Below are 57,671 nucleotides of genomic sequence, written 5' to 3'. Positions count from 1 at the left end.
GGCAATAATAAGTATCAGTGGTGGTGTAAGTTTTGACCTTGCTTATTTAAGGTATATTTATCAAATTCCCATGGCAAAATTTATGGGGTTTAGCAATACCGAAATAGGCTTAATTATGAGTACTTTCGGAATAACCGCAATTCTCCTTTATGCGCCGAGTGGAATTATTGCTGATAAGTTTTCTCACCGCGTAATGATGACGCTGGCGATGATTGCCACCGGCCTGTTGGGAATTGTGATGGCTTTCTACCCGCCGCTGTGGGTGATGATCGTCATTCAGGTCGCCTTCGCCGTGACCACCATTCTGATGCTGTGGTCGGTCTCCATTAAAGCTGCTTCCCTGTTGGGCGATCATAGCGAACAGGGGAAAATCATGGGCTGGATGGAAGGCCTGCGCGGCGTCGGCGTGATGGCGCTGGCGGTGTTTACTATGTGGGTGTTCTCGCGCTTCGCACCGGAAGATGCTAACAGCCTTAAAGCCGTTATTCTTATCTACAGCGGCGTTTATATTGCGCTCGGCGTGCTTTGCTGGTTCTTTGTTAGCGACGGCTTTACTGGCCGTACGGTGGATACTCAAGAAGCCAAAAAGCCGGCCTTCCAGCTCAAAGATATCCTGTCCGTTTTACGGATAAGTACCACCTGGTATTGCAGTATGGTGATCTTCGGAGTTTACACCATTTATGCCATCCTGAGCTATTCCACCAACTACCTGACCGAGATGTACGGCATGTCGCTGGTGGCCGCCAGCTACATGGGCATCGTAATAAATAAAATATTTCGCGCCGTTTGTGGCCCGCTGGGCGGCATTATTACGACCTACAGCAGAATCAAATCGCCCACTCGCGTGGTGCAGCTACTGTCGATTGTCGGGGCAGTTGCGTTGATTGCGCTACTGGCGACAAATTCCAATCCTCAGTCCGTTGCCATGGGCATTGGGCTTATTTTGCTGCTGGGCTTCACCTGTTACGCCTCACGCGGGCTCTACTGGGCCTGCCCCGGCGAAGCGAGAACACCGCCCTATATTATGGGAACCACCGTGGGTATCTGTTCGGTCATCGGCTTCTTGCCGGACGTATTCGTGTACCCGCTTGTCGGCCACTGGCAGGACAGCCTGCCGGCTGAGGAAGCCTACCGCAACATGTGGCTGATGGGATTAGCCGCGCTGTGCATGGTCATCGTGTTTGCCTTTTTGCTGATTCGCAAAATTCACGCCGCCGACGTCGCACAGAAAAAATTGGCATCGCTGGCCGCTACGGGCGAGTGATGAGGGAAAATTGAAGGAGAAAGGCAATGTCGAAGCAATACATCATTGGGATTGATGGTGGGAGCCAGAGTACAAAAGTCGTGATGTACGATCTGGCAGGCAATATCATCTGCGAAGGCAAGGGGCAGCTTCAGCCGATGTACACGCCGGACGCGGATACCGCCGAGCACCCTGACGACGACCTGTGGGACTCGCTGTGCCGCGCCGGGCAGGATTTAATGAGCCACTTCACGGGCGACAAGAACGCTATCGTCGGGATTGGTCTCGGCTCCATACGCTGCTGCCGCGCCCTATTAAAGGCCGACGGCACACCGGCTGAGCCGCTGATCAGCTGGCAGGATGCCCGCGTCACCCGTCCCTACGAGCACACAAATCCTGATGTCGCCTGGGTTACCTCTTTCTCGGGATACCTGTCTCACCGCTTAACCGGCGAGTTTAAAGACAATATCGCCAACTATTTTGGCCAGTGGCCCGTGGACTACAAAACGTGGTCATGGAGCGACGACGGCGAAGTGCTGAAGAAATTTAATATTCCGCGCACCATGCTGTTTGATGTTCAGATGCCGGGCACGGTCATTGGTCATCTTACCGAAAACGCGGCGAAGGCTACGGGCTTCCCGGTCGGATTACCGGTGGTTTGTACCACCAGCGATAAGCCGGTAGAAGCGCTTGGGGCCGGGCTGCTGGATGATGAAACGGCGGTGATATCCCTCGGCACCTATATCGCGCTGATGATGAACGGCAAAGCGCTGCCGAAAGCCCCGGCGGCCTACTGGCCCATTATGTCATCTATTCCTGAAACGCTGCTGTATGAAGGCTACGGCATCCGCAAAGGAATGTGGACGGTAAGCTGGCTGCGGGACATGCTTGGCGAGTCGCTGATCCAGGATGCCAAAGCGCAAAACCTTTCCCCGGAAGAGTTGCTGAACAAGAAAGCGGCACTGGTGCCGCCGGGCTGCAACGGCCTGATGACCGTGCTGGACTGGCTGACCAACCCGTGGGAGCCGTTCAAGCGCGGGATCATGATAGGTTTTGATTCCAGCATGGACTACGCCTGGATTTACCGTTCGATCCTCGAAAGCATCGCCCTGACGCTGAAAAACAACTACGACAATATGTGCCATGAGATGGACCACTTTGCTAAACATGTGATCATCACCGGCGGTGGCTCCAACAGCGATCTGTTTATGCAGATCTTTGCCGACGTGTTCAATCTGCCGATCAGGCGTAACGCGATTAACGGTTGCGCAAGTCTGGGGGCGGCAATCAACACCGCCGTCGGGCTGGGGCTGTATACCAGCTATGAAACCGCCGTCGAAAAAATGGTGCGGGTCAAAGATGTGTTTATGCCGATAGAAAACAACGCTAAACGCTATGAGGCGCTAAACAAAGGCATTTTCAGAGAGTTAACGCAGCATACTGACGTTATTTTGAAAAAATCGTATCAGGTGATGCACGGGGAGTTAGATAACACGGACTCAATTCAAAGCTGGTCCAACGCTTAACTAACTGTTTGCGCCGGGTGTGATAGCTACACCCGGCTTTGCTCATCAGGCAATATTCAAATACTTGTGCGTCTGCATCGACAGGCGCCAGTTGCGCGCGATGCAGGTTTCGATGCACAGGCGCGTCGCGTCCTCTTTTTGGCTGATCGGCTGCAACGCGATGATGCGGCTTTTCTCATCCGTCAGCGTAGCCAGCAGTTCGTCCAGCGCTTCGACGTCACGCATTCGCCCGACCGGATGCTTAATTTCATCCGCACGGTCCAGCGCCTGGGAGAGAATGTCGTATCCGCCGCGCATATTCACCTTCGGAGACACCGTCACCCAGGTATTTGCCGTACAGCGCACTTCGTGCGTGCCGCTGGTTTCTATCTGGCAGCTAAACCCGTTTTTCTCAAGTAAATCCGTCAGCGGCGTGAGGTCATGAATGCACGGCTCACCGCCAGTGATCACCACATGCCGCGCGGTATAGCCCTGACGGCCAATAACGGCCAACAGATCTTCGGCGCTTGCCGCACCCCATTTATCACTTTCTTTAGTTTTGGCCAGGATGCTGAACAGCGACACTTCACGATCCGCGAGCTTATCCCAGGTATGTTTGGTATCGCACCAGGCGCAGCCTACCGGGCAACCCTGCAGGCGAATAAAAATGGCGGGCACGCCGGTAAAATAGCCTTCCCCTTGCAGGGTCTGGAACATCTCGTTAATCGGGTACTGCATAATCATCTCAGTCATAGTCACAAAAAGTAATTATCGCAGAACTGGCGATGGAGATCATGCGAAAGCGGCTGCGCCACGGCGGTGCCTGATGCCCATACCGCGCATAGAACCTCCGTTTTCACGGTTACTGTGTGCCAGCTCTCAACTTTCTTAAGGTGATTAAACGTTCGCTGCTCATGTTGATCGCCGTCATAACAGCACGTATTGCTAACTTCTAGCATCCCTCTGGCTTTCCCCATGAAATCACATAAGGAAATGATAAATGGTTGATTCCTCTGTTCCCGGACAACAAAGAGTTGGGCCCGCAGCCTGGTTTAGCCTGCTGTTTGCGATGGTCTTTTTCTCTGGCCTGCTGGGTGGAAAAAACTGGTACGGGGTGTTTGACTTCACCACGCTAAACGGTGCCTTCGGCAAAGTTGTCAGCGGCGTGAATCCCGCCGGAGAATCGCTGGATGTCGCCAAAAGCGCCTTCCGCGGCAACGGCGGGTATGGCGCAATGGACGGTTTTCTTTTTGCTTTCGGCCTCATTCCTGCCGTGATGTTTGCGCTGGGCATGATTAACGTGCTGGAACACTACGGCGCGCTGAGTGCTGCAAGAAAACTGCTGACCCCTCTGCTTCGGCCCCTGATGGGCATTCCCGGTGCCACGGGTCTTGCGCTAATCGGCAGCCTGCAAAGTACCGACGTTGGCGCATCGCTCACACGCGTGCTTGCCGATGAAGGCCAGATAACCGAAAAAGAAAAAACGGTGTTCACCATGTTCCAGTTTTCCGCCGGCGCCATGATCACCAACTTTTTCTCTTCCGGAGCCGTGCTCTTCACGCTGATCGCCGTTGACGGCAGCCAGGCCGTGCCAAGCTCTATCGGCATGTGCGTCGCCGTGATGTTCATTATGAAAATCGTCGGGGCAAACATGATGCGCCTGATCCTGAACGTTACCGAGCGGAAAACAAAAACGGAGGTGCAGCATGGCTGATGCCGCAAAACCGATGATCACCGATGTCTTTGTGGCGGGCGCGCGCAAAGGCTGGAACATAGCCACAACCAGCACGCTGCCTAATGTGTTGATGGCATTCATTATTATCTATGCGCTCGAGCTGACGGGCGCGCTGCAGGGCATGGCGTGGTTGTTTGGCCCGGTGATGAAACTCTTTGGGCTGCCGGGTGAAGCCGCAGCGGTGCTTATCGGCGGCTGGATGTCGATGGGCGGCGGCGTAGGCGTCGCTATCAGCCTGTTTGAAAAAGGGATCCTCAGCGGCGAACATCTGGCCATTCTCGCGCCAGCAATCTATTTGATGGGCTCACAGGTGCAGTACGCCGGGCGTATTCTCGGCGTGGTCGGTATTCCGGCAAAACGCATTCCGCTGATGATAGCCCTTTCCGTACTCAACGCATTTTGCGCCATGCTGATCATGCGCGTGCTTATTCTGGAGTAACCATGGATCTGAAACAGTATCTTCAAGAGTTAAAAAGCGTCGTGAATATCGACTGCGGCACCGCCACCCTTGCGGGTGTGGAAGAAGTCAGCCGTATTTTTCAACAATGGTACCTGTCAGAAAACTGGCACTGTGACAGCGTTGACTTGGGGAACAAAGTGGGGCCGGGTTTGTTTGCCACGAATAAACCTGACGCCGCAGAATACGACGTTTTGCTGGTGGGGCACATGGATACCGTATTCCCGCCGGGAACCGTCTCAGAACGCCCTTTCAGCCTTGAAGGCGACCGCGCCTATGGGCCTGGCGTGTCAGACATGAAAAGCGGGTTGTTATCTATTCTTTGGGCTTTACGCGGCCTGGACAAAGCCGACCTTGAGCGGTTGGCTATCGCCGTGGCCATGAACCCGGATGAAGAAACTGGCTCAGCCCATTCGCACGAATGGATAGGCGGCATAGCAAAACGCAGCCGCTGCGTGCTGGTGTGCGAAGCGGCAAGAGCCGATGGCTCTCTGGTGAAAGCCAGAAAAGGCATGGCCCGTTACCGCCTGGCTTTTAAAGGCGTCGCTGCCCATGCGGGTAACGATCCGGAAAAAGGCCGTTCTGCGGTGAAAGCGCTCGCTCACGCGGTGCTGGCAATCAGCGATCTGGCCGATATCACGAAAGGTACCACGCTGAACACCGGTGTGATTTCCGGCGGCGTCGGGGCGAATATCGTGGCGGATCGCGCGGAGATGATTGTCGATCTCCGCTTCAATGATAACGATGAATTTCGACGGGTCAACGAGGCCATTCAGTCGTTCAGCCATCTTCAGTTCGAGCCAGATGTGTTAACCACCGTCGAACAACAGGCGCAAACGCCCGCAATGTCACCTTCCGCCGAAACGGAAAAGCTGATGAAGCTGGTGGAAAAAGCCGGTGAGGCTGTCGATGTGGAAGTCCGCTGGCAGGCTGTCGGTGGCGGCTCAGACGCCAACCACACGGCGGCCCTTGGTGTGCCTTCCCTGGATGGATTTGGCCCTGTCGGCGCCGGATTCCATTCCCCTTCCGAATATCTGGAACTGGACAGCATCGAACCCCGGGTCCGGCTGCTGCGCGAAGTGATCCGCTCGCTGTAAAAGCAGAATTTTATCCGCATGAGGTCTGTCATCAGCCTGAAGGCCGGGATCTTCCCGGCCTGCTTCATTCCGCTCAAACCAAAGACGAAAAAAAACCCGCCGAAGCGGGTTTTTCAAAGTCTAAAGCAGCAGTAAGAACTTACTGGCCTTTAACTTCTTTCAGACCGTTGAACGGTGCTGGGGTGCCCTGTGCAGCCAGTGCTTCTTCGATACGAATCAGCTGGTTGTACTTAGCAACACGGTCAGAACGGCTCATAGAACCGGTTTTGATCTGGCCAGCAGCGGTGCCCACAGCCAGGTCAGCGATGGTTGCATCTTCGGTTTCACCAGAACGGTGAGAGATAACCGCAGTGTAGCCAGCGTCTTTCGCCATTTTGATCGCAGCCAGAGTTTCGGTCAGGGAACCGATCTGGTTGAATTTGATCAGGATGGAGTTAACGATGCCTTTTTCGATACCTTCTTTCAGGATCTTGGTGTTGGTTACGAACAGATCGTCACCAACCAGCTGGATTTTGTCGCCCAGCACTTTGGTCTGGTATGCGAAACCAGCCCAGTCAGATTCGTCCAGACCGTCTTCGATAGAAACGATTGGGTAATCTTTGGTCAGGTTTTCCAGGAAGTGAGTGAACTCTTCAGAGGTGAACGCTTTGTTGCCTTCGCCAGCCAGAACGTATTTGCCGTCTTTATAGAACTCAGACGCTGCACAGTCCATTGCCAGGGTAACATCTTTGCCCAGCTCGTAGCCTGCTGCTTTAACCGCTTCAGCGATAACAGCCAGTGCTTCTGCGTTGGAACCCAGGTTAGGCGCGTAGCCACCTTCGTCACCCACAGCAGTGTTCATGCCTTTGGACTTCAGCACTTTTGCCAGGTTGTGGAACACTTCAGAACCGATACGTACCGCTTCTTTCAGGGTTTTCGCGCCAACAGGCTGAATCATGAATTCCTGGATATCAACGTTGTTGTCAGCGTGCTCGCCGCCGTTGATGATGTTCATCATTGGCAGAGGCATAGAGAATTTGCCTGGGGTGCCGTTCAGTTCAGCGATGTGAGCGTAAAGCGGCAGGCCTTTAGAGGCAGCAGCAGCTTTAGCAGCAGCCAGGGAAACAGCCAGAATGGCGTTTGCGCCAAACTTGGATTTGTTCTCGGTGCCATCCAGATCGATCATGATCTTATCGATGTTAGCCTGGTCTTTAGCATCTTTGCCAATCACAGCTTCAGCGATCGGGCCGTTAACCGCAGCAACAGCTTTCAGTACGCCTTTACCCATGAAACGAGATTTGTCGCCATCGCGCAGTTCCAGAGCTTCACGGGAACCGGTAGAAGCACCTGATGGTGCAGCTGCCAGACCAACGAAACCGCCTTCCAGGTGAACTTCGGCTTCAACAGTCGGGTTACCGCGGGAGTCGATGATTTCACGACCGATCACTTTCACAATTTTGGACATAGTAGGTTTTCCTCAAGTCACAACGTTAAACTAAAACTCCAGACAAACAACGCGCGAAAATGTCGCGCGTTGCCGTTCTAACTCTGCTTACTTCGCCTGGCGTTTCTGGTACTCACCGGCGGCTTTCACGAAGCCTGCAAACAGTGGGTGCCCGTCACGCGGAGTCGAAGTGAATTCCGGGTGGAACTGGCAGGCAACAAACCATGGATGGTTTGGCACCTCAATGATTTCTACCAGTTGGTCATCGCCGGAACGACCTGCAACACGTAAACCAGCTGCTTCAATCGGTTTCAGCAGCATGTTGTTGACTTCGTAGCGATGGCGATGGCGTTCAACAATAGTTGGCTCACCGTACATCTGGCGAACCAGGCTACCGTCGGTCAGCTGGCACTGCTGGCCGCCGAGGCGCATGGTGCCGCCCAGATCGCTCTTCTCGCTGCGCACTTCAACATTGCCTTCTTCATCGCGCCACTCGGTGATCAACGCCACCACAGGGTACTTACAGTCTGGCACAAATTCAGTGGAGTTGGCGTTATCCATGCCCGCCACGTTACGGGCGAACTCGATAAGCGCAACCTGCATACCCAGGCAAATGCCGAGGTACGGGATGTTGTTTTCACGGGCATAGCGCGCGGTGGCAATCTTGCCTTCAACGCCGCGGTAGCCGAAGCCGCCAGGGATCAGAATCGCATCCAGACCTTTCAGCAGCTCAACGCCACGGGTTTCAACATCCTGTGAATCAATCAGCTTGATGTTCACGGTCAGACGGTTTTTCAGCCCGCCGTGTTTCAGCGCCTCAATCACCGACTTATAGGCATCCGGCAGTTCAATGTACTTGCCGACCATACCGATAGTGATTTCGCCCGTTGGGTTGGCTTCTTCATAGATAACCTGTTCCCATTCTGCCAGATTGGCTTCCGGCGCGTTCAAGCTGAATCGTTTACAAATATAATCGTCCAGCCCCTGGGATTTCAACAGGCCTGGAATTTTATAGATAGAATCGACGTCTTTCAGAGAGATTACCGCTTTCTCTGGAACGTTACAGAACAATGCAATCTTCGCACGTTCGTTGGCCGGTACAACGCGGTCAGAACGGCAGATCAGCACGTCTGGCTGGATACCAATGGAAAGCAGTTCTTTTACGGAGTGCTGAGTCGGCTTGGTTTTCACTTCACCGGCTGCGGCCATGTAAGGCACCAGCGTCAGATGCATGTAGAGCGTGTGCTCGCGGCCCACTTCTACCGCCATCTGACGAATCGCTTCAAGGAACGGCAGGGATTCGATGTCACCGACGGTGCCGCCGATTTCAACCAGCACCACGTCGTGGCCTTCGCCGCCTTCCAGAATACGTTCTTTAATGGCGTTGGTGATGTGCGGGATAACCTGCACGGTCGCGCCAAGATAGTCACCACGGCGCTCTTTACGCAGAACGTCAGAGTAGATACGGCCGGTGGTGAAGTTGTTGCGGCGGCTCATCTTGTTACGGATGAAACGCTCGTAGTGACCCAGATCCAGGTCGGTTTCAGCGCCGTCTTCGGTAACGAACACTTCCCCATGTTGAATAGGGCTCATGGTACCCGGATCGACGTTGATGTACGGATCGAGTTTCATGATGGATACGTTGAGGCCACGGGCTTCAAGAATAGCTGCGAGGGAGGCTGCGGCAATGCCTTTACCCAGAGAGGAAACGACCCCGCCGGTCACAAAAATATAGTTCGTTGTCATGCTGAACCTGAGAAGTTAGGTTTAAAGACGATGGAATAACCAGGACGGGAAAGTAGTATACCCGAACAGCATGGGCGCCACAAACATTCATTCTGTTCCCCGGAAATCAATCCGGCCCCACAGTCAGGCTAAGAAAATAGCCCTTCCGTGATAAATGTTTTTGACGCAAATCAATCGCTTGTTAAATAAAAAGCGCTAAAAAGTGCAGCTGATAGCAAAAACGCTTTAGATTTCAGTTTCCTGGCGTTTCACTTCTTGCCAGGCTTTTTCCATAATTTCCAGCCCGGCCTGCTCCATGGTTAACCCCTGAGCGGCGACAATCGCCTCCACTTTTCGGAAACGAGCCTCGAATTTTCGGTTAGCTTTTTGTAACGCCACCTCAGCTTTGGTGCCCAAATGGCGAGCCAGATTGACGGTGGCGAACAATAAATCACCCACTTCTTCTTCCAGCTTTGCCTCGTCCACCACGGCCTGCTGGGCTTCAAACATGACTTCGTCGATCTCTTCGTGCACTTTATCCAGCACCGGGCCGAGGGTTTTCCAGTCAAAGCCGACGTTTGAGCAGCGTTTCTGGATTTTTTGCGCACGCATGAGCGCCGGCAGTGCTTCAGGGATATCGTCCAGCGCCGAGTGCTGAGCCTTCTGCGCGCGCTCTTCAATTTTGATTTGCTCCCACTTCGCCAGCACTTCCCCGCTGGTTGCTGCATCACCGTCAGCAAAGATATGCGGGTGGCGGCGCTCAAGCTTGTCACCGATCTCCCGGCAAATGTCTTCAAAATTAAAGCGCCCTTCTTCCTGCCCCATCTGCGCGTAAAACACCACCTGGAACAGCAAGTCACCCAGTTCACCGCGCAGATCGTCAAAGTCTTCGCGATTAATGGCGTCGAGAACTTCATAGGTTTCTTCGAGCGTGTACGGCGCGATGGTGGCGAAAGTTTGTTCGCGATCCCACGGGCAGCCGTTTTGAGGATCACGCAGACGCTGCATGATCCCAAGCAGGCGGTCGATTTGAGCCATTGTAATTCCTTGTTTTTTTACCCTCACCATCCCCTCTCCCTAAAAGGGAGAGGGGATGGACTGAGTAGAATTGTTCGCCATCAACCTTTGGAAAGCGTACCAAATTGAGCAAAGTTGTTCCCCCTCTCCCTTCTGGGGAGAGGGTCGGGGTGAGGGGGACAATAAATTAGCCGTGCAGCCTGCGGGCATCGATAATGTCCGGCACCTGGTTGAGTTTACCCAGCACGCGCCCAAGCACCTGCAGGTTATAGATCTCAATGGTCATATCGATGGTCGCCAGCTGCTGCTTCGTATCGCTGCGGCTGGCCACGCCAAGCACGTTGACCTTTTCGTTCGCCAGAATGGTGGTGATATCGCGCAGCAGACCGCTGCGATCGTTGGCCGTGACGCGAACCACCAGTGAATAGCCGCTGGAGTAGCTTTCCCCCCAAACGGCGTCGACGATACGTTCCGGCGCGTGGGACTGCAGCTCGGCCAGTTGGTCACAGTCGGCGCGGTGAATCGAGATCCCGCGTCCCTGGGTTATGAAGCCGACGATTTCGTCTCCCGGAATCGGCTGGCAGCAGCGGGCGATGTGGTGCATCAGATTCCCTACGCCCTCAACCACTACGCGGCCATTGTCTTTACTGCGCGACTGCGGTGGTGAATAGCTTTTTTGCGTCAGCTGACGTAAGGCGGCGGCATCCTGTTCCTCGGCGCTTGGCTTATTAAACTGCGCCTGCAGATAGTTGCTCATCTGGTTCAGGCGGATGTCCCCGCCGCCGATAGCCGCCAGCAGCTCTTCAATTTCGTTGAAGTTGTAGCGCGGCAGCAGCGTTTTCTCTGCTTCTTTCAGGCTGATGCCCAGATGTTCAATCTCGTCGTCCAGGATCTGGCGTCCGGCAAGAATGTTCTTGTCGCGATCCTGCTTGCGGAACCAGTTGTGGATCTTCGCTCGCCCGCGGCTGGTAGTGATGTACCCCAGGTTTGGGTTCAGCCAGTCGCGGCTCGGGTTCGGCTGCTTCTGGGTAATGACCTCGATCTGGTCACCCATTTGTAATTGATAGGTAAAGGGTACGATGCGCCCGCCGATTTTCGCCCCAATGCAGCGGTGCCCGACATCGCTGTGAATATGGTAGGCAAAGTCCAGCGGCGTCGAGCCTGCAGGCAGGTCCACCACGTCCCCTTTCGGCGTAAACACGTACACGCGGTCGTCAAAGACCTGGCTGCGGACTTCGTCGAGCATTTCCCCGGAGTCGGACATCTCTTCCTGCCAGGCGATAAGCTTGCGCAGCCACGCAATGCGATCTTCATGCCCGGAACTGCCGCTGCGCGCATTGCCTTCTTTGTACTTCCAGTGCGCGGCCACGCCAAGTTCGGACTCTTCATGCATCTGCTTGGTGCGGATCTGGATCTCTATAGTTTTGCCGTTCGGACCAAGCACCACGGTATGAATAGACTGGTAGCCGTTCGGTTTAGGGTTGGCAACATAGTCGTCAAACTCATCAGGCAAATGGCGGAAGTGAGTATGCACTATCCCCAGCGCCGCATAGCAGTCCTGCAGGCGCTCGGCGACGATACGCACCGCACGCACGTCAAACAGCTCATCAAACGCCAAATGTTTTTTCTGCATTTTGCGCCAGATGCTGTAGATGTGTTTTGGTCGGCCATAAACTTCAGCCTTTACGCCATCCTCTTTCATCGAAGAACGTAATATGCCGACAAAATCGTCGATGTACTGCTCGCGATCGATCCGGCGCTCGTGCAGCAGCTTCGCGATACGCTTATATTCTTCCGGGTGCAGGTAGCGGAAACAGTAATCTTCCAGCTCCCATTTGAGCTGGCCAATACCGAGGCGGTTCGCCAGCGGGGCGTAAATGTTGGTACATTCTTTGGCCGCCAGTACGCGCTCATCTTCCGGCGCATCTTTCACTTCACGCAGATGGGCGATACGTTCCGCAAGCTTGATGACCACACAGCGGAAATCATCCACCATCGCCAGCAGCATACGGCGAACGTTATCCACCTGGTCGGAAGAAACAGAGTCGTTGTGCGTTGCTTTCAGGTGGCGAATCGCGTCCATGTCCCGCACGCCGTGAATCAACGTCACCACCTGCTTGCCGACGCTTTCCAGCATCACTTCTTCGCTGACCACGCCCGCGTCCGCCAGAGGGAACAGCAGCGCGGCGCGCAAAGTATCGTTGTCCATACTCAGCATCGAGAGGATTTCGACCATCTCCACGCCGCGCCACAGCAATAATTCAGCGTCAGGATGACCTTTGGTCTGGCGTTCACAGTACGCCCAGGTTTCGGCTAAGCGTTCACACGACTGCTGGTTAGAAATCCCGAGGCTTGCAATCCATTTTTCGGGCGCAAATTCGCCAGCTTTGTTGAGATGTGCACTTCTTACCGCAACCATTATCCTCTCCTGTCGGGCTAACGCTCAGGCCAAAACGCCTGATTAACCCTTTCAATTACGCTCAAAGAGCGCCATAGACTCCAGATGCCCGGTGTGGGGGAACATATCGAGCATGGCCAGTCGTTTAATGTGGTACCCGGCGGCCAGCAACGTTTCGCTGTCGCGCGCAAGCGTGGTGGGGTTACAGGAAACGTACACCACGCGGCTCGGCGCCAGTTTGATAACGTGCTGCATAACACCCGCCGCACCGGCACGCGCCGGGTCGAGCAATATTTTAGTAAATCCTTGTTGCGCCCAGGGCTGACGCGTCACGTCATCTTCCAGGTTTTCATGGAAGAACGTCACATTTTTCAGCGCATTACGCTGAGCATTATATTCACCTTTCGCCACCAGCGCAGCAACGCCTTCGACCCCAACGACCGCGGCGGCTCGTTTTGCCAACGGCAGGGTAAAATTCCCCATTCCGCAGAACAAATCTAGCACCCGATCCTCAGGCTGCACCTCCAACCACTCGATCGCCCGCGCCACCATTTGCTGATTCACCGCGTCGTTAACCTGGATAAAGTCGCGTGGACTAAAGGTTAAGCGTAGCCCGTCTGAATGATACCAGGGCTCTTCCTCGGCCAGTGATTCCAGGTTGTCGCTGTCCGGGGCGAGGAACAATGCCACCTCATGGGAATGCGAAAACTGTTCCAGTTTTTCCCGGTCGTCTTTGCTGAGCGGCGCCAAATGGCGCAGTACCATCAGCGGCCCGCCGTCGGCCAGGACCAGCTCCACGTGCCCTAACCGGTTCACAATACTTAATTCAGACAAGCACTGACGTAAAGGTTCCAGTAATGTTTCAAGCCGGGGCGCCAGAACGGGGCAATGATGAATATCCACCAGCGCTTTATCACTCGCCTTACGAAAACCCATCTGTAAGGTTTGCGTGCGGGGCTGATAATTCAACCCCAGCCGCGCGCGACGGCGATATCCCCATGCCGCGGCAGAAATGATTTCATCCACCTGGCGAGGATGTTCGCGCTCGCCCATCATGCGCCCAAGGGCCTTAGATTTTGCCTCCTGCTGCAGCGCCACGCTCGCGTGCTGCTGCTGGCAGCCGCCGCAAACGCCGAAATGCGGGCAGCGCGGTTTCACCCGCTCCGGGCTGTCGTTTAAACGACGCTTTACCTCTGCCTGAGCGTAGCTACGCTTATCTTCGGTAATGCGAACCTCAACCTGTTCGCCGGGCAGCGCGCCACGAATAAAGAGCGCTTTGCCTTTGTGACGCGCGACGCCCTGACCGAACGGATCAAGGTCGGTTACGGTCACGGTAAGTAATTCACGATTCGTATCGCGTCGCTTTGCAGAGTAGAATTGCGCCATGATGTAAGTAGATGTGTTCTCAAATGTCACTGTTGCTTTTATTGTCCCATATCGGAACCCCATGACCAACTACAGCCTGCGCGCACGTATGATGATCCTGATTCTGGCCCCGACGCTGTTGGTCGGTTTACTGCTCAGCATCTTTTTCGTTGTCCATCGTTACAATGACTTACAGCGCCAGCTGGAAGATGCCGGCGCCAGTATTATTGAGCCCCTGGCGGTCTCCAGCGAATACGGTATGAACTTCCACAGCCGGGAGTCGATTCGTCAGTTGGTCAGCGTGCTCCATCGCCGCCATTCGGATATCGTGCGGGGTATTTCGATTTACGATGACAGTAACAAGCTGTTCGTCACCTCTAATTTTCAGCATAACGCCGCTCGCCTGAAGCTGCCCGACGGGGAAAAGCTCCCGAAAGATCTCACCGTCACCCGCGCCGGGGACATTATGATCCTGCGGATGCCGATTATTTCTGAAAGATACTCGCCGGATGAGTCCGCGGAAACCAACGTAAAACAGAGCAACAGCACCCTCGGCTACGTCGCCATGGAGCTGGATCTCAAATCCGTTCGCCTGCAGCAATACCGCGAAATCTTTATCTCCACCTTGATGATGCTGTTCTGTATTGGCATTGCGATGCTGTTTGCCTATCGCCTGATGCGCGACGTGACCGGGCCGATTCGCAATATGGTGAATACCGTGGACCGCATTCGCCGCGGGCAGCTCGACAGCCGCGTGGAAGGGTTTATGTTGGGCGAACTGGATATGCTGAAAAACGGTATCAACTCGATGGCAATGTCGCTGACGGCGTATCACGAAGAGATGCAGCACAACGTCGACCAGGCCACATCCGATCTACGTGAAACCCTTGAGCAGATGGAAATTCAGAACGTGGAGCTCGATCTTGCCAAGAAACGGGCTCAGGAAGCCGCCCGTATAAAATCTGAGTTTCTGGCAAATATGTCCCACGAGCTGCGAACGCCGCTCAACGGCGTTATTGGCTTCACTCGTCTGGCCTTAAAAACCGACCTGACGCCAACCCAGCGCGACCACCTCTACACGATTGAACGCTCGGCCAATAACTTGCTCACCATCATTAATGACGTGCTGGACTTCTCCAAACTTGAAGCGGGCAAGCTTCTGCTGGAATCCATCCCCTTCCCGCTGCGCAACACTCTGGATGAGGTGGTGACTCTGCTGGCACATTCCGCCCACGACAAAGGCCTTGAGCTGACGCTAAACATCAAAAATGATGTTCCGGATAATGTGATTGGTGACCCTCTGCGCCTGCAGCAGGTGGTCACCAATCTGGTAGGCAACGCGATTAAATTCACCGAAACCGGCAACATCGACCTGCTGGTGGAAAAACGGGCGGAAGGCAACAACAAAGTTCAGATTGAAATGCAGATTCACGACACCGGCATCGGCATTCCTGAGCAGGAACAATCGCGTCTCTTCCAGGCCTTCCGCCAGGCGGATGCCAGTATTTCCCGCCGCCACGGCGGCACCGGGCTGGGGCTGGTAATCACCCAGAAGCTGGTGAATGAAATGGGCGGTGATATCTCCTTCCACAGTAAACCGAATCGGGGCTCAACGTTCTGGTTCCACATCAGCCTGGATCTGAACCCGAACGCCGTGAACGACAGGCAAGTGCTGGACAAACTGGCGGGTAAACGTCTGGGCTACGTCGAGCCGAATGCGACCGCCGCGCAGAGCACCCTGAATTTGCTGCAAAATACGCCGCTGGACGTCGTGCACAGCCCGTCGCTCACCGGACTGCCCGATGAGCACTACGATATTCTGCTGTGTGGTATTCCCGTCACCTTTACAGAAACGCTCACGCTGGCAAACCCTAAGCTCGCAAAAGCGGTCACCATGGCAGATTGCCTGATTCTGGCCTTGCCCTGCCATACCCAGGTCGGTGCAGAAGAGCTCAAGCGCCAGGGCGTGGCGGGCTGCCTGTTAAAACCGATCACCTCTACACGCCTGTTCCCGATGCTGCTTGAAAGCTGCCCGAAAGCTAATCTGGCTCTGCCGTTCGTTGAACATAGCGATAAGCTGCCGATGGCCGTCATGGCGGTGGACGATAACCCGGCCAACCTGAAACTGATCGGCGCGTTACTGGAAGACAGGGTTCAACAAGTTGTGCTGTGTGAAAGTGGTGCTCAGGCGATGGAGCGCGCCCGGCAAATGAACATCGACATTATTCTGATGGACATTCAGATGCCGGAAATGGACGGTATCCGCGCCTGCGAGCTGATTCGCCAGCTGCCGCATCACCAGCAAACCCCGGTGATTGCCGTCACTGCCCACGCGCTGGCGGGGCAAAAAGAGAAACTCATGAGCGCCGGTATGAACGACTATCTCGCCAAGCCGATTGAAGAAGAAAAACTGCATCGCCTGCTGATGCGCTACCATCCGGGCAATATCGGCCAGCTTCCCGTTCAGCCGGAAGACCCCGTCCCGCCGGCGATTAATATCAATAAGACGCTGGACTGGAACCTGGCGCTGCGGCAGGCCGCCAACAAAGCCGATCTCGCCCGGGAGATGCTTGAAATGCTGCTGGCGTTTTTACCGGAAGTGAGAAATGTCCTTGAAGAACAGCTGGTGGGCGACAAGCCCGAAGGGCTAATTGATATCGTGCATAAACTGCACGGAAGCTGCAGCTACAGCGGCGTCCCTCGGATGAAAAAACTCTGCCAGACGCTCGAGCACGAGCTGCGTCACGGCGTAGCGCCAGAGGAGATGGAGCCTGAAATTCTGGAGCTACTGGACGAAATGGATAATGTCGCGCGGGAAGCGAAGAAATATCAGATTTGAGCTTAAGTCCGGTGCGAAGTGGGGCTCCCGCAAACCCGCTTCGCTTTTACAAAAATGTTAGCCTTTAGTCATGCCGCGCCACATCACGTCAAAGCCGGCAGATTTGTATTCATCCCTGCGTGAAGGATCGCGTCCGGCAAATTCCATCGTGGTTTCGGCCAGGCCAAAGAAAATAGCGTCGGCAAATGCCGACTCAATGCCGGTCAGCGCCTCGTTGGTGATACATTCCTTCGACAGGTCACGCAGATCCGGGTAAGCAAGGTAAACCATTTCCAGCGTTTCGGACGTGATCTTGCCGGAAACCGCCAGCTGGCGCATCGCTTTACGCGCATTCATATTCACCAGCCCCCAGTCGATGTAATTCCCCCACACCGTCCTGGTGCGCTCTTTGCTTGAGGCATGTCGATCGTAGGTTTTCATCAGCTCGTTGCCAAGATCTTGCTTATGATGAAGATAAACGGCGTTCAGCAACTCGTCTTTAGTCGGGAAATAACGGAACAATGTCCCTTCGGCAACGCCCGCCTTTCTGGCAATTAAAGAGGTCGCCGCCCCTAATCCCAGTTCCGCTATCGCATCGGTTGCCGCATCGAGTAATGCTAATCGTTTATCTTCACTTTTTGGACGAGCCACGGTTCCTCACAAGCCAGTTATCTGAGTGGATAGGATTTCAGCCACCGGGATCGCCGCGTTCGCTGAATGTCATGTGCTTTATCATACCGTAAATTTTGTTGACGGTTGACCTTGCCTGCTTATAATGAGTGTTTACTCACTCAATAGCAATATAACCCGCACAGTTTCTACGAGAATTCTTTATGGCTGCCGCGCAATCTGGCAAGCGTTCGTTAACCCTAAAATTCATGGTCGTGATTATGTTAATAGGCCTTACTGCCACTAGCGCTGCGCTGTTCCCGATGACTGAATTTGGCAAACTGCCGCAGGGCAGCCGCCTTGAACGCATCCAGCAATCTCCCCAGTACCGCGACGGCAAGTTCCACAATCAGCAGGACACGCCAATGATGACCGACAAACGCGGTCGTATTGCAGCACTGTGGGATTTCTTTTTCGCCCGACCAGATACGGTAAAACCCGACCGTCCTCTGCCGCTGATCAAAACCGATCTGGCGACGCTCGATAAACAGCAGGATCTGGTGGTGTGGCTGGGCCATTCCTCCTGGTTTATCCAGCTTGGCGGCAAACGCATTCTTATCGATCCGGTGTTTAGCCACTATGCCGCCCCGTTCGCCTTTCTGAACAAAGCGTTTGCGGGTGATTATCCGTGGCAAGCTGAAGATATGCCGGATATCGACACCCTGGTCATCTCTCACGATCACTGGGATCACCTGGATTACCCCACGCTGCGCGCGCTTAAGCCAAAGATTAAACAGGTAGTCACCCCGCTTGGCGTCGGCGCGCATTTTGACGCCTGGGGCTTCGACCCGGCGCTAATCCACGAGCTGGACTGGCAGGAAAAAGTCTCCATTGACAATGCGTTAACGATTCATGCCCTGCCGGCTCGCCACTTCTCTGGCCGCGGGTTAACCGGCAACAAAACGCTGTGGGCAAGCTTCATGTTCGTCACGCCACAGCGAAAAATTTATTACAGCGGCGACACCGGCTACGGCCCACATTTCAGGCAAATCGGCGAACAGTTTAGCGATATCGATCTCGCCATCATGGAAAACGGCCAGTACGACGAAGGCTGGAAATACATCCATATGATGCCGGAAGAAGCGGCTCAGGCGACGGAAGACCTGGGCGCCAAAACCATGGTGCCGGGGCATGCTGGCCGGTTTGCATTGGCGAATCACAGCTGGGACGAGCCTTTCCGCCGCATTGCCACCGCCAGCGCAGGCCGCAGCTATCAGCTGCTCACGCCAGAAATGGGGCAAATACTGGAAGTCAGCCAATCGCACCAGGCCTTCGATGCCTGGTGGGAATAGATTTATCCATTATCGAACGAGCAAGATGTAGAAGGAGGTGATATGTCCATGCCTAAAGATTTTATGGAATCTCTGCTTGAGTGGGTCGATGGCAATATGCAGCGCCCGCTGCGTATTGAAGAAGTCGCCAGGCAGTCCGGCTACTCGAAGTGGTACCTACAGCGGATGTTCTCAGACTGGGCGGGGAAGAGCCTCGGGGCCTACATTCGTGAACGTAAATTGCAGTTAGCGGCAGAAGATCTGAAAAATACCGAGGACAAAATCCTCGATATCTCAGTGCGCTACGGTTTTGATTCGCAGCAATCTTTTACCCGCACGTTCGGGAAACGGTTCAATACCTCTCCCGGCGCCTACCGCCGCAACCACGAACAGCCGCTTAATTAAGATCTTTTCCGGGTGGGTATGCGCCGCATACTCACCCAGCTATCACTTACTTCAGTAAAGTCGCCCACTGCTCGACCCACGGGCCGGAAACCACTTCAGGCTCCGGATGGTCGTTGGCGTCAATCGTTAAAACCTCAGCAATGCGGGTTGCGCCCTGCTCCTGCAATAAAGCGTCAAACTGCTTCCCGCCGCCGCAGAAGTGGTCGTAGTTGCTGTCACCCAGCGCAATCAAGCCGTAATGCAGTTCAGGCTGGTAACCCAGTTGATCTTTGATGGCCTGAAATAGCGGAACAATGCTGTCCGGCAGATCGCCCTGCCCCGTCGTGGACGTGACCACCAGCGCATAGTGGTTGCGGTAATATTGCCACTCGGTCAGGTCGGGATCTTCAAACACCTTTGCCTGATGGCCGTGTTTTTTCAGAATGGTTTCGGCCTCTTCCGCCACTAGCAGCGCATTGCCGTACATCGTACCTACAAAAATACCCACTTCGGCCATCGGTAACTCCTTAAGAATTAGAGACAAGGCTTGTCCTAGCAGCTCGCCGGATCATACTCACTATTTTCAACATCCGGAAGCTGACCACGCCAGCCAAATTGTGTCAGCATTTGCATCCAGGTCTCATCCAGCTCTGCTCTTAACGTCAGCGGTTCCCCGGTAACAGGATGATTTAAAGAAAGCTGGCTGGCATGCAGCATCAGGCGCTGGCAACCAAAATGCTCCGCCGCACCGCGATTCTGGCGCAAATCACCATGTTTGGAATCGCCAAGAATGGGATGGCGAAGATGCGCCAGATGGCGCCGGAGCTGGTGCTTACGACCGGTCTTTGGCTCAAGCTCTACCAGACTGTAACGCGCGCTGGGATAGCGCCCCACCGCCACCGGCATTTCGACCGTTGCCAGCCCGCGATAATGCGTCACCGCGGGCTGTGGCCCTTTGTCCTGGTCGCTAAATTTATCGGCGATTTTATCCAGCTCTTCAACCAGCGGATAATCCAGCACGGCTTCGTCCTGCAGCCAGCCGCGCACCACGGCATGGTAGCGTTTCTGCATTTGATGCTGCTCAAATTGCTGTGACAGCAGACGGCCTACTTCGCTGGACAGCCCCATCAGCAGCACGCCAGAGGTTGGTCTGTCGAGGCGATGAACGGTAAAAACGTGCTGGCCAATCTGGTCGCGGACGGTTTGCATCACCACGACTTTTTCGTGCCTGTCCAGCCAGCTGCGGTGAACCAGCCAGCCGGACGGTTTGTTCACGGCAACCAGCCATTCATCTTGGTAAATAATCTCCAGCATCAACCCTGTTCCGCGTCAAACAGTGCATCCAGCTCAAGCAGCACGGCAAGGAGAGGTTCACGAACGGCATGCGTCGCATCCAGCGCCATCTCGTAATAAGGGGCGATAGCAAAGGCGTCAGGCAGAGGATGCTGGCTGTCCAGCAGCGCGTGCATACGAGGGATCAGTACCCATTGCAGCCATTCGTGGGGCTGCAGCGTATCCATGCAGAAAGGCTGCGTGCTCTCAAATGCAGTAGGATCGGGAGGCAGGCCCTGCCAGAGGGAATGATCGCGCAGGATCTGCTCAATGGTGAGTAAATGGCGGCGAACTAGCGTCTGGCGCTCCATGAAAACCTCACAGGTCAGTGGAAAAGAGCGGTACAGAATAACACTTCTTCGCTGCCCGTGAAAAAGGCATAAAAAAAGGGAGCACTGTTTACACAGTGCTCCCGGTTCGTTTCGCAGCTAATCCGGCTACTTTTCATGCTCCCTGCTCATCCATGACAACTTTGTCCTCTGGTCTCCTGACCAGCAATCCATCGCCAGGGCTTCCTGCTGCCATCATCCTGATGGGTGTCCAACATCATCCTGACGTGAAATCCTTGAGTCTTCCTGACCTACCGTACTCCTGTTACGGCTCTCATTCTCCGTCCTGGAGGTGTCCTTTAACTCTTCCTGAGTTATCCGCGCTTCATCTGTGAAGCCTTCCTTGTACGCCATCCCGGCGAGATCCTTAAGTAAGAAGCGACATCATCCTAATGTCTCCTTCATTACGCCGACATCCTGTCGATGAATATAGAATCCCCTATTTGCCCGCATGTGACAAGGGATGCAGCGGTGCTGCGGACAAAAACTTTCATTCGGAACTTTCCTAAAACAAAAATAACTCATTGTTTTATAAAAGCATCGATAAATGAGAGGCGCTTTCATCTGCCGTCAAATGTAGCGATCTCTCACACGGCTTGTAAGAGATCTCTCACAAGGCCTTGGGCAAAAAAGCTAAATCACCTGTGGCGTTAAGACATTAAGAAAATCAGGAAGAGAGGCGGAAAGCACGGTCCGCTGCGGGGTGCCGATTCTTTCAATCAGCACTTCACCTGTCAAGTTGCAGAGTGAGATGACTTCCATTTCATCGTCAGTCGTCGCTAAAAACAGCGTCGGAGATAACTTCAAACGCTTCTGTGTCACCAGATGGCCAATCAGGTTTTCCTGTACGCGAACAAAGTCGTCCTCGCTCCACGCCTGAAGCAGCGTCAGCGCAGTATTCCCATGTACGGCGGGCATATCGCCGGCAAACTGCGTGGTGTAAAACGCTTCAACGGCAGGCTGGAGGGAAATATCCAATGCTCGCTCTACGGCGCTTAAATCTGCTTCTGGCGTGAACGGTTGGGGCTGCCAGCGTACGTCTCCTCCGGTGGTCGTTACAATACACGGGGACGGAATGCCGTACAGCGCTTCACTGGCGGGCCAGCCTCCCGTTTCCTCCTGCCACTGGTCGCAAAAACGGCGGGTAAACTCTTTAAGGGCAAAGGCGACTTCGTTCATTAATTTCTCACTCGCGTAGGCTGGGGTACAATAGAAGCCAATTGTACCTTTATCTCGGTGAAACATGTCCTACGAAAATCACCAGGCTCTAAGTGGCCTGACGCTGGGTAAGCCCACGGCTTATCAGGATCAATACCAGCCCTCGCTGCTGCAGGCCGTACCGCGCAGCCTGAATCGCGACCCACTTGGCCTCCACGCCGACAGCCTGCCATTCAGCGGCGGCGACATCTGGACGCTATACGAACTCTCATGGCTGAACAGTAACGGCCTGCCTCAGGTCGCCGTGGGTCATGTGCAGTTAGATGCCAACAGCGTCAATCTTGTGGAGTCAAAAAGCTTTAAGCTCTACCTGAACAGTTTTAACCAGACTCGCTTCGCCGACTGGGAAACCGTCCAGGAAACACTGAAGCGTGACCTGAGCGCCTGCGCCGAAGGCGACGTCAGCGTAGTGCTGTTCCGCCTGCAGGAGCTGGAAGGCCAGGAAATCTCAGCGTTCAGCGGAGAATGCATCGATGCGCAGGACATCACCATCGACAGCTACGACTTTAACGCCGATTACCTGCAACAGGCCGCGGGCGATGAGATCGTGGAAGAGACGCTGGTTAGCCACCTGCTGAAGTCCAACTGCCTGATCACCCATCAGCCAGACTGGGGTTCCGTACAGATTCGCTATCGCGGCCCGAAAATCGATCGCGAAAAGCTGTTGCGCTATCTGGTCTCTTTCCGGCATCACAATGAGTTTCATGAGCAATGCGTGGAGCGCATCTTTAATGACCTGCAGCGCTTCTGCCAGCCGCAATCGCTCAGCGTCTACGCACGCTACACGCGCCGGGGTGGGTTGGACATTAATCCGTGGCGGACGAATACCGATTTCCATCCTGCTTTTGGCCGCCTGACCCGCCAATAAGTGCGAAATAGCTCGCAGCGCCAAAAGTGAATGTGGTTTACGGGTTGTTAAAGTGAACAAGCCAGGGCTATTGTAATCTGTGAGAACGGCACTTTTCGTTCCGTAAGGAGTTCACTTGATTACACATATTAGCCCGCTTGGCTCAATGGATATGTTGTCGCAGCTGGAAGTCGATATGCTTAAACGCACCGCCAGCAGCGACCTTTATCAACTGTTTCGTAACTGCTCACTGGCAGTCCTTAATTCCGGCAGTCAAACCGACAGCAGCAAAGAGCTGCTTTCCCGCTACCAGAACTTTGACATCAATGTGTTACGTCGTGAACGTGGCGTAAAACTCGAACTGATTAATCCCCCGGAAGACGCCTTTGTTGACGGCCGAATCATCCGCGCGCTGCAGGCTAACCTGTTCGCCGTCCTGCGCGATATTCTGTTTGTTAACGGCCAAATTACCAACGCAGGTCGTTTTCAGCATTTAAATAAAGAAAACTCTATTCATATCACCAATATGGTGTTTTCTATTTTACGAAATGCCCGTGCGCTGCACGTGGGTGAAGCACCGAACCTGGTGGTTTGCTGGGGTGGTCACTCCATTAACGAAAACGAATACCTTTATGCCCGCCGTGTGGGCACTCAGCTAGGCTTACGCGAGCTGAATATCTGCACCGGCTGCGGGCCTGGCGCGATGGAAGCGCCGATGAAAGGTGCCGCCGTCGGCCACGCGCAACAACGCTATAAAGAAGGGCGTTTTATCGGCCTGACCGAGCCTTCAATCATCGCCGCCGAGCCACCTAACCCGCTGGTCAATGAACTGATCATCATGCCGGATATTGAAAAACGGCTTGAGGCGTTCGTGCGTATTGCCCACGGCATCATTATCTTCCCAGGCGGGGTTGGTACAGCGGAAGAGCTACTCTACCTGCTTGGCATTCTAATGAATCCACACAACCACGATCAGGTACTGCCGCTGATCCTCACCGGGCCGAAAGAAAGCGCTGATTACTTCCGCGTGCTGGATGAATTTATCGTTAGCACCCTGGGCGAGAAAGCGCGCCGCCATTATAAAATCATCATCGACGACGCAACTGAAGTCGCCCGCCTGATGAAAAAGGCCATGCCGCAGGTGAAAGAGAACCGCCGTGAAACCGGTGATGCCTACGGCTTCAACTGGTCTATTCGCATCTCGCCGGATCTGCAGATGCCATTTGAACCTACTCACGAAAACATGGCTAACCTGCAACTCTATCCGGATCAGCCTGCGGAAAAGCTGGCCGCCTCGCTACGTCGCGCCTTCTCAGGCATCGTTGCCGGCAACGTGAAGGAGCCAGGCATTCATGCTATCGAAAAATACGGCCCCTACAAGCTGCACGGGGACCCGGACATGATGAAACGTATGGATGTTCTGCTACAGGGCTTTGTCGCCCAGCATCGCATGAAGCTGCCCGGCAGCGCCTACATCCCCTGCTATGAAATCGTGCGTTAATCTACCAGAGCGGCCATCGGCCGCTCTTCTTTTTACCTTTCTCAAAGCCATTTAATCGATTGCGCTCACACTTAAAAGCACAAACATTGCGACCTGAAGCAAATACTCGTTGAAAAATGCTGTTTTAGCCACTTTCTTTGGCAAAAACCGAGTTATTTGGTCAGGTTTAATGTATTGCATCATCCACAAGTGTTAGGCTTCGCGCCCATAAATATTATGTTAATACCCATGAACAGACTGTTATGCGGATTTGTTGCATAACAAACGTAGATTATCGCATTTGGGATCGCGATCACTGATACAGTGATGACATAAATGTATCTTTCCGCCCGCCGATAGTTACGGGACACAACTACTACAAAAATGCCCGCGGCCAGAATTTAGTTTCAACCGTTAAGCCCTTGATGGTGCTTTAACGGCGAATTTTTCAACATTGCACGAAACATTCCTTTGGAGATGTAGATGGAAACCACTCAAACCGGCAGTATTGTCTCTGCTGAGAAAAAAGGCGCATGGCGCAAAACCGACACCATGTGGATGCTGGGCCTTTACGGCACGGCTATCGGTGCGGGCGTCCTGTTCCTGCCAATCAACGCCGGCGTTGGTGGCCTGATCCCGCTGTTCATCATGGCGATTCTGGCTTTCCCGATGACCTTCTTTGCACACCGTGGTCTGACGCGTTTTGTTCTGTCAGGTAAAAACCCGGGTGAAGACATCACCGAAGTTGTAGAAGAACACTTTGGTATCGGCGCAGGTAAGCTCATCACCCTGCTGTACTTCTTCGCTATCTACCCGATCCTGCTGGTTTACAGCGTGGCTATCACCAACACCGTGGACAGCTTCATCACCCACCAGTTGGGCATGACTTCACCACCACGCGCTATCCTTTCCCTGATTCTGATCGTCGGCATGATGACCATCGTGCGCTTCGGCGAGCAGATGATCGTGAAGGCGATGAGCATCCTGGTATTCCCGTTCGTTGCCGCGCTGATGCTGCTGGCGCTGTACCTGATTCCAAACTGGAGCGGCGCAGCGTTTGAAACCCTGTCCTTCAGCGCAACCCCGGCAACCGGCAGCGGCCTGTGGATGACCCTGTGGCTGGCAATTCCGGTCATGGTATTCTCCTTCAACCACTCGCCAATCATCTCCTCCTTCGCCGTGGCTAAACGCGAAGAGTACGGCACAGGCGCTGAGAAAAAATGCTCCAGCATCCTGGCTCGCGCCCACATCATGATGGTACTGACAGTTATGTTCTTCGTGTTCAGCTGCGTGCTGAGCCTGACCCCGGCAGACCTGGCCGCGGCAAAAGCGCAGAACATCTCTATTCTGTCTTACCTGGCTAACCACTTTAATGCACCGGTTATTGCCTGGATGGCGCCAATCATTGCGATGATTGCGATCACCAAATCCTTCCTCGGCCACTACCTGGGCGCGCGTGAAGGCTTTAACGGCATGGTCATTAAATCTCTGCGCAGCAAAGGCAAAACCATTGAACTGAACAAGCTGAACCGCATCACCGCGATCTTCATGCTCATCACGACCTGGATTGTTGCGACGCTGAACCCAAGCATCCTCGGGATGATTGAAACCCTGGGTGGCCCGGTTATTGCGATGATTCTGTTCCTGATGCCAATGTATGCCATTCAGAAAGTTCCGGCGATGCGTAAGTACAGCGGCCATATCAGCAACGTCTTCGTTGTGATTATGGGCCTGATTGCTATCTCCGCTATCTTCTACTCGCTGTTCAGCTAAGCAAGTTAAAGAGTCGCCTGCCTGGGCGACTCTCTCTTCCCCCGAGTCACTTACGCAGGGAAATCTTATGATTAGCGTATTCGACATTTTCAAAATCGGTATTGGCCCCTCCAGCTCACATACCGTCGGCCCAATGAAGGCCGGTAAGCAATTTTCCGATGACCTGATTGAGCAAGGGATCCTGCGCGATGTCACTCGTGTTGTTGTGGATGTCTATGGCTCGCTGTCCCTGACAGGCAAAGGCCACCATACGGATATAGCCATTATTATGGGCCTGGCGGGTAACCTGCCGGACACCGTAGATATCGATGCTATTCCGCACTTCATCCAGGATGTAAATACCCACGGGCGTCTTATGCTGGCCAACGGCCAACATGAAGTTGAATTCCCGGTGGACTGCTGCATGAACTTCCATGCCGACAACCTGGCGCTTCATGAAAACGGCATGCGCATTACCGCTCTGGCTGGCGACAACGTGCTGCATTCTCAGACCTATTATTCTATCGGCGGTGGCTTCATCGTTGATGAAGCACATTTTGGTGCGCAGAGTGAAAACCCTGTCAGCGTGCCGTATCCGTATAAGAATGCTGCTGACCTGCAAAAACACTGCCGTGAAACGGGCCTGTCACTTTCCGGCCTGATGATGCAGAACGAACGTGCCCTGCATAGCCAGGAAGAGATCGACGCCCACTTTGCGGCGGTCTGGGAAGTGATGAGCAGCGGAATTGAACGCGGGATTACTACAGAAGGCGTACTGCCCGGTAAAATGCGCGTTCCCCGTCGTGCTGCTGCGCTTCGCCGCATGCTGGTCACCACCGATAAAAACAACTCAGATCCGATGGCCGTAGTGGACTGGATCAATATGTTTGCGCTGGCGGTGAACGAAGAAAACGCTGCCGGTGGCCGCGTAGTCACTGCCCCAACAAACGGTGCCTGCGGTATTGTTCCGGCCGTGCTGGCGTACTACGACAAGTTCATTCGTCAGGTGAACGCTAACTCCTGCGCCCGCTATTTCCTTGCCGCCGGTGCTATTGGTTCTCTGTACAAAATGAATGCGTCTATCTCCGGCGCAGAAGTAGGGTGTCAGGGAGAAGTCGGCGTAGCCTGTTCAATGGCTGCAGCAGGCCTTACTGAGCTTTTGGGCGGTAGCCCGACTCAGGTGTGTATCGCTGCAGAAATCGGCATGGAGCATAATCTGGGGCTGACGTGTGACCCGGTTGCGGGTCAGGTTCAGGTGCCGTGCATCGAGCGTAATGCTATTGCCGCCGTAAAAGCGGTGAACGCTGCACGTATGGCTATGCGCCGCACCAGCGAGCCTCGCGTCTGTCTGGATAAGGTTATCGAGACAATGTATGAAACGGGCAAGGACATGAACGCCAAATATCGCGAGACCTCTCGCGGTGGTCTGGCGCTGAAAATTGTCGCCTGTGACTAAAAAATTAAGGCTCCCGATTGGGAGCCTTTCAGGCGACTGACCAACTTCCGTTGAAAAAAGAAAGACCTGACGACTGGTTAAAAAATAGGAAAATCAATTCATTGATTTTCGGCTGATAACCACAAAGAGGGAAAAACCACGCTTTTTCCCTCTTTGTCAGCAACCTTTAAGGCTCCCGGTTGGGAGCCTTTTTCTTAGAGCGCCGCTTTCAAACGCTTCACGGCTTCAACCAGTTGCTCATCGGTTGCCGTCGCGTAGGAGAAACGCAGCGTGCGTTTATCCGCATGATCGCTAAAGAAGAACTCTCCCGGCACGTACACCACGCCTTTCTCCAGCGTTTTTTGTAGCCACGCCGTGGTATCGAAGTCGTATCGGAAAGCGGCCCACAGGAACATCCCACCCTGCGGCTGGTTAAAGGTAATGTGCTCGCCAAGCTCTTCTTCCAGCAGACGCGACAGCGTCAGGCACTTCTGCTTATAAGCCTCACGAATCAGCTCAATCTGCGGCTCAAGACGCCCCAGTTTCAGGTAAGCCGCCGCCAGCGCTTGGGTAAACGAGTTAGCGTGTAAATCAGTCGCCTGCTTAATGATGGCGACCTTTTGCTTCATCCACTCCGGCAGAATAATCCAGCCGACACGCAGCCCCGGAGCCAGAATTTTCGAGAACGTTGAGGTATAGACCACGTGGTCTTCATGCCCTAACTCTGTGGCGACCTGAATCAGGGTTTTCTCCCGGCGATCGGTAAAGCTAATCGCCCCATACGGATCGTCTTCAATAATCACAAAATCATGTTCGGCAGCCAGTTTCACCAGCTTTTCACGACGCTCGGTGCTCAGCGTTGTGCCGCTGGGGTTACCAAAGGTTGGCACCAGATAAACGCCTTTCACACGCGTGGTTTTCAGCAAAGCTTCCAGCTCATCGACAATCATGCCGTGCTCGTCCCCACCCACGGATTCAACCTTCGCGGCGGTCAAACTGAGGATTTGCAGCGTGGCCAGGTAGGTCGGGCGCTCAACGACGAAAACGTCACCTTCGTCTGCCAGCGCACGAATCAGTAAATCCAACGCCTGCTGGGAACCAGAGGTGATGAGCAACTGGTCGCTGCGCGTAGTAATCCCGCGAGCCTTGCACAGCTCAACTAGCTGGTCACGCAGCTCGGAATTGCCTTCGGTCAGACCATACTGAAAAGCGTCGTTAAAGTTCTCTTCCAGCACTTTACGGGTCGCCAGCTCCAGTCCTTGCTTGTCAAACAGCTCGCTGGATGGAATACCGCCGGCCAGTGAAATCACGCCGGGCATTTTGCTGTGCTTAAGAAGTTCGCGGATGGCCGAGGGCTGCAGGTTTTGAATGCGTTGCGCGAGGTGTTTAGTATTACTCATATTGATGTTCTCTATTTTTTTATGCGTTAGAAATATACATAGCCCGCTAACAACTACGCAATGGCTTTCCACCCCGTTCTCATAAGGTTTTGCGAAAGGCATTCCTGAATGCTGCGATGAGAATAGCCGATCGTGGCGGGAAGTGTTAGGGTAGACCCATCAGAGTGACGAGTTAATTTTTATGGCTATTCATTTACTTATCGTCGATGCCCTGAACCTGATTCGCCGCATACATGCGGTGCAGGGTTCGCCTTGCGTCGATACATGTCTGCATGCGCTGGACCAGCTTATTGGCCACAGCCAGCCTACTCATGCGGTGGCGGTGTTTGATGACGAAGAACGTCGCGAAGGCTGGCGGCATCAGGTGCTGCCCGACTACAAAGCGGGCCGTTCGCCCATGCCCGACGATCTTCATGCCGAAATGCCCGCGCTTCGGGAAGCGTTTACCCGCCGCGGTGTTCAATGCTGGCACTCAAAAGGCAACGAAGCGGACGATCTTGCGGCTACGCTGGCGGTAAAAGTTGCCTCCGGCGGCCACCGGGCAACCATTGTGTCCACCGACAAAGGCTATTGCCAGCTGCTGGCCCCGACGCTGCAAATTCGTGATTACTTCCAAAAACGCTGGCTGGATGCGCCCTTCATTGCCCAGGAATATGGCGTTCATCCGGAACAGCTCGGGGACTTCTGGGGGCTGGCGGGCATCAGCAGCAGCAAAATTCCCGGCGTGCCCGGTATTGGCCCGAAAAGCGCCACACAGCTCATTAACCAGTTTTCTGACCTGGAAACGCTGTATCAGCGGCTGGATGAAGTTCCGGAGAAATGGCGCAAGAAGCTGGAGCTGCACAGAGAAAGTGCGTTTATCAGCCGCCAGGTGGCAAGGCTTGAGACGGATTTACAGCTCGACGGGAACTTACAGCAGCTAAGGCTGCCGGGCGTATTGCCTTCCGCTTAACGGGGAAGAACACCCCTTGCCTGAATGAGCAAGGGGTGAGTCATTAACGTTCGTCGCGACGGCCACCCACGGCCGCCCACCAACGGCGGATATGAACGGTCACTTCTTCACGATCGTGGTAAAGCTGGCGGGCTTTGATTTCCGCGTTAATGCCGTTGTTCTCAAGGATTTCGCGGATCTGCGCCAGGTTTTGCGACACCTCTTCGTAGCGCTTTTTCATCGGCAATTTGAGGTTAAAGATAGTCTCACGGCACCAGCCGTTTACCAGCCAGGTTGCCATTAAATGGGCCACTTTCGCCGGTTTCTCTACCATGTCGCAGACCATCCAGGAGATGTTGGTGCGGGTCGGGCGGTATTTGAAGCCGTCTTCACGCAGCCAGGTGACCTGTCCGGTGTCCATCAGGCTCTGCGCCATCGGGCCGTTATCGACGGATGAAACCCACATATTGCGCTTCACCAGTTGATAGGTCCAGCCGCCCGGGCAGGCGCCCAAATCCACGGCGTACATGCCGTTGGCCAGGCGCTCGTCCCATTCATCGGCGGGAATAAAGACATGAAACGCCTCTTCCAGCTTCAGCGTGGAGCGGCTTGGAGCATCCGCCGGGAACTTGAGGCGCGGGATGCCCATATAGAACGGCGAATTGTTGGTGGTATAGGAGTAACCCGTGTAGCAGCAGCCTGGCGCGATAAAGAACACATGCACAACCGGGCGCTTCGGCGTTTCGTAGTTGGTCAGCACCCCGGCTTCACGCAGGCTGGCGCGCAGCGGCACGGTAAACTTGCGGCAGAACTTCATCAGCTCTTTGCTTTCGTTGGTATCAGCCACTTCAACCCGCAGGTCGCCGCCCTTTTCCACCACGCCCTGCAGCATGCCGACAATAGGTGTGATGCGGTCTTCCGGCGGTAAATCTTTTAGCAGCTCACCGGCTACAAACATCTGGCGGGCAAAAATCAGGTCGCTGAAAGGCAGCTCGCGCGCCAGCTTTTCCGCCTCTTCCGGCTGATAGCATTCAAATATGACATAACCGCTGTGCTCTTTGACGCGGGCAAAGCCGTAGACGCCGCGCTGACCGGCTTTGTCGGTTATCTCTGCCGCACACTCTTTCTCGAATCCCTGACGGCAGTACAAAATCACTTTATTCATGGCTTACGCCCTTACGTTTCAGGCGCACAGCACCAATTAACATCAATATCCAACCGGCCAGAAAGCTGACGCCCCCCACCGGGGTAACAAACGCCCACAGCCGCAAATGCGACAGGGCCAGGCAGTAAAGACTGCCGCTAAACAATACGGTCCCCAGCGCCATAAAGACGCTGCTCCAGTAGAACCAGATGCTGATGCGACGCTGCATCGCTACCGCAAGGCCAAAAATCGCGAGCGTATGAAATGCCTGATACTCAAGCCCGGTCTGGATCCATCCCATCTCCGCAACGCCCAAAGACTTGCTCAATACGTGCGCCCCAAAGGCGCCCAGGGCAACAAAAACAAAACCGCTGATGGCGGCAAAAATCAGCATGAATCGGCTGGTCATGATGTAACCCTAAAGTAAGGCGTGGTCTCGCCACGCGAAGGTTGCTTATTGTTCGTAGCGAAAACGGAATTTTTCTTGCTCACTGGCCGCCTTTGCCAGGATCCACTGTCGAAACGCGGCTATTTTACCCAGTTCTGCCTGGCTGTCATGACAAACCAGATAAAAGGCGTTTTTACTTACCAGCACATCGTTGAACGGGCATACCAGACGGCCCGCTTCGATTTCCGTTTGGGCCATGACGTTATTGGCCAGCGCAATCCCCTGCCCGTGAATGGCGGCCTGAAGTACCATTGCGCTGTGGCTGAAAATGGGTCCTTGCTGGACATTAATATGACTCACGCCAAGCTGGCGGGTATAAGTCTGCCAGTCGCGACGCGATGCGTCATGCAATAAAGTGTGCCTGGCCAAATCTTCCGGCGTTTTAATCGGTTTGTCGCCGGTCAGGAGCATAGGTGAGCAAACCGGCAGCAAATACTCCGCATAAAGTTTCTCAACTCTGAGTCCAGGCCAGTTGCCGCGCCCATAGAATATCGCCACGTCCACATCATCAGACAGCTTGTCTTCCTGGCGGTCCACCGCCTGAATTCGCACGTCGATGCCCGGATAAGCTGAGTTAAAGCTTGTTAAGCGAGGCACCAGCCAGTGAATCGCAAAACTGGGCAATAAACTTACCGTCAGCGCGCCTTTTGCACTGCGCGCCTGCAGCTTACGGGTGGCTTCCGTCAGCTGAGAAAAAATCTCTTTAATATCCTGATAATAACTCTGCCCCTCCTCCGTCAACAGCAGCGAACGGTTACGGCGGCGGAACAGCTTCAGGCCAAGAAAATCCTCCAGGGACTTGATCTGGTGGCTTACCGCGGCCTGAGTAACGAACAGTTCCTCAGCCGCTTTAGTAAAACTCAAGTGACGAGCCGCAGCGTCAAAAACGCGCAGCGCATTCAGAGGGGGTAATCGCTTAGACATGGGGTTATTTGGCTTAAGTGTTAATAACAGTTTACAAACGGATATCGTTTGTTTACCTATTAGTTTTTTTTATCTGAGCCATTATAAATTGTCCGTTGAGGATGCACCAGCAAATACCTATAGTGGCGGCACTTCCTGAGTCGGAACGAAAAGTTGTCTGGAATGCGTGTTCTGGAGGGCTTTTGGCTTACGGTTGTGATGTTGTGTTGTTGTGTTTGCAATTGGTCTGACATTTCGGACCACGGTAGCTAAGCTACCCCTTTTCACTTCCTGTACATTTACCCTGTCTGTCCATAGTGATTAATGTAGCACCGCCGAATGCGGTGCTTTTTTTTGCCTGCAGAATTACTTCTTCAGCTCAACCATCTCTTTCACGTCCGAACGGTTAATCTGCTGCATATTCCCGTTGGCATCTTTGTACTTGATCATCCCGGTTTCGTCATCGGTCTTCGGCTTGCCTTCAGAGACAATCGCGCGTCCATCGTTGGTGTGCATGATGTAGTTCGGGCTGGAACAAGCTGCAAGTGCAAAGGTCATCATACAGGCAGAAACAATAGCGATAGATTTGTTCATTATTCTTCTCCTTGTGGATAGCGTTTAATGCTGTTTAAGTCTTTCCTACTAACATGCTTAAATATTAGTCCAACAATAATTAGCATAACCTGCTTCTCACATTCTGCCAGCAGAAACAGACTATTCCGAGAAAGACGGAAACCTTGTGCCAGCGTCAGTTTTGCGCGACGATCTGTGCATTGAACTGAGGATCCCCATGACAGCATTTAACCCCGCTCATTTTCGCGCGCAATTTCCCGCGCTGGCAGATGCAGGCGTCTATCTCGACAGTGCGGCTACGGCGCTAAAACCCCAGGCCGTTATCGACGCTACCCAACAGTTTTACAGCCTGAGTGCCGGAAACGTTCACCGCAGCCAGTTTCCCGAAGCACAGCGTCTGACGGCGCGCTACGAAGCGGCACGTGACCAGGTAGCACGCTTGATCAACGCTGAAAGCGGTAAAGCCGTGGTCTGGACCCGTGGCACAACGGAAGCCATCAATATAGTTGCGCAATGCTATGCCCGCCCTCGCCTCAAAGACGGGGATGAAATCATTGTGAGTGAAGCAGAACATCACGCCAATTTTGTGCCGTGGCTAATAGTGGCTGAGCAAACCGGTGCCAAAGTGGTGAAACTGCCGCTGAATGATCAGACTCTGCCCGATATTAACCAGCTCCCGGCATTGCTGAATTCGCGCACGCGTATCCTGGCACTTGGGCAAATGTCTAACGTCACCGGAGGCTGCCCTGCACTTGCAAAGGCTATTAAGCTTGCCCACGAAGCAGGGGCTGTCGTGATGGTCGATGGCGCTCAGGGCATTGTGCACTGTCCGCCGGACGTTCAGGCGCTGGATATCGACTTCTATGCCTTCTCCGCCCATAAACTCTATGGCCCGACCGGCATCGGCGCGCTCTATGGCAAAGCTGAACTCCTTGAGCAGATGTCGCCGTGGCTCGGCGGCGGGAAAATGATTACCCACGTCTCTTTCGACGGTTTTAAAACTCAGCCAGTGCCTTATCGCTTTGAAGCCGGGACGCCAAACGTCGCGGGCGTCATTGGTCTAAGCGCCGCGCTGGAGTGGCTTGAAGCTTTCGATCTGCAGCAGGCGGAAAACTGGAGCCGCAGCCTGGCCACGCTCGCGGAGTCAGAGCTGGCGAAGCGCCCTGGTTTTCGCAGCTTCCGCTGCCAGGACTCCAGCCTGCTGGCCTTTGACTTTGCAGGCGTCCATCACAGCGATATGGTCACGCTTCTGGCCGAGTCAGGTATTGCGCTGCGGGCAGGCCAGCACTGCGCGCAGCCCTTGATGGCCGCATTAGGCGTTAGCGGTACGCTGCGTGCCTCTTTCGCCCCTTACAACACACAGCAGGATGTGCACGAACTGCTCGCCGCAGTCGATCGCGCCCTCGATATTCTGGTGGACTGAATGCAGGCTAATCATCCCTTTGGCACAGAAATTAACGCAGATATGCTGCGTACCACCTTCGAAGCACAGCGGCAGTGGGAAGACAAATACCGCCAGCTGATTTTATTGGGTAAGAAGCTGCCGGCGCTGCCGGAGGCATTAAAAACCGAGAGTATTGAAATCAGCGGCTGCGAAAACCGCGTCTGGCTCGGCCACGAACGCCAGTCGGACGGAACGCTGCACTTTTACGGCGACAGCGAAGGGCGCATCGTTCGCGGATTATTGGCGGTGCTGTTGACCGCTGTAGAAGGGAAAACCGCCCGCCAGCTGTTGGAAAACGATCCGCTAAGTCTGTTTGACGATCTGGGGCTGCGCCACCAGCTAAGCGCTTCCCGCAGCAGCGGGCTTACGGCTCTGGCCGCGGCGGTTCAACGGGCCGCCCGCGAAAATTAATCAGGCGGCGGTTCGCGCCGCCTTCGCCATCATCTTCTTCAGCACATGAGACACTGCCACAAAACCAAAGCTGGCGGTCACCATGGTCGCCGCCCCAAAGCCCGAGGCGCAGTCCATTCGTTTTGGGCCTTCGGCGGTGCTTTTCATCGCGCAAACCGATCCGTCGGCCTGCGGATAGACCAGCGCTTCCGTGGAAAATACACAATCTACGCCAAGCTTCCCTTTACTATTTTTCACCACCCCAAAATCACTTTTCAGGCGTTCACGTAGCTTCGCCGCCAGCGGATCCTGAATGGTTTTGGCCAGATCGCTGACCTGAATCTGCGTTGGATCGATTTGCCCGCCGGCTCCACCCGTGGTCACCAGCGGGATCTTATAGCGACGACAATACGCGATCAGCGCCGCTTTTGGCCGCACGCTATCAATGGCGTCGATAACATAGCTGAATCCCTGGCTAAGCAGCTCCGCGGCGTTGTCGGCAGTAATAAAGTCATCCACCACCGTAACCCGACACTCAGGATTGATCTCTTTGATACGCGCGGCCATGACTTCCGTTTTTGCCTGGCCTACGCTGTCTTTCAGGGCATGGATTTGGCGGTTGGTGTTGGTGACACAAACGTCATCCATGTCGATAAGCGTAATGGCCCCAATCCCGGTCCGCGCCAGCGCCTCTGCCGCCCACGAGCCCACCCCGCCGATGCCAATCACGCAAACGTGCGCTTCGGCAAACAGCTGAAGCGCCGCCTGGCCATACAGACGAGCGGTGCCGCCAAAGCGTTGCAGCCAGGCATCAGAGAGAACGACAGACATCGGTGAAATCCTCAGAAATAAAAAACGGGCTGATTTTACAGCCCGCTCAGACCACTGACAAACCTCAGGCAATAGAAGAAATACCCGATGGCTCGTTAAAAAACAGGAAAATCAATTCATTGATTTTCGGCTGCTAACCACAAAGAGAGAAAAACCACGCTTTTTCTCTCTTTGTCAGCAACCTCAACGGGCTGATTATACAGCCCGTTGTTCAGGGTGGAAACGTTGCAGCATTAACCGTTAAAAACGCTGCCCGTGCCAGGAGCCGCTTTAAGCACCCAGACGCGCCCGTAATGGTTGTACCAACCCGCGCGGTGCCCGGCATCCGGGCCAATGCCCTGATAGATGTCGAAGTGCTGGCCTTTAATCGCGCCCCCAACGTCCAGGGCCACCATCACGCGCAGCTCGTACTGGCCGGTGAATTTCCCGTTGTTGTCCAGCAGCGGGACTTCGGTCAGCAGCGTGGTACCTGCAGGAATGATGGAGCGGTCAGACGCCACGGAGGCTCGTCCAATCAAAGGTACGGCGCTCGCGCCTTTCACCGGCGCATAGCTTGCGGGCTTAAAGAAGACAAAAGAAGGATTCTGCTCAAGCAGCTCCCGAACTGCCGCTTCACTGTGGGTTTCACCCCAGTGGCGAATCGCCTGCATCGACATGTCTTCTTTCTTCACTTCGCCGCGGTCGATCAATACTTTGCCGATACTGCGGTAAGCGTGGCCGTTTTTACCGGCATAGCCGAAGAAGGTCAAAGGCTGGCCATCGCCAAAATCAATGTAGCCGCTGCCCTGCACATCCATGATGAAGTTATCCATCAGAGAGTTGCTGTAGGCCAGCACGTAGCTGTCGCTCAGCCCGCCGCTGTAGATTTCCGCGCGGGACGGTAAACGTCCACGTTTTGGCGGCATACGGTAAATAGGGTACTGAAATTCGCCCTGACGGGTATGACGAGCCTGAATCACCGGGGTGTAGTAGCCGGTAAACTGTACGTTACCGTAGTTGTCAGCCCCTTCCATTTGCCAGGCATCAAGGCCGAACTGCTTCAGCTGGCGGGTATCACCGCCCGCGCGCAGCCACTGCTGCACGGCATTATAAATATCGCTGCCATTATTGTAGAGGCGAGGAGAAGCAGAACGAATCTGGTTAACCTGCTCGGCATAGTCGCCGCCATTGATGGGCGCGCCAACCGCATCAGGCTGGTTCACCAGTGAGAAAGGCTGGGAGAACTTCCCGTCTTTATATTGCTGACCCCGATCGGTCGGTTTTGATGAACAGGCGGCCAGCATTGCTACTATGGCCCCCGCCGCTATGTACTTAATCCAACGTCCTTTCATTTACCTTTCGCCCTGCTGGTTGCCTCTGTATGCCTCGCCGAAGATAGCAAACGCGCCGCCAGAATTAAACGAGTTGAACGGCCTGCGCAGCAAAAACGTCTGTTTAGAGCCATTATGCGGGTAAATTCAACAACCAGTGGGAAATTCAGGTATTTCTGCCAAAAAAGGGTTGCAACAAAAAGCGAGCAGAGTATAGTGCGCATCCACGGACGCGGGGTGGAGCAGCCTGGTAGCTCGTCGGGCTCATAACCCGAAGGTCGTCGGTTCAAATCCGGCCCCCGCAACCAATTAAAAAGTCGCTAATTCAACGGCGCAATGATGAATAATCATTAAGAAGTATGACGGACGCGGGGTGGAGCAGCCTGGTAGCTCGTCGGGCTCATAACCCGAAGGTCGTCGGTTCAAATCCGGCCCCCGCAACCAATTAAAAGTCGCTGATTCAACGGCGCAATGATGAATAATCATTAAAAAAGCAGTATGACGGACGCGGGGTGGAGCAGCCTGGTAGCTCGTCGGGCTCATAACCCGAAGGTCGTCGGTTCAAATCCGGCCCCCGCAACCAACATTGAGAACACCCTTACGGGTGTTTTTTTGTTTCTGCCTTTTATAAAAAAGGCAGGTTTATCGCCCGCCTTGACCACCTGTTTTATCCCCGTCGTGCCAGCCTTGAGCTGTCCGAGAAATAAGCCTTGATCCCCGCCAGAATTGACTCCGCGACTTCCTGCTGGAACTTCGCCGTGCGCAGTTTGCGCTCTTCCTCAGGGTTACTCAGGAACGCGGTTTCCACCAGAATAGAGGGAATATCCGGGGCTTTTAGCACCGCAAATCCGGCTTGATCGACGCTGTTTTTATGCAGTTTGTTCACTTTCCCCAGCCGATGAAGCACTTCTTTCCCGAACTTCAGGCTATCGTTGATGGTCAGCGACTGAACCATGTCGAACATTGTATGGTCGAGATAGCGATCCCCGCTTTTGCCCACGCCGCCAATTAAATCCGAGGCGTTCTGCGTTTGCGCCAGGTATTTTGCCGCCGTACTCGTGGCCCCTTTAGTGGATAACGCAAAGACCGACGATCCGCGGGCAGCGGCGGTAGTAAACGCATCTGCATGAATAGAAACAAACAGATCGGCTCGCTGCTTTTGCGCCTTAGCAACGCGCACTTTCAGCGGGATGAACACATCTTCATTACGCGTCATGTACGCCTTCATATTGCCCTCTTTGTCGAGCAAGGCCTTAAGCCTGCGCGCGATGCTGAGCACGATATCTTTTTCTCGGGTTTTATTCGGGCCAATCGCGCCGGGATCTTCGCCGCCGTGTCCCGGATCAAGCATGATGACAATCGGCCGATCCCGCCCGGCTTTACCCGGCTGTGGCCCTTTTTCCGCCGGCATTTTCTTGTCTAACTGGCCGGTGTTGTAATCTTCCAGTAATGCCAGCAGCGGATCTTGTTCGCTATTCATATTGGCGGGATACAGATCCATCACCAGACGCTCTTTAAATTCGGCGACCGGGGCCAGTCCGAACAGGTGTGGGGTCACGTTTTGCTTCAATTCAAAAACCATGCGCACGGTTTTGGGATCGAACTGCCCCACGCGGGCGGATTTAATAAAGGGATCGTCCCCGCGAACCTGGCTGCCAATGCCTTTTAAAACTGAATTTAAATGCGCCCCTTCGATATCCACAACAACGCGCTCAGGGTTGCTGAGCGCAAACTGGCGATATTTCAGCTGATGGTTAGATTCCAGCGTCACGCGGGTATAAGACGAGGCCGGCCAGACGCGCACGGCGATCACCTGGCTTGAGGCAGCAAAACCGACCTTGCTGACGCTCAACAACCACATGGCTCCGGCACCCTGAAGTAGACGGCGGCGACTCATTAACGAACTGGAATCTGGCATGGCTCCCCTGAGCGATAATCACTAAATAGACAAATTTATTTTTTGAGCCAAAAACTTTAGCGAAACACGCGGTTACTGTCATCTATAAAAGGGTAAACGTTCGGAAAAGGTCATAAAAAGTCGGGGGGAAGGAATTTTATCCTGGATGAAAATTGACGCTTGCACCAAACGCCATAAAAGAATAAAAATACACAAATTACGAATAATCATGCAATGAGGGTGTGCCGTGGTAAAGGAACGCAGAACTGAACTGGTCCAGGGATTTCGCCATTCTGTTCCCTATATTAATGCCCACCGGGGAAAAACGTTTGTCATCATGCTCGGCGGCGAAGCCATTGAACATGAAAACTTTTCCAGCATCGTCAACGATATTGGCCTGCTTCACAGTCTGGGCATCCGTCTGGTCGTGGTGTACGGCGCCCGCCCGCAGATTGACGAAAACCTGGCCGAACACCATCACGAGCCGGTTTACCATAAGCATACCCGAGTCACCGACGCAAAAACCCTCGAACTGGTGAAACAGGCAGCAGGGCTGCTTCAGCTCGACATCACCGCGCGGCTATCCATGAGTCTGGGCAATACGCCGCTTCAGGGCGCCCATATCAACGTGGTCAGCGGCAACTTTATCATCGCCCAGCCTTTGGGAGTGGATGACGGCGTGGACTACTGCCACAGCGGGCGCGTTCGCCGTATTGATGAAGAAGCCATTCACCGCCAGCTAGACAGCGGCGCGATTGTGTTGATGGGGCCGGTTGCGGTCTCCGTCACGGGGGAAAGCTTTAACCTCACCTCCGAAGAAGTCGCCACCCAGCTTGCGGTTAAGCTGAAGGCAGAGAAAATGATTGGGTTCTGCTCCGCTCAGGGCGTGACCGACGACCTGGGGAATGTGATTTCCGAACTCTTCCCGAACGAGGCCCAGCAGCGTATTGAGGCCCTGGAAAGCGCCGGTGACTATCATTCCGGCACAGTACGCTTCCTGCGCGGGGCGGTGAAGGCCTGCCGCAGCGGCGTGCGCCGCAGCCACCTGCTCAGCTATCAGGAAGATGGAGCCCTGCTGCAGGAGCTGTTCTCACGCGACGGCATCGGCACGCAAATTGTGATGGAGAGCGCCGAGCAGATCCGCCGCGCCACCATCAACGACATCGGCGGTATTCTTGAGCTAATCCGCCCGCTGGAACAACAAGGGATCCTGGTTCGCCGCTCCCGCGAACAGCTCGAAATGGAGATCGACAAATTCACCATTATTCAGCGGGACAATCTGACCATCGCCTGCGCCGCGCTCTATCCTTTCCCGGAAGAAAGCATCGGCGAAATGGCCTGCGTTGCGGTGCACCCGGACTACCGCAGTTCGTCCCGGGGCGAAGAGTTGTTGAACCGCATCGCCAGCCAGGCGCGGCAAATGGGGCTGAGCAAACTGTTCGTCCTGACCACCCGAAGCATTCACTGGTTCCAGGAGCGGGGCTTCCTGCCGGTGGACGTTGAGCTACTGCCGGCGAGCAAAAAAGAGATGTACAACTATCAGCGTAAATCAAAAGTGCTGATGGCTGACCTGACCTGAAAAAAGGGAAGGCATAAATTGTGCCTTCCCTTGTCTTTTATTCTCCAGAGAAAATAGCCATAAGCCCGCTGCGGCGCTCCGTTCGCGTGACTATCGCTTTATTCAAAACGCGCTCATCGGCATAAAGCGACAGTTGCTTACGGGCGCGGGTGATCGCGGTGTACACCAGCTCACGCGTCACCACCGGCACAAACTGATTCGGCAATACCAGCGCGGCATGGTCAAACTCAGACCCCTGAGATTTATGCACGGTCATGGCGAAGGCCGTATCGTGTGCGGGCAGGCGGCTTGGCTGAACGGATTTTACCGAGCCATCGGGCATCGAAAACCAGACGCGAAGCCCTTCCTCACGCAGCAAAGCAATACCGATATCGCCGTTAAACAAGCCAAGCGAGCTGTCATTGCGGGCAATCATCACCGGACGCCCGTCGTACCAGCGCGACAGCGCCTGTGAAGGCCGCTGAATCAAACGTGCCTGTACAAGCGCCTGCTCAATACGCTCATTCAGGCCGCTCACGCCGAAGGGGCCTTCACGTAAGGCGCACAGCAACTGATAACGGCCAAAAGCATTAATTATCTCTGCAGGCCCGGCTTTCTGGCGCACCAGCTGCAAATACTCACCGTAGCCGCTGACCACGTCAGCAATCATCGCCGTGTAATCTTCAGGCTCCAGTAACGGCTGCAGCGAGATGTCCGTCAATCCTTGTCCAAATGCGGCTTTCACCTGCCTGCTATCGCTGGCATTAACCGCAAATGCCAGTTGACCGATGCCGGACTGACTGTCGAACCGGTAGCTCTTACGCAGCAGGCAAAGCCCGTCACGCAGCGCACTTGCCCGGGCACGCTCTCCAACGGGCACGTCACAGCCGGTAAGCCGCTTTAACTGTTCCGCACGCTCCGCTGAGTATCCGTCGTTCACGTAATGGCAGATGTCGCCCAGCACCGCCCCCGCCTCTACGGAAGCCAGTTGATCTCTGTCTCCGAGGAAGATGACCCGTGCCTGCTCCGGTAAAGCATCAATCAGCCGGGACATCATCGGCAAATCCACCATCGACGCCTCATCCACCACCAGCACATCAAGGTGCAGAGGATTACCGGCATGGTGACGCAAGCGCTGGCTGTGCGGCTGCGCGCCTAAAAGCCGGTGCAGCGTCGAAGCCTCTTCAGGCAGGCGCTTTTTCTGCTCATCGCTGAGCGGCAGCTGGCGCAGCGCACTCCCCAACGATTCCGTTAAGCGTGCCGCCGCCTTGCCCGTAGGCGCCGCAAGCTGAATGCGCACGGGCTGGCCATCGGAAAGCTGAACCAGCGCGCCCAACAGTTTTGCCACCGTTGTGGTTTTACCTGTCCCCGGCCCGCCGGAAATAACCGAGATGCGGCGCGTCAGCGCCACCGCAGCCGCCACTTTCTGCCAGTCCGTTTGTTCGCTGCTGCCAAACAGTACGTCGAGGCTTTCACGAAGCCGGGCCTCATCCACCGCTACAGGCTGGTTATGTTCGCCAAAGAAGGCTGCCACCCGCTGCTCATTACTCCACATGCGGTTGAGGTAAAGGCGGTTGTCCATGAGTTTCAGCGGCGTGGGTTTATCATCCGAACTCACCGAATGGGAAGCCAGCAATGCGCTGTGCCAGCCCGAAGCAGGCTCCGCCTCCGCAAAAAGCTGAGCCACAAGCTCAGGATGTTTGCCCGCAAAGGCATATTCAGGCCTGATGCGCTCAAGCGGCAGGCAGACATGCCCCTCACCTGATTCACGACTCAGCAGCGCTGCGGCCAGCATGACGGCGGGCTGATTATCGTTAGCCACCATCATGGCAAACTGTGAATCCAGCGGTCTGAGGGCTTTCAGCGCCACAGCCTGGTTGAGTAGCTCAGACATACTCACAGTGGGATCTCCTCTGCTGCCCCGGCGAACAGCGCATCCATTGCCTCAACCAGCCTGACGTCCGGTCGCGTAGAAAAAATACCCTGCTCGGGTTTACCCTGCTCCACGCCGCGCAGGAACAGATAAATAACCCCGCCGAAGTGCTGCTGGTAGTCATACCCGGCCATACGGTGGCGCAGGTAACGATGCAGCGCCAGCGTGTAGAGCTGGTACTGCAAATCGTAACGGTGGGACTGCATCGCCACCGCCATCGCCTCCTGGGTGTAGGCGCTGCTGTCTTCCCCCAGCCAGTTAGATTTATAGTCCAGCAGGTAGTAACGCCCCTGCCAGCGGAAGACAAGGTCGATAAATCCCTTCAGCATCCCCTTGACCTGACGGAAATCCAAAGGCGGGCAGCCAGCAGACAGCGGGTCGTAATGGCGGATTAGCGCGTCTAACGCCGGTGCCTGTAGCGCATTGTTGATGGGTAAATAAAATTCCAGCTCCACCTGTCTTTCCTTCGCAGAAAGCAGGTTCAGGGCAACGCCGGTATCATTGAGCGGCGCGGCAAGTACCTCTTCCAGCCAGCGGCTCACCACCGGCCCCCATTCGCCGCTAAACCCATTGGCAAGCAGGTGCTTTTCTGTCTCTTCAGGCTGAACTGGCTGTGTAAAATCAACCTCTTCGAAAAGGCTGTGTAAAAAAGTGCCCGGTGAAGCCCCGCGTGGGAAAGTATGCGGCGTAAGTAATGGCTCACTTTGTTCAGGAGCTTCCCCTACGGCGTCAACGTCCAGCCGCGGAACTAAATCTAATATCCGACTGCTGCCATGCTGCTGCAGACCGGAATAGCTGGTTACGCGCCAGTTATCGGTGATTCGACGCTGAAGCTGGCGAGCGGCGAGCTCGGGCAAAACATCGGGCTGCGGCTGCCACGGCGTATCGTCCCCGGAAGAGAGTGTTTCCACGTCGATGGCTTCGCTTGTCAGGTCATCAAGCACCTGGCGCAGTCCCTCTGCATCAAGCGCTTCTCCTTTTTGCAGCAAATAGCCCAGGGCACTAAGGTGCAGGTCGCTATTGCCTTTTTTTGCCCTCGCACCGCGGAACAACGGCGCCACGCCCAGGCTGCAGTGCCAGACGGAGCGGGTCAAGGCTACATAGAGCAGACGCAAGTCTTCCGCCAGACGTTCTTCTTCGGCCAGTCCCAGACTTTCCGCGTCGTTGCTCAAATCCAGAAGCGAGGTAAAGGTGGTCCGGTCGTGATACAGGCCGCTGCTCTGCGGGCGATAGTTAGCCACGAACGGCAACCAGACCAGCGGATACTCCAGCCCTTTGGATTTGTGGATGGTCACCACCTGCACCAGATGCTTATCGCTTTCGAGGCGCAACTGCTGACTGGAAGCGTTGCTGTCCGGCTCAGCAATGCGCTGCGCCAGCCAACGCACCAGCGCATGCTCGCTCTCCATTTCTGCCGAGGCTTCCTGCAACAGCTCGCTGATGTGCAAAATATCCGTCAGTCTGCGCTCTCCGCCGGGCGTAACCAGCAGGTTTTCCGCTATATTTCTCGCGCTGATTAAGGCTCTTAACATGGGCATCACGCCCCGCTTAAGCCACTGTTCGCGGTAGCCGAAGAATTCTTCAACCAGGCTATCCCAGGCCAGTTCGTCTTTATTCAGAGATTCGATGTCCTGGGCATCCAGCCCTAACATGGCTGTCGCAATGGCGCTGCGCATGGCGGTCTCAATTTCAGGCGTTAGAACGGCCTGTAACACCCACAGCAGCTCACGTGCCTCAACGGTAGCGAATACCGAGTCGCGGTTAGAGAGGTATACCGATGGAATATTGAGCGCGCCCAGCGCATCGCGCACAATAGCCGCTTCTCCCCGGCTACGAACCAGAATCGTCATATCCGATGCCCTGAGCGGACGGGCGTCATCCCCTTGCCAAAGCAGCGCATCCCCTCGCTGCCCGGCTGTGAGCCAGTCTCGAATTTGCCGGGCACACTGCGATGCCATCGCTTGTTGGTAATCACTTACACCGACGCCATCCCCTGGCTGAAGCCACATTTTCACCGCCGCCTGGCGTTCCCCCCGGACGGTAAACCGTAGCCCGCCGTTACGGGACGCTGATTTAACCGGCAGGAACGGGATCTGGCGGAATAAGAACGGGTTATCAACCTGCTGGAACAGCGTGTTTACGCCGTGAATCATTGAGGGAGACGAGCGCCAGTTAGTATCCAGCGTGTAGTGGGCGCTAACTTCCTGACGTGCTTTCATGTAGGTAAAAATATCGGCGCCGCGGAAAGCGTAAATGGCCTGCTTGGGGTCACCAATCAACAGCAGCGCGGTGCCCTGCTGCCTGATATACAGCCGGCGGAAGATACGGTACTGCTGCGGGTCGGTATCCTGGAATTCATCGATCATCGCCACCGGGAAACGTCCACGGATAGCCGTCGCTAAGGCGTCACCGCCGGGCTGATGCAGAGATTCATCCAGACGACTCAGCATATCGTCAAAGCCCAGCTCACCGCGGCGGCGCTTCTCTTGCTGCACGATATAGCGAATTTCCGCCATCGCTCTGGCAATCACCAGATCACGCAGCGTTAGCGGCTCTGCAAGCAGTGCGTCGATGGCGGTGAACAGGCTATGCCGGGGCACTTCGCCTTTTTTGGTTTTCTCTTCAAGCGTGCTTTGCGCAAACTTTGCCAGCGCCTCAGGGAGCTGATAGCTGGTGGTTTCCAGCTGCGCCCACTGGCCAACAATCTCCAGCCAGTTCGGCAAATGTTTGCTGCTGTAGCTGCGTTTATCCACCCCAGAATCCCCGATCAGGCTTGCCAGGTCCCCCGCAGCCTCCCGCCATTGGGCTTTTACCCCATCAATGGCAGAAATAATCTTTTCATGGCGAGCCAGCAGAGTTTCGTCATCCGCCGGGGGCTGTTTCAACTGGGGTTGCTCCCCCTGCAGCCAGCTATTGATATCCCTTAAAAGTGCTTCCGGGCCCGACCACTCCTCACTCATCACCTGCGCGACGGGTTTTGGCAGCGGGTAGCAGTGGCGACGCCAGAAATCAGCACAGGCGTGGCGGCGCAGCAAGGATTCATCCTCGAGTAGCTGCTGCTCGAACAGCATTCCGGACTCAAAAGCGTTGAGGCTGAGCATTCGCTGGCAAAAGCCGTGGATCGTGAAGATAGCGGCCTCATCCATCTGCTGTTCGGCTAACAGCAGGGTGCGGGCAGCGAGTTGCTTGTCGGTAATCTGGGCAAGCAAGTTTTGTATCAGTGGATTTTTGGTGCGGTTACGAATACAGGCAATGCGCAATTCGTGGATATTCGCCCGAATACGGCCACGCAGTTCTTCGGTGGCCGCTTCGGTGAAAGTCACCACCAGCAGTTCTTCAACCCCCAGCGGACGGGGGAAAGCATTCTCTCCCCCTAAGCCCAGCAGCAGCCGCAAATAAAGCGCGGCAATGGTAAAGGTCTTACCGGTCCCCGCGGAAGCTTCTATCAACCGTTCGCCGAACAACGGCAAACTTAAAGGATCAAGGGGCTGCGCGGTTACATCGGTCATTATTTCTCGCTTACTAGTGGTAACGTCTGCTGCAGACTGCGTGCCCCCTCCCAGGTTTTCCACCCTTTTGGAGCTGCATACTCTGCTTTGCCGTTATGGCTGCCGGAAATCTGTGACAGCACCGCCATCCCCTGGGGAGCTATCACCGCCTGATGGAAGAAATCAGCCAGCTTCTGCGGCGTTAATTTCTTAATTTCGGCTATCACTTTATCACGGGAATCAAACGCCATGTTTCGGCGGTCGAAATCTTTGCTAAGCTGCGCCGCTTCTTCGGCAAGCGTTTGAGGCGCCTGCTGCATCTGGGCAATCATCCCCTGCTGGATTTGGGCAAACTCGGCGTCGCTCATGCCGCGCAGCTTCTTCTCGATAACCGGATAAAACGCTTTAAACCGCCCATACAGGTAAGCTGGCTGCTTATCGCTGCTCTGAAGCAGGAACCCCACGCCCCATTGGCGACCAATGGACATAGGGAAAGCAAACACCGCATATCCAAGCTGCTCTTGTGTCCGCAACTGATTATAGAACCATGGCTGAATGATTTGCCCCAGCATTGAACCGTAGGCCGTGCTGGTGGCTTCGCTATAGCCTTTTGGTATATATACCGCAGCCAGCGCTGAGTCGGTGCTGCTTCCAGCCTTTTCAAACATAGCCAGATGCTGCTTATTAATCAGCACATCGTCATTGCGGCACCATTCGTTACCCTTCGGCGCCAACTGAGTTTTGACGTTTTCCGCTAACTGTTTGGTCTGCTCCGGAGACATATTACCAATGACCATAAACTCAGGCCGGGAATTAGTTTTCAGCCGCGCACGATAATCAAGCACGTCCTTAAGCGTCAGTTCCGGCAGCAGCGCCCGGCGGGTACTACGCTCAAAATAAGGCACCTGCGAAACCATCTGCACCGGCGCAATCGCCTGCTCAAAAGCTTTGCCTTTTTCTGCAGAATCCATCATCTGCGCATACCAGGATTTAGCCTGATCCAGTTGCTCCTGGGTTGGCGTATAGCTGAAGTAGCCCTTCAGCAGCGCTTCAAACAGTTGCGGCAGACGCTGCGTATAGCCGTTGGCGTTAATCATCAGCCCGCTATTCGCGTTAGATGAGAAACTGATGCCGCCAACCGATGCCTGATTGCTGAGTTCATCCAGCGCAACGCCCGCAAGGTAATCATTGATGGCAAACAGTACCTGATTCTTCGCGCTGTTCATCACCTGAGGATTACGCAGCACAAGCGTCACGTCTGCTTTTGGCTCGTTGCCAAAATAGCGGCTCGGCATATACACCACCCGAAGATCCGGCTCGTGGATCAGCAGCTCAGGATGATCGTACTGCTTCTGCGGCTTATAAAGCGTGAAGTCATCGGGAATGTAGGGATTCAGCTGAGGCAGCTCAAGCTTGATGGTACCTGCCTTCTGCTGCCAGTCGGTAAAGGTCTGCGCAGGAATTTTGTCGACTTCGTAAGGGGCATCAACGAAATAGGCCGTTTTATTGTGCGGCTCCTGCGGGCTGATATACCACACGCGGGCATTTTGCGGCGTCATCACATCCAGACGCGCTTTAATCGCATCAGGATCGTACTGGTCAGCGATATTCGCGGAATCCAACGTATGGGTGACCGGGACGCGCAGCATGGTATCCGCCAGCCATTCGATGTAGTCCATATCACGGGTGATGGACGGGTAACGGAAGTCCAGATCCAGCACGTGCGCAAGCTCGTCAAAGTAACGTTTATCGATCCCTTTAGCACGCAACTGATCGAGATAGCTGAAGATCGCCGCAACCACCAGATCACGGTTGGCCAGGCCTTTATCAGTCAGCGAGACGGAGATGGCGAAAACACCGCTGTTGCCGGCTACCATCGGGTCAGAATCCGCGCGCACGCTCTCCGCAAGCCCTTGCTTTTGAAGCCAATCCGACAGCGTATCGTGGCTGCGGTTGCCTATCAGGTAACCAATCAGCTCATCGGTTTTGCTGCGGAATTTATCGCTATTGTTATCAATGCGGAACTCAACGCGAACCACCTTACGCGGCATGACCGGTACATAGTGGATAAAGATACCTTTTTGCGCGTCAGTCACCACCGGCACGTCGATAACCGGCTTTTCGATATTTTTGTCAGGAACGCGGCCGTATGTTTCAGCGGCAATCTTCGCCAGTTCAGGCAAAGGCTTGTTGCTGTAGATAACCGCTTTCATCAGGTTTGCGGAGTAGTATTTGTTTCTGAACGCCACCAGCGCATCGAGCAGCTTGCTGCCGGGTTTGTCGCGCAGGGTTTCAAGGTTGCCGCCGGAGAAACGCGCCGCCGGGTGTAAAGGGTTGATCGTTTCGGCGCTAACCTGCGCCATGCGCATCCCGTCACGCGCGCGGGCCATCGTCAGTTCGGCGTTTACCGCGTTACGTTCACGCTCCGCATATTGTGCCGCGAGGTTAGGTTCAGCAATAGCGTCGGCCAGGCGGTCTACGGCGCCGTCGAGTGCATCGTTTTCCACTTCAAGATAGAATGCGGTTCGATAGGTGGCGGTACTGGCGTTGTGGCTACCGCCATGTTTTTTGAGGAATTCAGACAGGCTATCCGGATCCGGGTATTTTTTGGAACCCATCAGCGTCATATGCTCCAGGAAATGAGCAAGCCCGAGGTGAGCATCTGGATCTTCCAGTGAGCCGACAGGCACCACCAGCGCAGACAGCGACTTCACCGCCTGCGGATCGGAAACCAGCAGCACGGTCATACCGTTATCTAAACGAATAGCCTGATACTGACGAGGATCTTTTTCACTTTTACGGATGGTGTCCTGAATCGGTTGCCATCCGCTCTCTGCCTGACTGCAGGGTGCCCAAAGAGCAACGAACAAGAAAAGCGCGGTAAACCAGGTGCTGCATTTAGGCATTCACAAACCTCGTCTTCACTAACTTACTCATCATTAACAACTTTTCGAAGCTATCCGTCGAACGCCGTTGTTATACTTCGCCAGCCCTGAGCAAGAAATCGCATCATAATGGAACTCACCGGGCTGTGCAATTTTTATACAATCCTTGTTCAGGATTGGTTGAATCGGAACAGAGGCAGCAGATAGCGCTGGGCCTCTGTGATAATCGCTTCGTAGTACTCAGCATCAAGGGTACGGTACAAACGTTGCAGCCAAATATCAGCCCCTTCCCCTTCTACCATATGGTTTCCTTCCCAGGCAGCAAGCAGCTTAGTGCGGGCTTTCTGCTGCGTCTCCTCATCCCATAAAATGGCATTATTTTGTGGGTCATAACAGGTTTTTATCCACGCGCCGCCGCTGTTATGGAGCAGCAGTAATGGCTGACGGAGACCTTCTTTATACCCCTCAACCAGTTGCAATAACCAGGCTTTAGCATCGTCCTGCGCCATATGAGGGAAACGCCACTGCGAATCTTTGCGCCCGTACATTCGGCTTTCGCCCGAATGGCCGCTGGCGCAGTAGACCAGATGTTCAATCCACAGCTGCATGCCATGAGCCACATTCAGTACCGAAGGGCGCCAGCGCAGTAAGCCATCGGCCTGTACGTCCGACAGCCAGCCCGTCACTCTGGTTCCATCAATGTGAAGATCGACTTCACGGCTTTCCCCTTTTTGCCGTTCGGCCAGCACTTTTTCAGCCAGCGTTTGCATTTCATTGCGCTGGTTTTCCCACAAGATTTCACCGAAGGCGCCGTAAGGTAGAATGCCAGCTGCCCGATAACGCACAAATAGCTGATGCGGATCGTCTTGCTGAACCAGAGCATTAAGCAGGTGCTGGTTTAATTGAAAACGATCGAGTACATCGAGGGTGAACGGCTCTTCATCAGGCAATTCGGTATCTTCAAGGCGGAAGTTAATGCCCAGACGCATTTGGAAAAATGCCCGCACCGGGTGCCGCCAAAAGCGCTGGAGCTGCTCAAGGGAAATGTCGTCCCAGGGCTCCGCAATCAAAGGCTGAATAAAGTGGGCATGCGCTACGCCGCTACCGCTTGCCGCTGGCAGCCACTCCTGAGCAAAGCTTTGCCGATCGCCTCCGGCAAGGTAGTTGGTGCTGTCGAAAGGTGTTCGGGCATGAAGCGTGACCAGATGCATTCTCACCCGCTCACTGCTGTCATCTGCATTACATTCAGCATCTCCAGGGAGGTAGTAACTGCGGGCGACATAATCCAGCAGTTCTTCCACCAGCACCGACGGATAACGCCTGCTGTTATCCTGAATAGAACGGCCGATGTAGCTGATGTACAGCCGCTGCTGAGCCGAAATAAGCGCCTCCAGGAACAGATAGCGGTCATCGTCCCGGCGGCTGCGATCCCCACGCTGTGGGTGCTGGCTCATCAGGTCAAAACCCAATGGCGCAAGGGTTCGCGGATAGACACCGTCATTCATGCCCAGTAAACAAACGACCTTAAATGGAATGGCGCGCATTGGCATCAGGGTACAGAAGTTTACCGGCCCGGCGAGGAAGCGCTGGCTGATACGCTCCTGGTCAAGACGCTGGGCCAGATCATCGCGGAGCAAAGTTAATGGCACGGGTTGCAGGTAAGCTGCATCAGTCCCTTTTTCAATCATCTCCTGCCACTGTTGCTCGATGAGCGCCAGTGCGGCTTCTGTTTCACTATCAGGCAGGAAGAAGCTATTCAGCATTTCCCTGCATAGCGGCAACCATTCCTCTAAAGGGCGCTCCTGAGTTAACAGCTGACGCCAGCGATTAAGCTGCATCAGTAACTCCGCAAGCTGCCCCACCAGTTCGGCAATCAGGCCGCTGGACTCATCATAGGGCAATACAGAATCCCAGACCCCAGCCTGGCTTTCCATAGCATAGCCAAGCAGCATCCGCGTCAGCCCAAACCGCCACGTATGCTGCCCGGTCGCTGGCAGCGCCAGTTCGCGAACGTTGTCATCATCAATGCCCCAACGCACGCCCGATTCATTCACCCATTTGCGCAGATAGCGCAGCCCTTCTTCATCGATAGAAAAACACGCCGCCAGGGCAGGCACTTCCAACAATGAAAGCACATCCTCTGCCGCAAAACGGCTTTCCGGCAAGCCAAGCAGTAAAATGAACGCCTGCAGGGCCGGGTGAGCCTGGCGCGCCCGACGGTCAGAAATGGCAAACGGCAGCCAGCGTTCATCCTTCGCGCTACCAAATACCGCCTGGATAAAAGGACTGTAGCTATCAATATCCGCAACCATCACGATGATATCGCGCGGCGTAAGTTCAGGGTCGGCCTCCAGCATCGCCAGTAGCCGATCGTGCAGCACTTCAACTTCTCGCTGCGGGCTATGGCACTCATGGAATGTCAAAGAACGATCGTTAGGATCCAGCAGCCGTTTACCGTCACTGTGTTCATACTCCTCAGCCGTCAGCCCCAGCACCTGCGAATCTTTCAGCTCCAACAGGTCATTTTGCAGGCCGTGGAGAAGGTTATCGGGTTCTAAATCGACAAAAACATCGATCTCTTCAAAACGCTCAAGCTCAGAAAGCAAAAATGCGTAATCTCGCCCCAGTTTGCCCCAGGAGGCGAGCAAGGAATTCCCCACATCCTGTTCACCAAGCTCATTGAAAAGTGAAGAAGCGTTGTCATTGTCCTTAAATAAGGTCAGCTCCCGGTCGGCCTGATGCAAGCGGCGACGGCGGCTAACAAGACGGGCAAGGAACGCCGGATCTTTAATATCACCCCAGTAGTAGCGGCAGGGATTGGTAAACAGCACATGAACGTCAATATGCTTACCCAGCGCCTGTAGAGCCTGAAGGTACACCGGCGGCAGTGCGGAAATCCCACAAATAAAGACGCGAGGCGGGAGCCCCACTGGGCAAACCTCGCTTTTCTCAAGAGCGTTAATAAAACGCTGGTAGAGATTGGCGCGATGCCATTCAGGCTGCCCCAGCTCAGCGGTATAGCGCACCAGTTCCGCCCAGAGTGGAGCCTGCCAGAGCTGAGACTCTCCCACACCTTCGACAAGCTCTCCCTTCTCCCAGCGGCTTAGCCAGCCGGGACGATAGACAAGATACTGGTCATAAAGATCGGCAATCCGGGAAGAAAGCTGAAACAGCTTACGGCTGCTGTCGTCTTCCTGCAGATAGTGGCCAAGCATCCTGAACTCTGGCTTTTGGAGCATAGTGGGGATAAGCGTCATCAGCTTCCAGCTCATGCTCTGCTTGTTGAAAGCGCTGACTTCCGGAATATCGGGCAATACCCTCACAAACATGTCCCAGATAAAGCTGGCGGGCAGCGGAAACTCGATGTTCGCCGCAATGCCAAACTTCTGTGCCAACGTCATTTGCAGCCACTGCGCCATCCCGGTGCTTTGCACCAGTACCACTTCCGGCTCAAAAGGGTCCGGCAATGGCTGGCGCTCCACAATGAACTCCATAATGGCTTCCAGCACATCAAGGCGGTTGGAATGGTAGACACGCAACATGAAATCGCTACTCCTGACGTTGTTCTGACCGTGGGCACTCGAGCCGCGAAAGCTGCGCTATCCGGCCCTCTGGACTTGTTACAGTAACGTCGATGCTGACACATCCCAAAGACGATGTCTGCTGTCGATGTACATTCCATGCATCAGAAAGTGGCGGAACCTCTGGCTCAGTCTGCTCACGAACCACGCGCCAGAGCTGCCTTAGCTGCCATTGGCTGGTGAACCCCTGCTGCAATACGCGGTGGTATCCCAGCAGAGCCGTCATCACAATCGCAAACAGCGCCAAAGCAAACAGCACCTCGGGGAGACTGAACCCGCCCTGCCGGGGGACTAAAGAGGCAGTTTGCATAAGTCATCATCCAATAATGGGCAAAAATCTAGCCAGCCCTGCGCCGAAGCTGCTAATTTGTTCCCCTGAAGTCCCCCCCAGCGCCACAATGTGAACGCTAGCGCAGGACCGGAAGCAGCAAGTAAGGCCTCTCCTTTGTCAGTTAGATGCAGGCAGGCGTGCCACTGATTACTCGATTCAAACTGACATTGCCAGGTTCTCTGGGGGTGCCAGTTTTGGTTTTCGCCCCACGCCAGAGCAGACCTTGCAGCAGTTTGATTTTTAATAAACTGAATTTCGGCAGCAACCTCAAAGCGCTGGGCGCCAAGTTGCCGGGACAGCCCACTCAGCATCAGGGAGCCAACCGCGAACAGCATCAACACCATTAGCAAAGAGGTACTCCCTTTCTCTTGCTTGCCGCTCATAAATTCTCTCCACTCACCGTATAGCTAAGCTCTACAGGGCGCCCACCTTGCTTCAGATGCGCAGCAAGACTAATGAGGAATAAAGGCCTGGCGGTTTTGCGATTCTGGCGAATCACGGAAAAATGCTGCACCACCAATTGCGTAGGGTCAGACATTCTTTCCCAACCGATACCTTCACAATGCTCTACGCCCTTTTGGGTCTCCAGGCTGCCGTTCCGTAAGCGATACCCCGTTTGTTCATTTTGGCTACCAGCGGCCGAGTCCCACCGGCCATTACCGTTAGCATCCCACTGCAATACCACACAGCTCCCGCCGTTCATAAGCTTTACGGCCTCCCCCTGACACTGCCCGCGACAATAACCCGCACGCTGCAAATTTTTACCAACGGTGAAAGCCATCTGCCAAAGTGCCTCCTGCTGGGCAACGTAGCTGTACTGGCGCAAAACCTCTCCCTGCAAAGCGGGGAATAGCCTTGAGGAACCAAGCAACAGCGCACTGCTCAGTGCCATCGCAATAAGCGTTTCGAGTAACGTAAACCCTCTCTGGGCGATCAACATGACTTGTCTCCGGACATTTCACATAGCCGGATTCGCCCCCAAACAGATAGCGTCACCTTCCAGCGCCCGGCCTTACTTTTCAAAATAAGGTGGCCAGGCCAGGCAGTGTTGCGAATACCGTAGAAACCTAACCCGGCAGTCATATCCTCCACGGTGATATCGTCAAACTCAGGCGTAAACATCAGGCCTGGGTTTTCCGAACAGTTTTCTTCAACGGCACGGCTTGTCAGGCACCAGCTTTTCCCAAATTGGTGCAACGCCAAAAGATGGCTTTGGTTGAGCCAGTTGGCGTCATTTCTTAGCCGCGAGAGGAAGTGACTCAGCTGCTGAGCCGTTTGCCGCAGCTGTACTCTCTGCTGCCATTCGTGCCAGCCGTGAAGCCCACCAGCGCTGAGTACAGCAACAATGGCTATCACCACCATCACTTCAATAACGCTAAAACCACGTTGGTTGATTTTCATGGGAGGAGTGTGGGCCACAGAGGTTCAATCAGCCAGCTCGCAAATCGGATGATGCGACACATATCGGAAGATAATTAAGGCGTTACGGAGAGTTGCATACGCTCTGGAATCAATGCAGAAGAAGCAAAACCGAGGCAAAAAAAACCGGCGCACTCAGGCACCGGTTCTGTCACTCTGTCGACAAGTTAAATGGCGACAGGCGCTTTGATCGCCGGATGCGGATCGTAGCCTTCAATCTCGAAGTCTTCGAAACGGTAGTCAAACAGCGACTCTGGCTTGCGTTTGATAACCAGCTTAGGCAGCGCGCGAGGCTCACGGGTGAGCTGCAGGCGGGTCTGCTCAAGGTGATTACTGTACAGGTGCGTATCGCCCCCGGTCCAGACAAAGTCCCCCACTTCCAGGTCGCACTGCTGCGCCATCATATGCACCAGCAGCGCATAGCTGGCGATGTTGAACGGCAAGCCAAGGAAGATGTCGCAAGAGCGCTGATAGAGCTGGCAAGAGAGTTTGCCGTCTGCCACATAGAACTGGAAAAACGCGTGGCAAGGAGCCAGCGCCATTTTATCCAGCTCGCCCACGTTCCACGCAGAGACAATAATACGTCGGGAATCGGGGTCATTTTTCAGCTGATTGAGCACGGTAGTTAACTGGTCGATATAGCGCCCATCAGGCGTTGCCCAGGAACGCCACTGCTTGCCGTAAACCGGGCCGAGATCGCCGTTTTCATCCGCCCATTCGTCCCAAATCGTCACCTTGTTTTCTTTCAGGTACGCGATATTGGTATCACCATTGAGGAACCACAACAGCTCATGAATGATCGAACGCAGGTGACATTTTTTGGTGGTGACCAGCGGGAAACCTTCCTGCAGGTTAAAGCGCATTTGATGCCCAAAAATCGACAACGTACCGGTACCGGTGCGGTCTGCTTTTGGCGTGCCCTCTTCAAGCACTTTTTTCATCAAATCAAGATACTGTTTCATGTCACCTCACGAAAGTTGCTGCTGCGGACGGCGGTATGCCCAAACCATCATAATGATACCGGCAACAATCATCGGAATCGACAGGATCTGCCCCATGCTGATGTACTGTACCCAGGTGCCGGTGAACTGCGCATCCGGCTGGCGGAAGAATTCCACGATGATGCGGAACGCACCGTAACCAATCAGGAACAGGCCAGAGACGGACCCCATAGGGCGAGGCTTACGAATAAACAGGTTCAGGATGATGAACAGGACAACCCCTTCCAGCGCCAGCTCATAAAGCTGAGACGGATGGCGAGGCAGTACGCCGTAAGTATTGAACAGCGACTGCCATTCCGGGTGCGTAGCCAACAGGCCAACGTCTTCGCTGCGTGAGCCAGGGAACAGCATGGCAAAGCGGAAGTTCGGGTCAACGCGGCCCCACAGTTCGCCATTGATGAAGTTGCCGAGGCGGCCAGCCCCTAAACCAAACGGGATCAGCGGAGCAATAAAATCAGAGACCTGGAAGAAGGTACGTTTGGTACGACGCGCAAACCAAATCATCACGCAGATAACGCCGATCAGGCCGCCGTGGAAGGACATGCCGCCGTCCCAGACTTTGAACAGGTAGAGAGGGTCGGCAAGGAAAACCGGAAGATTGTAGAAGAAGACATAACCCAGACGCCCCCCCAGGAATACGCCGAGGAACCCAGCATACAGCAGATTCTCTACTTCATTTTTCGTCCAGCCGCTGCCCGGACGGCTGGCGCGGCGCCCGGCAAGCCACATAGCAAACACGAACCCGACCAGGTACATGAGCCCGTACCAGTGCAGGGAAACCGGCCCGATGGAGAAAAGCACCGGATCAAATTCAGGGAAACGCAGATAGCCACTATTCATCTGTCACCACAAGCTATTGTTACCTCACCCAAAATAGAAGGTGAGTGGCAAGTACGCACCGCTCTCGATGCGCTCCGAAAGCAGCGGATCATAGCACAAACAGCCAGATTGATTGATTACGGAAGTTGTAAAAGATGTGTAATGTCCCGCTGATACCGGGGCATTCAGGGTAATGCAAGCCGTATCAAGAAAAGTTAATCAACGCCAGGCATCAAAAAAACGAATATGAAAAACCCTTTCGGGTCTACGGCAGTTAAAGCACAACAAGGGAAAAACCACGCTTTTTCCCTTGTTGTCAGCAGAGGATAATGTCCCGGCGATACCGGGGCTGTGTAAACGGATCAACGCCCACCGCGAATCAGGCCGCCCATGCCCCGACGCTCCATAAAGGCCGCTACCTGGTGGCGTACTTCCGTCGCCATTTGAGCCTCAAGGCTACGCTGAGCGAGCACTTCAGCCTCTTCAAGCTGAATATGGCGTAACAGGTATTTGATACGTGCGACGGAACGGCCGTTCATTGAAAGATGACGGTAACCCATGCCCACAAGAATCGCGACGCACATCGGGTCACCGGCCATTTCACCGCACAGGCACAGGTCGATGTCATAACGATTCGCCTCGCGGGCAATCAGATTCAGCGTGCGCAGCATCGCCGGATGCAGGCTATCGTAAAGGCTAGCCACCCGGGTGTTATTGCGGTCAACCGCAAGCAAATACTGGGTAAGATCGTTTGTACCAACGGAAATAAAATCAATGCGTCCGGCCAGGTGCCCAAGCATAAACACCATAGAAGGCACTTCAACCATCACCCCAAGCCTAAACGCCGGCAGCTGATAGCCTAATTCCTCTTCGACTTCACGGCCTGCGCGATCGATAAGTCTGCGCGCATCGTCGATCTCGTCGATGCTAGTGATCATCGGCAACAGGATACTCAAATTCCCCGAGGCAGCATTCGCACGAAGCATTGCGCGGACCTGGATCAGAAAGATCTCAGGCTGATCGAGCGTAATACGAATGCCTCGCCAGCCAAGGCAGGGGTTCTCTTCGCTGATGGGCATATACGGAAGCTGTTTATCCGCCCCAACATCCAGCGTTCGCAGCGTCACAGGTTTGTCGTTAAACATCTGCAACATACCCTGATACTGTGCAACCTGCTCTTCTTCCGACGGAAAACCGCTTTGCAGCATAAACGGGATTTCGGTGCGATACAGCCCGATACCGTCGATACGACTGCCAAGCTTTTCTTCGTGCTCAGGACTAAGCCCGGCATTAAGCATAACCTGCACCCGCTCGCCGCTTTTCAACGCCGCGGGCTGCTCCACATCATCTTCCGCCAGGCGACTAAGTTCGTTCTCCTCGGTCACCAGGCGCTGGTATTCCTGCAGTAAAACTGGCTCAGGATCCACCAGCAATTCACCGCGATAGCCGTCCACTATCAGCATACGGCGATGCAGAGCCGATGGCTGAATGTCGGCCCCCATGACGGTTGGGATACCCAGCGCGCGGACCATAATGGCGGCATGAGAGTTTGCCGCTCCATCGCGCACCACAACACCCGCCAGACGATTTTGCGGCAGTTCGGCAAGCGTGGTGGCTGAGAGTTCGTCGGCAACCAGCACAAAGCGCTCAGGCCAGGTATTCGGGCTTTGAATCGTATCGTCGAGATGGAACAACAGGCGTTGTCCCAGCGCTCTGAGGTCGCCCGCCCGCTCTTTCAGGTAGCTATCTGAAAGGCTGGCAAACTGTTCAGCAAACTTCTCCACCACCGTTTTCACGGCCCATTCAGCGACCAGACCTTTATCCACCTCAGCAAAAAGCTCGCGCCGCAGGCGGGCGTCGGTCAACAGGTGAGAGTAAAGATCGA

General features: G+C 54.6%; 46 protein-coding genes and 3 tRNA genes (2 of these 49 only partly in view). 19 read left to right on the top strand and 30 right to left on the bottom strand.

What is annotated here, in order from left to right:
* Together F3J29_RS18430 and F3J29_RS18425 are read left to right on the top strand one after the other, a co-directional pair.
* Positions 1 to 1,264, top strand: partial view of an MFS transporter gene (locus F3J29_RS18430; protein ID WP_166868266.1) — the 3' portion only. Its footprint begins 35 nt before the window's first position; only the last 1,264 of its 1,299 coding nucleotides appear in the window; its start codon lies beyond the left edge, outside the window; its stop codon occupies positions 1,262 to 1,264.
* 26 nt (positions 1,265 to 1,290) lie between these two features.
* Positions 1,291 to 2,769, top strand: a complete 1,479-nt coding sequence (locus F3J29_RS18425) for an FGGY-family carbohydrate kinase (RefSeq protein ID WP_166868264.1) — start codon at positions 1,291 to 1,293, stop codon at positions 2,767 to 2,769.
* Positions 2,770 to 2,814: 45 nt separating this feature from the next.
* Here F3J29_RS18425 and queE read toward each other — a convergent pair whose 3' ends face one another.
* Positions 2,815 to 3,486: a 7-carboxy-7-deazaguanine synthase QueE gene (gene queE / locus F3J29_RS18420; protein WP_166868262.1), complete on the bottom strand. Its 672-nt coding sequence runs from the start codon at positions 3,484 to 3,486 to the stop codon at positions 2,815 to 2,817.
* Positions 3,487 to 3,748: 262 nt separating this feature from the next.
* On the opposite strand from queE, the gene F3J29_RS18415 reads away from it, so the two are divergent.
* The 3 genes from F3J29_RS18415 to F3J29_RS18405 are packed head-to-tail and all read left to right on the top strand — an operon-like array spanning position 3,749 to position 6,037.
* Complete coding sequence (locus F3J29_RS18415; protein WP_166868260.1) at positions 3,749 to 4,462, top strand: nucleoside recognition domain-containing protein; 714 nt, start codon at positions 3,749 to 3,751, stop codon at positions 4,460 to 4,462.
* Positions 4,455 to 4,922: a YjiG family protein gene (locus tag F3J29_RS18410; RefSeq protein WP_166868258.1), complete on the top strand. Its 468-nt coding sequence runs from the start codon at positions 4,455 to 4,457 to the stop codon at positions 4,920 to 4,922. The genes F3J29_RS18415 and F3J29_RS18410 overlap by 8 nt, the downstream gene beginning before the upstream one ends.
* A 2-nt stretch (positions 4,923 to 4,924) precedes the next feature.
* Entirely contained in the window at positions 4,925 to 6,037 is a 1,113-nt protein-coding gene (locus F3J29_RS18405) for a M20 family metallopeptidase (RefSeq protein WP_166868256.1), read from the top strand.
* A gap of 139 nt (positions 6,038 to 6,176) precedes the next feature.
* Here the strand turns inward: F3J29_RS18405 and eno are convergent, their stop codons facing one another.
* The 5 genes from eno to rlmD all read right to left on the bottom strand — a co-directional run bounded on the left by eno (position 6,177) and on the right by rlmD (position 13,986).
* On the bottom strand, positions 6,177 to 7,481 hold the full coding sequence (gene eno, locus F3J29_RS18400) for a phosphopyruvate hydratase (protein WP_166868255.1): 1,305 nt from the start codon (positions 7,479 to 7,481) through the stop codon (positions 6,177 to 6,179).
* A gap of 87 nt (positions 7,482 to 7,568) precedes the next feature.
* Positions 7,569 to 9,206: a glutamine hydrolyzing CTP synthase gene (gene pyrG / locus F3J29_RS18395; protein WP_008458383.1), complete on the bottom strand. Its 1,638-nt coding sequence runs from the start codon at positions 9,204 to 9,206 to the stop codon at positions 7,569 to 7,571.
* A 225-nt stretch (positions 9,207 to 9,431) separates the two neighbouring features.
* A complete protein-coding gene (mazG, locus tag F3J29_RS18390; RefSeq protein ID WP_166868253.1) occupies positions 9,432 to 10,223 on the bottom strand; it encodes a nucleoside triphosphate pyrophosphohydrolase in 792 nt (263 codons plus the stop codon).
* A 166-nt stretch (positions 10,224 to 10,389) separates the two neighbouring features.
* Complete coding sequence (gene relA, locus F3J29_RS18385) at positions 10,390 to 12,621, bottom strand: GTP diphosphokinase (protein ID WP_166868251.1); 2,232 nt, start codon at positions 12,619 to 12,621, stop codon at positions 10,390 to 10,392.
* A gap of 51 nt (positions 12,622 to 12,672) precedes the next feature.
* Entirely contained in the window at positions 12,673 to 13,986 is a 1,314-nt protein-coding gene (gene rlmD, locus F3J29_RS18380) for a 23S rRNA (uracil(1939)-C(5))-methyltransferase RlmD (RefSeq protein WP_166868371.1), read from the bottom strand.
* Positions 13,987 to 14,047: 61 nt separating this feature from the next.
* Between rlmD and barA the strand changes: the two genes are divergently transcribed.
* On the top strand, positions 14,048 to 16,804 hold the full coding sequence (gene barA, locus F3J29_RS18375) for a two-component sensor histidine kinase BarA (protein ID WP_166868249.1): 2,757 nt from the start codon (positions 14,048 to 14,050) through the stop codon (positions 16,802 to 16,804).
* 57 nt (positions 16,805 to 16,861) lie between these two features.
* On the opposite strand, the gene F3J29_RS18370 is transcribed toward barA, so the two are convergent.
* Positions 16,862 to 17,434, bottom strand: coding sequence for a TetR/AcrR family transcriptional regulator (locus F3J29_RS18370; RefSeq protein WP_008458392.1), 573 nt, complete (start codon positions 17,432 to 17,434; stop codon positions 16,862 to 16,864).
* 182 nt (positions 17,435 to 17,616) lie between these two features.
* On the opposite strand from F3J29_RS18370, the gene F3J29_RS18365 reads away from it, so the two are divergent.
* On the top strand, positions 17,617 to 18,744 hold the full coding sequence (locus F3J29_RS18365; RefSeq protein ID WP_166868247.1) for an MBL fold metallo-hydrolase: 1,128 nt from the start codon (positions 17,617 to 17,619) through the stop codon (positions 18,742 to 18,744).
* A gap of 42 nt (positions 18,745 to 18,786) precedes the next feature.
* Entirely contained in the window at positions 18,787 to 19,128 is a 342-nt protein-coding gene (locus F3J29_RS18360; RefSeq protein ID WP_166868245.1) for a helix-turn-helix domain-containing protein, read from the top strand.
* A gap of 46 nt (positions 19,129 to 19,174) precedes the next feature.
* Here the strand turns inward: F3J29_RS18360 and F3J29_RS18355 are convergent, their stop codons facing one another.
* The 4 genes from F3J29_RS18355 to syd all read right to left on the bottom strand — a co-directional run bounded on the left by F3J29_RS18355 (position 19,175) and on the right by syd (position 21,947).
* Complete coding sequence (locus F3J29_RS18355; protein ID WP_039297682.1) at positions 19,175 to 19,624, bottom strand: flavodoxin; 450 nt, start codon at positions 19,622 to 19,624, stop codon at positions 19,175 to 19,177.
* Positions 19,625 to 19,659: 35 nt separating this feature from the next.
* Positions 19,660 to 20,421 (bottom strand): tRNA pseudouridine(65) synthase TruC, encoded by a 762-nt coding sequence (gene truC / locus F3J29_RS18350; protein WP_166868243.1) that lies wholly within the window; start codon positions 20,419 to 20,421, stop codon positions 19,660 to 19,662.
* Positions 20,421 to 20,750, bottom strand: a complete 330-nt coding sequence (locus F3J29_RS18345; RefSeq protein WP_166868241.1) for a YqcC family protein — start codon at positions 20,748 to 20,750, stop codon at positions 20,421 to 20,423. Before F3J29_RS18345 ends, truC begins: the two co-directional genes overlap by 1 nt.
* A 651-nt stretch (positions 20,751 to 21,401) precedes the next feature.
* Entirely contained in the window at positions 21,402 to 21,947 is a 546-nt protein-coding gene (gene syd / locus F3J29_RS18340; protein ID WP_166868239.1) for a SecY-interacting protein, read from the bottom strand.
* Between the two features lie 64 nt (positions 21,948 to 22,011).
* Between syd and queF the strand changes: the two genes are divergently transcribed.
* The 4 genes from queF to F3J29_RS18320 all read left to right on the top strand — a co-directional run bounded on the left by queF (position 22,012) and on the right by F3J29_RS18320 (position 27,521).
* Complete coding sequence (gene queF / locus F3J29_RS18335; protein ID WP_166868237.1) at positions 22,012 to 22,854, top strand: NADPH-dependent 7-cyano-7-deazaguanine reductase QueF; 843 nt, start codon at positions 22,012 to 22,014, stop codon at positions 22,852 to 22,854.
* 115 nt (positions 22,855 to 22,969) lie between these two features.
* The gene (gene ppnN / locus F3J29_RS18330; RefSeq protein ID WP_039297694.1) at positions 22,970 to 24,334 is read left to right on the top strand and encodes a nucleotide 5'-monophosphate nucleosidase PpnN; all 1,365 of its coding nucleotides are present in this window, start codon (positions 22,970 to 22,972) and stop codon (positions 24,332 to 24,334) included.
* Between the two features lie 462 nt (positions 24,335 to 24,796).
* On the top strand, positions 24,797 to 26,086 hold the full coding sequence (locus F3J29_RS18325; RefSeq protein ID WP_166868235.1) for an HAAAP family serine/threonine permease: 1,290 nt from the start codon (positions 24,797 to 24,799) through the stop codon (positions 26,084 to 26,086).
* A 67-nt stretch (positions 26,087 to 26,153) separates the two neighbouring features.
* Positions 26,154 to 27,521 (top strand): L-serine ammonia-lyase, encoded by a 1,368-nt coding sequence (locus F3J29_RS18320; protein WP_166868234.1) that lies wholly within the window; start codon positions 26,154 to 26,156, stop codon positions 27,519 to 27,521.
* 194 nt (positions 27,522 to 27,715) lie between these two features.
* Here the strand turns inward: F3J29_RS18320 and F3J29_RS18315 are convergent, their stop codons facing one another.
* Complete coding sequence (locus tag F3J29_RS18315; protein WP_166868232.1) at positions 27,716 to 28,900, bottom strand: aminotransferase-like domain-containing protein; 1,185 nt, start codon at positions 28,898 to 28,900, stop codon at positions 27,716 to 27,718.
* A 181-nt stretch (positions 28,901 to 29,081) separates the two neighbouring features.
* Here F3J29_RS18315 and xni point away from each other — a divergent pair, with 181 nt between their 5' ends.
* Entirely contained in the window at positions 29,082 to 29,852 is a 771-nt protein-coding gene (xni, locus tag F3J29_RS18310; RefSeq protein ID WP_166868230.1) for a flap endonuclease Xni, read from the top strand.
* Between the two features lie 43 nt (positions 29,853 to 29,895).
* Here the strand turns inward: xni and rlmM are convergent, their stop codons facing one another.
* The 4 genes from rlmM to F3J29_RS18290 all read right to left on the bottom strand — a co-directional run bounded on the left by rlmM (position 29,896) and on the right by F3J29_RS18290 (position 32,920).
* Positions 29,896 to 30,996, bottom strand: coding sequence for a 23S rRNA (cytidine(2498)-2'-O)-methyltransferase RlmM (gene rlmM, locus F3J29_RS18305; protein WP_166868227.1), 1,101 nt, complete (start codon positions 30,994 to 30,996; stop codon positions 29,896 to 29,898).
* On the bottom strand, positions 30,989 to 31,384 hold the full coding sequence (locus F3J29_RS18300) for a DUF423 domain-containing protein (protein ID WP_008458426.1): 396 nt from the start codon (positions 31,382 to 31,384) through the stop codon (positions 30,989 to 30,991). Before F3J29_RS18300 ends, rlmM begins: the two co-directional genes overlap by 8 nt.
* A gap of 45 nt (positions 31,385 to 31,429) precedes the next feature.
* Positions 31,430 to 32,347, bottom strand: a complete 918-nt coding sequence (gene gcvA, locus F3J29_RS18295; RefSeq protein ID WP_008458428.1) for a glycine cleavage system transcriptional regulator GcvA — start codon at positions 32,345 to 32,347, stop codon at positions 31,430 to 31,432.
* Positions 32,348 to 32,692: 345 nt separating this feature from the next.
* Positions 32,693 to 32,920 (bottom strand): YgdI/YgdR family lipoprotein, encoded by a 228-nt coding sequence (locus F3J29_RS18290; protein ID WP_008458430.1) that lies wholly within the window; start codon positions 32,918 to 32,920, stop codon positions 32,693 to 32,695.
* 196 nt (positions 32,921 to 33,116) lie between these two features.
* On the opposite strand from F3J29_RS18290, the gene csdA reads away from it, so the two are divergent.
* Together csdA and csdE are read left to right on the top strand one after the other, a co-directional pair.
* Positions 33,117 to 34,322 (top strand): cysteine desulfurase CsdA, encoded by a 1,206-nt coding sequence (gene csdA / locus F3J29_RS18285; RefSeq protein ID WP_166868225.1) that lies wholly within the window; start codon positions 33,117 to 33,119, stop codon positions 34,320 to 34,322.
* Positions 34,323 to 34,754: a cysteine desulfurase sulfur acceptor subunit CsdE gene (csdE, locus tag F3J29_RS18280; protein WP_166868223.1), complete on the top strand. Its 432-nt coding sequence runs from the start codon at positions 34,323 to 34,325 to the stop codon at positions 34,752 to 34,754. It abuts the gene before it with no gap.
* On the opposite strand, the gene tcdA is transcribed toward csdE, so the two are convergent.
* Together tcdA and mltA are read right to left on the bottom strand one after the other, a co-directional pair.
* The gene (gene tcdA / locus F3J29_RS18275) at positions 34,755 to 35,564 is read right to left on the bottom strand and encodes a tRNA cyclic N6-threonylcarbamoyladenosine(37) synthase TcdA (protein WP_045783824.1); all 810 of its coding nucleotides are present in this window, start codon (positions 35,562 to 35,564) and stop codon (positions 34,755 to 34,757) included.
* Between the two features lie 233 nt (positions 35,565 to 35,797).
* Positions 35,798 to 36,895 carry a murein transglycosylase A gene (mltA, locus tag F3J29_RS18270; RefSeq protein WP_166868222.1) on the bottom strand — a complete coding sequence of 366 codons (1,098 nt, stop codon included), beginning with the start codon at positions 36,893 to 36,895 and terminating at the stop codon, positions 35,798 to 35,800.
* A gap of 210 nt (positions 36,896 to 37,105) precedes the next feature.
* On the opposite strand from mltA, the gene F3J29_RS18265 reads away from it, so the two are divergent.
* The 3 genes from F3J29_RS18265 to F3J29_RS18255 all read left to right on the top strand — a co-directional run bounded on the left by F3J29_RS18265 (position 37,106) and on the right by F3J29_RS18255 (position 37,457).
* Positions 37,106 to 37,182: transfer RNA gene (locus tag F3J29_RS18265), tRNA-Met, on the top strand.
* A 59-nt stretch (positions 37,183 to 37,241) separates the two neighbouring features.
* Positions 37,242 to 37,318: transfer RNA gene (locus tag F3J29_RS18260), tRNA-Met, on the top strand.
* Positions 37,319 to 37,380: 62 nt separating this feature from the next.
* Positions 37,381 to 37,457, top strand: a tRNA-Met gene (locus tag F3J29_RS18255).
* An 84-nt stretch (positions 37,458 to 37,541) separates the two neighbouring features.
* Here the strand turns inward: F3J29_RS18255 and amiC are convergent.
* Complete coding sequence (gene amiC / locus F3J29_RS18250) at positions 37,542 to 38,792, bottom strand: N-acetylmuramoyl-L-alanine amidase AmiC (RefSeq protein ID WP_166868220.1); 1,251 nt, start codon at positions 38,790 to 38,792, stop codon at positions 37,542 to 37,544.
* A 226-nt stretch (positions 38,793 to 39,018) separates the two neighbouring features.
* On the opposite strand from amiC, the gene argA reads away from it, so the two are divergent.
* The gene (argA, locus tag F3J29_RS18245) at positions 39,019 to 40,350 is read left to right on the top strand and encodes an amino-acid N-acetyltransferase (protein WP_166868218.1); all 1,332 of its coding nucleotides are present in this window, start codon (positions 39,019 to 39,021) and stop codon (positions 40,348 to 40,350) included.
* A gap of 37 nt (positions 40,351 to 40,387) precedes the next feature.
* On the opposite strand, the gene recD is transcribed toward argA, so the two are convergent.
* The 11 genes from recD to ptsP form a co-directional block, all read right to left on the bottom strand.
* Entirely contained in the window at positions 40,388 to 42,229 is a 1,842-nt protein-coding gene (gene recD, locus F3J29_RS18240) for an exodeoxyribonuclease V subunit alpha (protein ID WP_166868217.1), read from the bottom strand.
* Positions 42,226 to 45,771: an exodeoxyribonuclease V subunit beta gene (gene recB / locus F3J29_RS18235; protein WP_166868215.1), complete on the bottom strand. Its 3,546-nt coding sequence runs from the start codon at positions 45,769 to 45,771 to the stop codon at positions 42,226 to 42,228. Before recB ends, recD begins: the two co-directional genes overlap by 4 nt.
* Complete coding sequence (gene ptrA / locus F3J29_RS18230) at positions 45,771 to 48,656, bottom strand: pitrilysin (RefSeq protein ID WP_166868213.1); 2,886 nt, start codon at positions 48,654 to 48,656, stop codon at positions 45,771 to 45,773. The genes recB and ptrA overlap by 1 nt, the downstream gene beginning before the upstream one ends.
* 149 nt (positions 48,657 to 48,805) lie before the next feature.
* Positions 48,806 to 52,177, bottom strand: coding sequence for an exodeoxyribonuclease V subunit gamma (recC, locus tag F3J29_RS18225; protein WP_166868210.1), 3,372 nt, complete (start codon positions 52,175 to 52,177; stop codon positions 48,806 to 48,808).
* Between the two features lie 7 nt (positions 52,178 to 52,184).
* Positions 52,185 to 52,526 (bottom strand): prepilin-type N-terminal cleavage/methylation domain-containing protein, encoded by a 342-nt coding sequence (locus F3J29_RS18220; protein WP_166868208.1) that lies wholly within the window; start codon positions 52,524 to 52,526, stop codon positions 52,185 to 52,187.
* Positions 52,508 to 52,930, bottom strand: a complete 423-nt coding sequence (locus F3J29_RS18215) for a DUF2509 family protein (RefSeq protein ID WP_166868206.1) — start codon at positions 52,928 to 52,930, stop codon at positions 52,508 to 52,510. Before F3J29_RS18215 ends, F3J29_RS18220 begins: the two co-directional genes overlap by 19 nt.
* The gene (locus tag F3J29_RS18210; protein ID WP_166868204.1) at positions 52,927 to 53,487 is read right to left on the bottom strand and encodes a prepilin peptidase-dependent protein; all 561 of its coding nucleotides are present in this window, start codon (positions 53,485 to 53,487) and stop codon (positions 52,927 to 52,929) included. Before F3J29_RS18210 ends, F3J29_RS18215 begins: the two co-directional genes overlap by 4 nt.
* Positions 53,481 to 53,948 (bottom strand): prepilin peptidase-dependent protein, encoded by a 468-nt coding sequence (locus F3J29_RS18205; protein WP_166868202.1) that lies wholly within the window; start codon positions 53,946 to 53,948, stop codon positions 53,481 to 53,483. Before F3J29_RS18205 ends, F3J29_RS18210 begins: the two co-directional genes overlap by 7 nt.
* A 185-nt stretch (positions 53,949 to 54,133) precedes the next feature.
* A complete protein-coding gene (thyA, locus tag F3J29_RS18200; RefSeq protein WP_008458459.1) occupies positions 54,134 to 54,928 on the bottom strand; it encodes a thymidylate synthase in 795 nt (264 codons plus the stop codon).
* A 6-nt stretch (positions 54,929 to 54,934) separates the two neighbouring features.
* Positions 54,935 to 55,807, bottom strand: a complete 873-nt coding sequence (lgt, locus tag F3J29_RS18195) for a prolipoprotein diacylglyceryl transferase (RefSeq protein WP_008458462.1) — start codon at positions 55,805 to 55,807, stop codon at positions 54,935 to 54,937.
* Positions 55,808 to 56,148: 341 nt separating this feature from the next.
* Positions 56,149 to 57,671: the 3' portion of a phosphoenolpyruvate--protein phosphotransferase gene (gene ptsP, locus F3J29_RS18190; RefSeq protein ID WP_166868201.1), read on the bottom strand. Its footprint extends 724 nt past the window's final position; the window shows 1,523 of its 2,247 coding nt (coding positions 725–2,247); its start codon lies beyond the right edge, outside the window; the stop codon is at positions 56,149 to 56,151.

It is taken from the genome of Enterobacter sp. Cy-643, from assembly GCF_011752815.1.
In the GTDB taxonomy this organism is placed as follows: Bacteria; Pseudomonadota; Gammaproteobacteria; order Enterobacterales; family Enterobacteriaceae; genus Cedecea.
The sequence above is the reverse complement of the archived record's forward strand: the minus strand, read 5'-3'. Positions and strand labels throughout refer to the sequence as shown.

What these genes read in the sequence shown, in the direction of transcription:
- mazG (WP_166868253.1), bottom strand. Translation starts at nt 10,223, where the DNA reads ATGGCTCAAATCGACCGCCTGCTTGGGATCATGCAGCGTCTGCGTGAT.
- F3J29_RS18415 (WP_166868260.1), top strand. Translation starts at nt 3,749, where the DNA reads ATGGTTGATTCCTCTGTTCCCGGACAACAAAGAGTTGGGCCCGCAGCC.
- F3J29_RS18320 (WP_166868234.1), top strand. Translation starts at nt 26,154, where the DNA reads ATGATTAGCGTATTCGACATTTTCAAAATCGGTATTGGCCCCTCCAGC.
- F3J29_RS18315 (WP_166868232.1), bottom strand. Translation starts at nt 28,900, where the DNA reads ATGAGTAATACTAAACACCTCGCGCAACGCATTCAAAACCTGCAGCCC.
- pyrG (WP_008458383.1), bottom strand. Translation starts at nt 9,206, where the DNA reads ATGACAACGAACTATATTTTTGTGACCGGCGGGGTCGTTTCCTCTCTG.
- F3J29_RS18425 (WP_166868264.1), top strand. Translation starts at nt 1,291, where the DNA reads ATGTCGAAGCAATACATCATTGGGATTGATGGTGGGAGCCAGAGTACA.
- ptrA (WP_166868213.1), bottom strand. Translation starts at nt 48,656, where the DNA reads ATGCCTAAATGCAGCACCTGGTTTACCGCGCTTTTCTTGTTCGTTGCT.
- F3J29_RS18345 (WP_166868241.1), bottom strand. Translation starts at nt 20,750, where the DNA reads ATGGAGCGCCAGACGCTAGTTCGCCGCCATTTACTCACCATTGAGCAG.
- eno (WP_166868255.1), bottom strand. Translation starts at nt 7,481, where the DNA reads ATGTCCAAAATTGTGAAAGTGATCGGTCGTGAAATCATCGACTCCCGC.
- F3J29_RS18410 (WP_166868258.1), top strand. Translation starts at nt 4,455, where the DNA reads ATGGCTGATGCCGCAAAACCGATGATCACCGATGTCTTTGTGGCGGGC.
- F3J29_RS18215 (WP_166868206.1), bottom strand. Translation starts at nt 52,930, where the DNA reads ATGAGCGGCAAGCAAGAGAAAGGGAGTACCTCTTTGCTAATGGTGTTG.
- queE (WP_166868262.1), bottom strand. Translation starts at nt 3,486, where the DNA reads ATGCAGTACCCGATTAACGAGATGTTCCAGACCCTGCAAGGGGAAGGC.
- recB (WP_166868215.1), bottom strand. Translation starts at nt 45,771, where the DNA reads ATGACCGATGTAACCGCGCAGCCCCTTGATCCTTTAAGTTTGCCGTTG.
- F3J29_RS18355 (WP_039297682.1), bottom strand. Translation starts at nt 19,624, where the DNA reads ATGGCCGAAGTGGGTATTTTTGTAGGTACGATGTACGGCAATGCGCTG.
- syd (WP_166868239.1), bottom strand. Translation starts at nt 21,947, where the DNA reads ATGAACGAAGTCGCCTTTGCCCTTAAAGAGTTTACCCGCCGTTTTTGC.
- F3J29_RS18300 (WP_008458426.1), bottom strand. Translation starts at nt 31,384, where the DNA reads ATGACCAGCCGATTCATGCTGATTTTTGCCGCCATCAGCGGTTTTGTT.
- queF (WP_166868237.1), top strand. Translation starts at nt 22,012, where the DNA reads ATGTCCTACGAAAATCACCAGGCTCTAAGTGGCCTGACGCTGGGTAAG.
- lgt (WP_008458462.1), bottom strand. Translation starts at nt 55,807, where the DNA reads ATGAATAGTGGCTATCTGCGTTTCCCTGAATTTGATCCGGTGCTTTTC.
- amiC (WP_166868220.1), bottom strand. Translation starts at nt 38,792, where the DNA reads ATGCCAGATTCCAGTTCGTTAATGAGTCGCCGCCGTCTACTTCAGGGT.
- F3J29_RS18325 (WP_166868235.1), top strand. Translation starts at nt 24,797, where the DNA reads ATGGAAACCACTCAAACCGGCAGTATTGTCTCTGCTGAGAAAAAAGGC.
- barA (WP_166868249.1), top strand. Translation starts at nt 14,048, where the DNA reads ATGACCAACTACAGCCTGCGCGCACGTATGATGATCCTGATTCTGGCC.
- mltA (WP_166868222.1), bottom strand. Translation starts at nt 36,895, where the DNA reads ATGAAAGGACGTTGGATTAAGTACATAGCGGCGGGGGCCATAGTAGCA.
- csdE (WP_166868223.1), top strand. Translation starts at nt 34,323, where the DNA reads ATGCAGGCTAATCATCCCTTTGGCACAGAAATTAACGCAGATATGCTG.
- F3J29_RS18360 (WP_166868245.1), top strand. Translation starts at nt 18,787, where the DNA reads ATGTCCATGCCTAAAGATTTTATGGAATCTCTGCTTGAGTGGGTCGAT.
- F3J29_RS18205 (WP_166868202.1), bottom strand. Translation starts at nt 53,948, where the DNA reads ATGAAAATCAACCAACGTGGTTTTAGCGTTATTGAAGTGATGGTGGTG.
- truC (WP_166868243.1), bottom strand. Translation starts at nt 20,421, where the DNA reads ATGCTGGAGATTATTTACCAAGATGAATGGCTGGTTGCCGTGAACAAA.
- xni (WP_166868230.1), top strand. Translation starts at nt 29,082, where the DNA reads ATGGCTATTCATTTACTTATCGTCGATGCCCTGAACCTGATTCGCCGC.
- F3J29_RS18220 (WP_166868208.1), bottom strand. Translation starts at nt 52,526, where the DNA reads ATGCAAACTGCCTCTTTAGTCCCCCGGCAGGGCGGGTTCAGTCTCCCC.
- F3J29_RS18210 (WP_166868204.1), bottom strand. Translation starts at nt 53,487, where the DNA reads ATGTTGATCGCCCAGAGAGGGTTTACGTTACTCGAAACGCTTATTGCG.
- csdA (WP_166868225.1), top strand. Translation starts at nt 33,117, where the DNA reads ATGACAGCATTTAACCCCGCTCATTTTCGCGCGCAATTTCCCGCGCTG.
- F3J29_RS18405 (WP_166868256.1), top strand. Translation starts at nt 4,925, where the DNA reads ATGGATCTGAAACAGTATCTTCAAGAGTTAAAAAGCGTCGTGAATATC.
- F3J29_RS18290 (WP_008458430.1), bottom strand. Translation starts at nt 32,920, where the DNA reads ATGAACAAATCTATCGCTATTGTTTCTGCCTGTATGATGACCTTTGCA.
- relA (WP_166868251.1), bottom strand. Translation starts at nt 12,621, where the DNA reads ATGGTTGCGGTAAGAAGTGCACATCTCAACAAAGCTGGCGAATTTGCG.
- rlmD (WP_166868371.1), bottom strand. Translation starts at nt 13,986, where the DNA reads ATGGCGCAATTCTACTCTGCAAAGCGACGCGATACGAATCGTGAATTA.
- gcvA (WP_008458428.1), bottom strand. Translation starts at nt 32,347, where the DNA reads ATGTCTAAGCGATTACCCCCTCTGAATGCGCTGCGCGTTTTTGACGCT.
- thyA (WP_008458459.1), bottom strand. Translation starts at nt 54,928, where the DNA reads ATGAAACAGTATCTTGATTTGATGAAAAAAGTGCTTGAAGAGGGCACG.
- recC (WP_166868210.1), bottom strand. Translation starts at nt 52,177, where the DNA reads ATGTTGCGTGTCTACCATTCCAACCGCCTTGATGTGCTGGAAGCCATT.
- F3J29_RS18365 (WP_166868247.1), top strand. Translation starts at nt 17,617, where the DNA reads ATGGCTGCCGCGCAATCTGGCAAGCGTTCGTTAACCCTAAAATTCATG.
- rlmM (WP_166868227.1), bottom strand. Translation starts at nt 30,996, where the DNA reads ATGAATAAAGTGATTTTGTACTGCCGTCAGGGATTCGAGAAAGAGTGT.
- tcdA (WP_045783824.1), bottom strand. Translation starts at nt 35,564, where the DNA reads ATGTCTGTCGTTCTCTCTGATGCCTGGCTGCAACGCTTTGGCGGCACC.